Raw genomic sequence first — 56192 nt, 5'->3', positions numbered from 1 at the left:
AACCGAACATGCCGCGCAGCACCGGATCGCCGTTGGTGCCGCCATTGCGGATGGCCGAAAACCCCGGAATGGTCTTGAGATAGTCGGTGCCGTCGCTGGCCGGTAGCGGCTGGCGCGGCAGCTTGGGATCGGTCGTGAATGTCAGGGGCGCGCTGGGCGCAACGCCCGTGATGACGACGGGATCAAGCGTGGTCACGCCGTCGGGAGCGGATTGCGCCGCGGCGGAGAACGTGGCGGCCACGGCGGCGGCCAGGCAGGTCATGCGTAGAAATTGCTGTTGCTTGCACATATCGGAATCGGGTCCAACGTGGAATTGGGAGGTCGTGGCTTGCCGTCTTGTGCGCCAAAGCCGCGCGCAGGCACGCCCCGGCGCCTGACCCCACGGATCGGGGGCCAGGCCACGAGCGGACAGGCGGACAGGCGTCAGCGGTCGGCGCCGCGCCCGCTAGCGGCGAGCGGCGCGATGCAAGCCGAAAATGCAGGGAGGAAAGCCGTCAGGCGGCGGATGGCGGCGCACGCGGCTGCTGCGGCAGCCGCGCGAGCGCACTGGAGAAGTGAGTATCGTGGGTGGCGGGCGGCGCGTCAGGCTGGGCCAAGGTGGGCAACAGCCATGCAAGCAGCCACAATGCCGGCAGCGCGGCGCCGCCCAGCATGGCGCACCCCGCGACGCAGCAGTGCGGCATCGCGCCGCTATGTTGCGCGGCGTCCGGCGTGGCCTCTTGGTTGGCGCCAGGGATGTTGCGTGGGATGGCGCCTTCCTGGCCAATGGTGACCACGCGCGGCCCGCTAGCCGTGCAGATGATGGTGGTGGCGCCGAAGACTGGGGATCCCCCTGCCCCCCCCGGCGCCGCCGGATCCGGCGAGCGCCGCCGAGGCAATCATCGCCTGAAAGACGAACAGGGCCGCTGCGAACAGCGAAACCCATCGTCTTGCAGCAGTGGCGCATCGGTACATCGGATCCCCTTGACGGCGCAGATGGTAGCGCGGATCCGGCCCCGAATCCGGCCCGCCGCCTGCGATCTGCGCCGCCCGTTGACGCATATCAAGCGCGTCTGGCCGCCATCCACCGCAACACGTCGATCACGAGGAACGCGGCGAGGCTCACGCCCATTACCGGCAGGCACCAGCCTAGCGCGAGCGCGACAGCCGCCGTCGCGATGCGGCCCGGCCAGGACAGATCGCGCCACGCCTGCGTAAGCGTCTGCCCTGCCGGGGCCGCCGGCCGGCGCAGCCACCACATCCGGTAACCCAGGACGATCATCGCCGTCAGCGCGATGCCCATCGCGGCCATCAAGAGCTGATTGGGCCAGCCGAACAGGATGCCCATGTGCATGTCCACGCCCCACCGGATCAGCTTGGCGATGAGCGGAAAGGTGTCGAAGTCTGCGCGGCTCGTGATGGCGTAGGTCGACGGATCCAGCGCAATGGTGTCGACTTGCGTGGGCCAGGAGCGGTCCACCTCGCGCACCATCCAGGCCTGGCCTTCAGCGCGCGGCGGGCGGATTTCGAGCTGGCTGCTGTCGATGCCGCCCTGCCGGGCCGCCTGCAGCACGCGGTCAAAGCCGGAGGCCGCGTTGTCCGGCGCCATCATCATAGCGGCGTGGTCATGCTGGCCGCCATGATGATGAGCGTGCTCGCCGCCCTCGGGCACGGCCGGCGATCCGGCGGCCGGCGATCCGGTGGCCGGCATTCCGGTGGCCGGCATTCCGGCGGCCGGCAGTTTCAGCGACACCGCCGGTGTAATCCATCCCAATTGCGCCCGCAATTGGTCCACGCGCGCGCCCGCCCAGTTCGACCAGGTCAGCCCCGTGGCCGAGAAGAACACCAGACCGATCCCGATCCACAGCCCCAACAGACCGTGCCAGCGCCGCGCGCGCAGGCGCGGGCTGCGCGCTGCCGCCGCCTTGTCGCGGCTCCGGCGTGCAAACCACAGCACGAGCCCCCCAAGCGTGGCCACCCACAACCACGACGCCGCCAGCTCGCTGTAGTTGCGTCCCAGGTCGCCCAGCATCAGATTGCGGTGCAGGTAGTCCAGTTTGGTCCGGAAAGGCAGCGTGCCGCTGGTCCCGTAGACGACCATGTCGCCCTTGATGGCCAGGGTGACGGGATCGACAAACAGCGCACGGGATTCGGAGTCGCCCATGCCGGGCTGCGTGAACATGACGCGCGTGGTCTCGCCCGGTCCGGGTGCAGGCCGGACGGCAAACAGGCGCGGACCCGGGCCGATGCGCGCCCGTGCCGCCTCGACCTGCGCGGCCAAGGGCTGCGCGGTGCCGGCGGAGTCCGTACGCAACTGGTCGGCGTAGATGACGCTTTCAAGTTGCGGAGTCAGGACGAACAGGGTGCCGGTCACTGCCGCCACCAGGATGAAGGGGCCGACGAACAGGCCTATATAGAAATGCAGCCGGGTGAGCAGCGCGAGAAACGCGCTGCCGCTCGCGGTCCGCGGCCGCGCGGACGCGGCGGGGCTAACCAGAGTATCAGTGGTCATAAGGGTCTCGACAACAACGGACGCCGCCCGCAAGGGGCGGCCAGCGTGCGCGCAAGGCGCACGGCGACGAATGTCATCCGGTGATTCGAGGCGGCGCGCGCTGGCCCAGCGGCGGGCCGGCGGCAGGCATGGGGGGCCGCGGACTGTCGGCTTGCGGCGAAGGCTGCACCCGCCAGCCGAGCAGCGTGGGGATCAGCGCCAAGGCTGGCGGCGACAGCAGTGCCGGGTGCGCGCTCAGCCCAAACGGACATTCCTGACCGGCGCCGACGTGCCCAGAGGAATCCGGGTGCCCGTGATGGCCATGCGAGTCGCCGGCATGCGCGTGCGGGTCGGCCAGACCCGGCATGCCGGGAAAAACGCCACCCCCCGCCGCGCAGAAGCCCAGCGCGAAACGGCCCTGCTTGAGCGCCTGCACATCCGGCATGTAGCCGGTGGGCACCAGCGCCCGCGCGGCCAGCAACACCAGCAGCAGCAGCCGCGCAAGGGCGGCGGCAGCGGCTGGGCGCAAGGACGGCGAGGACGGAAAGGCGTGCATGCGGGGGGTCCGGGCGGCGGCCGATTTAGGCGCCAAGGGGGGCATTTTAAACACCGGTGGCGCCATCACGTTGCGAGTGCGGCTGCGGGTGCAGGACGGATCCAAAGCCAGTCGCGAAGACAATTGAGAACGATTCTTGCTAGAATTCCGCCTGACACCTCCCTTAAATGGGACCAGATCCACTTCTCACGTTCTTCGGACAGTTCTCGAATGGCCAAGCCATCGCGCTCCAAATTATGGTTTCTCGTCCACAGTTGGCTGGCCTTGCCGATCTGGATTTTCCTTTTCTTCATCTGTGCGACCGGAACCATCGCCGTCATCAGCCAGGAAATCGTCTGGCTCATCAATCCCGCCGTTCGCGCCCAGGCGCCCGATGCCGATACCCCGCGCATGGGCTACCAGGATTTGATGGACGCCATCGCCAAGCAAGAGCCCGACGCTTCCGTGCAGCGGCTGTCCTGGCCCGAGGAATCCCAATTCGCCCTGACGGCCTCGGTCGGATATCCGGGCGCGCGATTCACCTCGATCTACGTCAATCCCTATACCGGTGATGTCCAAGGCCCTGCCCTGAACTTTGACCTGCGCCAGTTCATGCGCGCGTTGCACGGCTGGCTGTTGATTCCGTTCACGAATGGCTATAGCTGGGGCTGGTATCTGGTGTCGCTGCTGTCCGTGCCGATGCTGCTCTCGCTCATCACGGGTCTCGTCGTCTACAAACGGTTCTGGCGCGCGTATTTCCAGAAGCCGCGCCTGCGCGTCGGCCAGGGCGCCCGGATTTTCTGGGGCGACTTCCACCGCTTGTCGGGGTTGTGGTCCGTCTGGTTCATCCTGCTGATCTCGGTCAGCGCGATCTGGTTCCTGGTGCAGGCCGTGCTGTTCGATACGGCCACCACGATCTCAACGCAGGGCGTCCCCGCCGTCGTGGCGCGCGACCAGGTGCCGACCGTCGCGCCCGGCGACACCGTCAAACGCCTGCCGCTCGACCAGATCGTCGGCATTGCCGAGCGCGAGCTGCCCGGCCTGGAGACGCAGCAGGTGTTTTTCCCCGGCAATGCCTATGACCCGATCACCATCTCGGGCCGCGGCGCCTATCCGCTGATGTATCAATACGCCAAGATCAATCCGTACAACGGCGCCGTCGAGGAAGTGCGCCGCCTGTCCGATCGCAGCGGCCTGGAATTCTTCACCGAATCCATGCGGCCGCTGCACACCGGCGACTTCGGCGGATTCTGGCTGAAGCTGGTGTGGTTTCTGTTTGGCCTGCTGCTGACGATGATGTCGCTGAGCGGCCTGCTGATCTGGACCAAGCGCACCGCGCAAGCCACCGCCAAGGCGCTGCGCCCTGCCCGCGCAGCCCGCACCGACGCCCGTGAGGTGACCGAATGAGCAAGACCGCAACCCTCGCCGCCGCGCCCAAGCCCAGCCTCTGGCGCCGCTGGCGCTTTCACCTGAGCGCGCTGCTGCTCATCCTGCCGATCCTCTACGTCCCGAAGTATTTCGATAACCTGGCGTTGTCGCGCGGGTCGATGGGCCTGGGCCAGCGCCCCGCCGGCGACCTGCAGGTCGGCCCATGGAAGCTGCAGCTGGCCGAATGGCAGGTTGAACCGCCCAAGTCCGACCCGGCCGGCATGGTCAAGACCTTCACCATGGCGCAATGCGAAGGCTGCAAGGACCAGATCCGTGCGGTCTACGTGCGCGTGGGCAAGCCGCGCAGCCTGCGCGCCGCGGGCTCGATCTTCTTTGGCAGCCCGCACCGGGCCTTTGCCACCGTGCCGATTCCCCCGCGCACCGCCCCGGACGCCGATCTCTGGATCACGGCGGAGGGCTGGGACGGTTCGGTGCATCAGGCGGCGTGGCCCATCGCCACCGCGTCCCCCGCCACCGTCGAGTGGCTGAAGAAACAAGGAGCATCCCGATGAACGCAGTTTTTGCGAACCGCTTTCGCGCCGCCCTGCTTGGCGCGCTGTTGACCGCCAGCGCTTCGGCCCTGGCGCACAATCCGATGGCCGAATGCAAGGCCGAGGGCAAGGAACAGATCCAGTGCACCGGCGGATTCTCCGACGGCAGCGGCGCGGCCGGCGTCACCATGGACGTCATCTCCTACGACGAACAGATCCTCGTGCCGGGCAAGCTGGATGCGGATTCCAAGATGTCGTTCAAGCGGCCGAACGGCGAGTTCTACGTCCTGTTTGACGCGGGTCCCGGCCACGTGGTCGAGATCGACCACGTCGACATCCAGTAAGCCCCGGCCAACCGCAGCATGCACACACAAGTCATCCGCCCCGCGGGCGCCGGTCACGAAACCCTTGCGGTGCTGGGCGCCTGCGTGGTCATCGTCGCGGCCGCCGCGGGGTATATCGGACTGCGCGAAGCGCCGCCCGAAAGCGCGCCGCTCGCCGCCACCCAGATCGACGCACGACGCGACCTGACGCCCGCCGAACAGGGCATCTACGCCGACCTGCGCGTCGCCTACGAGGAAATCGGATTTGCCCTGCAAGCCGGCGAGCCGCTGCCCTCGGTCGCCGATCTGGCCGCGCAGGGACTGCCGCCTTTCGTCACCGACAACAGCACCGCCGTGCGCGGCGGCCACGTGTGGCGCTTGGAGCGTCAGGCGGGCAAAGCCCTGTATGTGGGGCAGACGGCGGATGCCAAGCTGGCCGGATCGTTCCTGATGCGCGCCGAAGACGGCCACGCCAAGGACGGCCATGACCATGACGGCAGTGCGCCCGCCCAGGTCGATGTCTGGCTGGCCCGGAATGCGGCAACCCGCGTCCCGGAACGCACCGACGATGCCGCATTGGCGGCGGCGGGCTGGCTGCAGGTCGCCGCCCAGTTCGATGCCGGCGTCACCCGCCAGAACAAGCCCTGACCGGGCCCTCCCCCTTCGCCTTCCGACACGAGCCTACGGATTTATGTCTGCCTTTTCGTCTTTCTCCCAGATCCTGCGCCGCTGCGCCGCGCCGCTCGCCGCGCTGGCGCTGCTGGCCGGCGCGTTCACCGCGCCCGCGCCCGCCCACGCCGAAGACGCCAAGCGTCTGAAGATCGGCGTGACGCTGCATCCCTATTACAGCTACGTCGCCAACATCGTGGGAGACAAGGCCGAGGTCGTGCCGCTGATTCCGGTGGGCTTCAATCCGCATGCCTACGAGCCACGCGCCGAGGACATCAAGCGCATCGGCACGTTGGACGTCGTCGTGCTCAACGGAATCGGCCACGATGACTTCGCGGACCGCATGATCGCCGCCAGCGAAAAGCCCAAGATTCCCGTGATCGAGGCAAACGCGCAGGTGCCGCTGCTGGCCGCGGTAGGCATGGCCGCGCGCGGGGGCGGCGATTCGGGCAAGGTCGTCAATCCGCACACCTTCCTGTCGATCACCGCCTCGATCGCGCAGATCAACACCATCGCCCGCGAACTGGGCCGTATCGATCCCGCAAACGCCCAGGCCTACACCGCCAACGCGCGCGCCTATGGACAGCGCCTGCGCAAGCTGCGCGCCGACGCGCTGGGCAAGTTGGCTTCCGCGCCCAACGCCGACCTGCGCGTGGCGACCATCCACGGCGCGTACGACTACCTGCTGCGCGAATTCGGCCTGGAAGTCACGGCCGTCGTGGAGCCGGCGCACGGCATCGAGCCCAGCCCGGCCCAGCTCAAGGGCACCATCGAGCAATTGCGCGCGGCCGACGTCAAGGTGATCTTTTCGGAACTGAACTTCCCGTCCTCGTACGTCGAAACGATCCAGCGTGAAACTGGGGTGAAGCTGTACGCGCTGTCGCACATCTCGTACGGCGAATACAGCGCCGAGCAGTTCGAGAAGGAAATGTCGCAAAACCTGGCTACCGTCGTGCGCGCCATTGAAGAGGCCGGCGCGTGACCGGCCCGGTGACCCCGCATCCGGCTGGCGCGCCCGGCCCCACCCTGACCTTTGAGCGGATCTCGCTGACGCTGGGCCGCACCGAGATCCTCAGCGACGTCGCCTTTAGCGTGACGGCGGGCAGCGTGCACGCGCTGGTGGGCCCCAACGGCGGCGGCAAGAGTTCCCTGGTCAAGACGCTACTGGGCCAGATGCCGCATCGCGGCAAGCTCAGCGTGACGTGGCCCGGCGATCGGCCGGGCGTGATCGGCTACATCCCGCAGGCGCTGGAGTTCGATCGCGGCCTGCCCATGACCGTCAACGATTTCATGGCAGCCATGTGCCAGCGCAAGCCGGCATTCCTGGGCTTGTCGCGCGCAAAGTCGGCGGAGATTTCGGCCGCGCTGGAACGCGTGGGCATGCAGGACAAGCGCAACCGCCGCATGGGCGCGCTGTCGGGCGGCGAGCGGCAGCGCGTGCTGCTGGCCCAGGGCCTGGTGCCCAGCCCATCGATGGTGGTGCTGGACGAGCCCATGTCGGCGCTGGACGAAGCCGGCGTGCGCGTGTTCGAACAATTGCTGGACAGCTGGCGCGCGCAGCGCGTGACCGTGCTCTGGATCGAGCATGACCTGGAGGCCGTCGGCCGCCTGGCCGACCGCGTCACCGGGCTGAACCGCCAGGTGCTTTGCGACGGTCCTCCTAAGCAAGTGCTGACGCCCGACCGGCTGCTGACGCTCTTTTCCACCCGCCCGCGCGTGGGCGGCCAGCCGCAGGAGCGCGCCGCATGAACGCCTTTTTCGATAACCTGCGCCAACTCATCCAACGCGCGGCGGAATCCGGCGCGCTGCCCGATTCGCTGGCCTATGGCTTCGTCATCAACGCCCTGCTCGCCGGCCTGATCATCGGGCCGGTGTTGGGCGGCCTGGGCACGCTGGTCGTGGTCAAGCGCTTCGCGTTCTTCTCGGAAGCGGTGGGCCATGCCGCGCTGACCGGCGTGGCGATCGGCATTCTGCTGGGCGAGCCCTACACCGGCCCGTATGGCAGCCTGTTCAGCTATTGCCTCATCTTCGGCATCCTGCTCAATTTCCTGAGCAACCGCACCCGTCTCACGCCGGACACCTTGATCGGCGTGTTCCTGTCGGTGTCGCTGGCGCTGGGTGCAAGCCTGCTGCTGGTGCTGGCCGGGCGCATCAACATCCACATCCTGGAGAACGTGCTGTTCGGCTCGGTGCTCACCGTCAACAGCAACGACCTGTCGGTGCTGACGTGCGTGGCGGTGCTGGCTTTGGCGCTGGCGCTGCCCAATTACAACCGGCTGATGCTGGCCAGCTTCAATCCGCAGCTTGCCGCCGTGCGCGGTGTACCCGTCAAGGCGATGGACTACCTGTTCGTGATCCTGGTGACGCTGGTTACCGTGGCTTCTGTCAAGGTGATCGGCGCCATCCTTGTCGGCGCGCTGCTGGTGATTCCGGCCGCCGCGGCGCGGATGCTGGCCCAATCGCTCAAGGGGTTTTTCACGATGTCGGTGCTGTTTGCGATGTTCGCCACGCTCGCCGGCATCATGTTGCCCATCGAACTGGAACTGCCGGTGCCTTCCGGCGCGGCCATCATTCTGGTCGCGGGAATCTTGTTTGCGATCGCGGCCCTGGCGCGCAGCCTGGTCCCCGGTCTGAAAGGAAATGCAGCATGAGTCTGAAGTCAGGTTATGTCACCTTGCGCCGCGCCGCCCTGGCGGTGGCAATGGCATCCGCCCTGGGCGCCGCCACAGCGCATGCCCAGGAAGCCGCCAAGTCCGGCCGCGTGGCCCGCGCCGCGCAACCCGAAGCCGCCAGCACCGCGCCTGCAGCAGTCACCGTGTTGGCCGCCCACCCGGTCGTGTTCGCCCTGACCGACAGTCTGGCCAAGGACAGCAGCATCCGCGTCGAACGTGCGGCGCCCGCCAACCTGCCGGCCACGCGGCTGACGTCCTACTTCAGCGGCCGCGGCGGCGCGGCGCTGCAAAAAGCCGCCGCCTCCGCCGACGCGGCCGTGGGCCTGCGTTCCATCTGGCCAGATGATCCGCTCTTTGCCAATGCGCGCCGCACCAACATCCGCATCGTCGAGATCGACGCAGCGCGTCCGCTAGACGGCGCGCTGAACGGCATCGCGCTGCAAAGCGACACGCGCCCTGGCGGCCAGTTCGCCGCCTATCCGTGGCTCAGCATCGTCAACCTCGGCCGCATGGCCGACATCGTGGCCGCCGACCTGGGCCGCCTGTCCCCGTCCGACGAAAAGCGCATCGGCGAAAACCTGGCGCACATCAAGCGCACGCTGGTCGAACTGAACGCGAAAAGCCAGGCGGGGCTGGCGCAGGCCGAGAACGTCGCGGTCGTCAGCCTGTCCGAACGCCTGCCCTACCTGATTGCGGAATTCAATCTGGATCTGGTGGACACGATGGCGCGTGACGACAAGGACTGGACGCCCGAGGCGCTGGCTGCGCTGACCGCCACGCTGAAGGACAACGGCGTGGCAGCCGCGCTGTTGCACCGCGAGCCGACCCCAGCACTATCGCAGGCCATTGAAGCCGGCGGCGCCAAGGCCGTCGTGCTGGCCACTGATGGCGCCGACCCGGTCGCGGACCTGCAGGGCAACGCGCAGAGCCTGCTGCAAGCGCTGGCGCCCGCCGCTGCCACGTCGGCCAAGTAAATCGCCACCAGCAGTGCCATCACGGACGTGCGCCGGCTTATCCGGCGCCGTCTGCCGCTTCAGCCGACAGCGCCGTCGCAGCCGCTTTCAAACAATCGATCAGTTGCGCGCTGGTGGCCGGCAGGCCGGCTTCGCGCAAGGTAATGATGCCGACCGGCGGCAGCGGCAGCGCGAGCGGCACCGCCAGAATCCGGCATAGCCCCTGGGCTTGGAAGCTTCTCGCCGCCGAGCGGGCTAGAAACCCCACGCCGTGGCGTTCGCGGATGAACGTCAGCGTCGCCAGGTAGGACGACGTTTCCATCAGATCGGACGACGGTTCCAGCCCGTGCTGGTGGAACTGCTGCTCCAGTTTGACGCGCAATGACGCCCACGGCGGCGGCATGACGCACGGCAATGCGGCCAGATCTTCCCACCCGGGATCCACCAGTCCGGCGATCTTGCTGCCCGGCGCGGCCACCACCACCATCGGTTCCTCGAACAACGCTTCGGTCTGCAGATCCGGCGCGGCATAGCCCGGCTCCAACCTGCCCACGAAAAGGTCCAGTTCGCCCAGCCGAAGCTTGGGCAGCAGGTGCGTCAGGTCGCCCTCTTCGATCAGCACGGTCGCGCGCGCCGACCGCGCCTTCAAGGCGTGCACTGCCCGCGCCAGCAGCACCGGCAGCGCGACGGCCATCGCGCCGACTCGCGTCTTGCCCGCCGCGCCGCTTGCGGCGGCGTCGATCTCGTCGCGGGTGCGCGCGTATTGCGCCAGCACACCGCGCGCAAAGCGCACCACCGAGGCGCCGGCCTCCGTGGGTTCCGTGCCGCGCACGGACCGCGCAAACAGCGCCAGACCCAGCATCGATTCGACCTCCGACAGCATGCGCGACACCGCCGGCTGGCTGACGGCCATGAATTCGGCCGTGCGTCCCAAATGCCGGAATTCATCCAGCGCCACGACCAGTTGGAGGTGACGCAGCTTCAGGTTTGAGCGGAAAACGCGATCCAAATGCGCCATCGAGGACTCCGATACCAGGGCGCCGATACATATCACCGGCGTTATCTAGCGATGCGCCAATTCTATTGGATAGTTATGGTTAAGCTCACGAGAATAGGTCCGGGCCCCACGTAGCCTTGCCGGAGCCCGAATATAAAAGCGACACCCATAAGAACGACATCCGGAGACAAATCATGAGGCACATCCCTACCCCCGATCTGGACAGGCGCAGGTTCCTGGCCGGCGCCGCCTGCATGGGCGCGGCCGCCGGCGTCGGCGCGGTCGGCGTGCTGGCGCCCGCCACGGCCCGCGCCGCCGACTATCCCCAGCGTCCCATCACCTTCATCTGCCCCTGGCCCGTGGGCGGCACGGCGGACCAATCCATGCGCGCGCTTTGCCAGGTGGCCTCGGGGGTGCTGGGCCAGTCCATCGTGGTGGAGAACCGCGCCGGCGCGTCAGGAATGATCGGCACGAAATCGCTGTCGCAGGCGCAACCGGACGGCTACACCATTGGCCAGATTCCCATCTCGGTCGCGCGCTTTTCGCAACTTGGCCTGTTGCAGCTGGACCCGCGCAGCGAACTGACCTACCTGGCGCGCACGTCGGGCCAGACGTTCGGCATTGCCGTGCTGGCCTCGTCGCCATTCAAGACACTCAAGGAAGTCGTGGCGTATGCCAAGGCCAACCCGGGCAAATTGACATACGCGCACGCCGGTATCGGCGGTGCGACGCACGTGGGCATGGAAGAGTTCGCCATGGCGGCCGGCGTGCGGTTTAACGCCATCGCGTATAAAGGCGGCGCGGCCGCGCTGCAGGATGTGCTGGGCGGGCAGGTCGATCTCGTGGCCGATTCCAGCTCGTGGGCGCCGCATGTCGAGGCAGGCAAACTGCGCCTGCTGGCGACCTGGGGCGAATCGCGCGCCTCGCGCTTCCAGGACGCGCCAACCCTGAAGGAATTGGGTTACGACGTCGTGGTCGAGGCGCCCAACGGCATCGGCGCGCCCAAGGGCCTGGACCCCGCCGTCGAGCGCAAGCTGCGCGATGCGTTCCGCACCGCCGTCAAGAGCGACGCCTTCAAGCAGGTTGCCGACCGCATCGACGCGCCGGTGATGTACCTGGACGGTCCGGACTACCAGGCGTATGTCGCCTCGGTCTATCAACAAGAGACCGCATTGATCGCGCGCCTGAAATTGAAAGAAATGCTGCAGAAGGGCTGATTCATCGTGAACGCCAACCCCTTGATCCGGCTGCACCCCAACGACAATGTCCTCGTCGCGCGGGAAGCCCTGGCCCTGGGCATGGTCGTGCCCGATCTGGGCCTGCGCGTGCGCGCGCAGGTGCCGGGCGGGCATAAGATTGCCGCCTGCCGCATCGCCGCGGGCACACCGGTGCGCAAGTACGACGCCGTCATCGGCGTGGCTGCCCGCGACATCGAGGCGGGCGACCACGTGCACGCCCACAACCTTGCGTTGGCCGACTTCGAGCGGGACCCGGCGTTCTGCCGCGACGTCCGCCCGGTCGCGATGGTGCCCGAGGCGCAACGCGCCACGTTTCAGGGCTATGTGCGCCCCGACGGCCGGGTGGGCACGCGCAATTTCGTGGGCATCATCGCGTCGGTGAACTGCTCCGCCACGGTCATTCACCACATTGCGCAGCATTTCACGCCCGAGCGGCTTGCCGCCTATCCCTACGTGGATGGCGTGGCCGCGTTTGCACAGACCAGCGGTTGCGGGATGTCCTCGCCCAGCGAGCATTTCGACGTCCTGCGGCGCACGCTGGCCGGCTATGCGCGGCACCCGAACCTGGCCGGAGTGCTGATCGTCGGTCTCGGATGCGAGCGCAATCAGGTGTCCGCCTTGATCGACTCGCAGAACCTGGCGGGCGATCCGCGGGTACGCACCCTGGTGATGCAGAACACGGGCGGCACGCGCGCCACGATCGACGCGGGCATCCGCGCCGTGGAGGAAATGCTGCCGCACGCGAACGCCGCGCGCCGCAGCAGCGTGCCGGCCAGCCATCTGAAGATCGGCCTGGAATGCGGCGGGTCCGACGGCTATTCGGCGATCACGGCCAATCCGGCGCTGGGCTCGGCCATGGACATTCTGGTGCGTCACGGCGGCACGGCGATCCTGTCGGAAACCCCCGAAATCCACGGCGTGGAATACCTGCTGACGCGCCGCGCCGTCACGCCGGAAGTGGGACAGAAGCTGCTGGACCGGCTGGCCTGGTGGGAAACCTACACGGCCGGGCACAACGCGCAGTTCAATGGCGTCGTCGGCCACGGCAACCAGCAGGGCGGCCTGGCCAACATCTTCGAAAAATCGCTGGGTTCCGCCATGAAGGGCGGCACGACGCCGCTGCAGGCCGTGTACGAGTACGCCGAACCCATCGACCGCGCGGGCCTGGTGTTCATGGATTCGCCCGGCTACGACCCGGTCGCGGTCACCGGCCAGATCGCCAGCGGGGCCAACCTGATCTGCTTCACGACGGGGCGCGGGTCGATGTTCGGCTCCAAGCCGGCGCCCACCCTCAAGCTGGCCAGCAACAGCAGCATGTACGCCCGGCTTGAGCAGGACATGGACATCAACTGCGGCGCGGTGCTGGACGGCGAGGTGGACATCTCGCAGATGGGCCAGCGCATCTTCGAACACATCCTGCGCGCGGCCTCGGGCGCACCGACCAAGAGCGAAGCCCTGGGTCTGGGCAACCACGAATTCGTGCCCTGGCACCTGGGCATCGTCAGCTGACCCGCCCCCTTTCTGGAGTCTTTACGCATGCCCGCACACAACCCCTTCAAGGCCGCCCTCGCGGCGCGCCAGTCCCAGGTCGGGTTATGGCTCTCCATGGCCGATTCCTATCTTGCCGAGGTCTCCGCGACCGCGGGCTTTGACTGGCTGCTGATCGACGGCGAGCACGCCCCGAACGACTTGCGCGGAACACTTGCGGCGTTGCAGACCGTGGCGCCCTACCCTTCGCACCCCGTGGTGCGCGTGGTGGCGGCTGACACGGCCCTCATCAAGCAGATGCTGGACATCGGCGCGAAAACCCTGCTGGTGCCGATGGTGGACACGGCCGAGCAGGCGCGCGCCTTGGTCGCCGCCACGCGCTATCCGCCGCACGGCATCCGCGGGGTCGGCAGTGCCGTGGGACGCGCGTCGCGCTGGAGCGCCCGAGAGGACTACCTGGAAGTCGCCGACGATGAAGTCTGCCTGCTCGTGCAGGCAGAAACCGTTCAAGCGCTGTCGAACCTGGAGGCGATCTGCGAGGTGCCGGGCGTGGACGGGGTCTTCATCGGGCCGGCGGATCTGGCTGCGTCGATGGGTTATCGCGGCCGGCCCGGCCACCCGGATGTGCAGGCCGCGATCGAGCGCGCCATGCAGGTCATCATCACGCGCGGCAAAGCCGCCGGCACCTTGACCTCGGACCCCGCCCTGGCGCGCCGCTACCTGGAGCTGGGCTGCACGTTCGTGGCGGTTGGCGTGGACGTCCTGCTCTATGCCAACAGCGCCCGCAGGCTGGCGGCCAGCTTTGACCGCGGCGCGCCCAGCGCTGCCGCCGCAGCGCCATCGGCGGCTTATTGAAGACGCAAATCGGTCCGGTCCACCCGCCAATCTGATCTTGCGTGCCCACGCATTCAGGCATAAATTGATCGGTACGCTTTTCGATCGGCCATCACGGTTCGTCCGCCCGAATCGCGCGCGAAGGTTGTTTTCTATCTTTTGTTCCCCAAAGGAGCGATGCGATGCGAGTAAAACACCTGCTTGGCCCAGCGACCGTAGTCCTCTCGATGCTGTTCGGGTCGGCTGTCACGGCCGCACCCGCGGAGCCTGCCCCGATCGTCACGGGCAAGCACTGGACCGAATCCGACGCCAATCTCAAGAAGGCCTATCTGCTGGGCATGGCCAACGTCCTTGAGGTCGAAAGGGCCTATCAGCAACGCCGTGCCGTGCCGGATACCCAGACCCTGGTGCCCAAGTTCTCCATGGGTCTTCAGAACCAGACGCTGGACTCCGTGCGCGATACCGTCGACCGCTGGTATGCCGCCAATCCGAGCCGATTGGATCGCCCTGTCGTGGAGACGATCTGGTTTGAGATCGTCATGCCCGCCACGAAGACGAAACGCACCCCCTAGGAGCCCGCCATGAAGACGATCCGCACGATAGGTCTGGCCATTGCGATGGCATCGCTGGCCGCATGCACCAATATGACCAAGGAACAGCAAGGCACCGTCACGGGCGGCTTGATGGGCGCCGCGGCGGGCGCCGGCATTGCCGCCATCGCGGGCGGCAGCGCCTGGACGGGCGCCGCCATCGGCGGCGCGGCTGGCGGCATCGCGGGCAATATCCGCGGCGCGAACCAGTAATCCGAGCGTCACCGGCCTGATCCTCCAGGTCCCGAACGCCGGCTCGCGTGCAAGCGCCAGCCGGCGTTCATGCGTATGGGCTCCGCGTCCTCTCCCGTCCTCGCCCCCCTCTGCCGCGCGCATGGCTACCCGCGGCGGCCAGAGGCTGCTACGCTTTGCGCCGCAACTTCACCCGGGCGATGCGGATGTTCCCTCGATGATGTACCTGCTGTGGTCCCTGCCGGCGCTAACCGTGATCGCCGCGATCGCGAGCGGGCGCGTCAACACCACCGTTGCGGCGGCGCTGGGCCTGTTGGGGGCCCTGCCCATCGCGCTGCTTGCGGCGCCTGCCCCTTTTGCGCCTTGGCAACTGGCCGTTGCGCTGGAACGCGGGCTCTGGATCGGATGGATCATCACCCCCTACATCCTGGGCGGCCTGCTGTTCTGGCAGATGGCGGCGCAGGGGCACGCGTCCGTTGACATGCCGGGCGCGGCACCCGGCGCCACGGTGCGCGGCACGCCGGACGCGGGGAGCCCCGACGCGCTGGCGAAGCGCCGGCTGCTGTTCTTTGCCTGTTTCCTGATCGGCCCTTTCGCCGAATCCGCAACGGGTTTCGGCGTGGGCATGCTGGGCACCGTGATGCTGATCCGTCCGCTCGGCCTCAGGGCCCGCGAGGTCATGGTGTTTGCGCTGCTCAGCCAGACGCTGATTCCGTGGGGCGCGATGGGCAGCGGCACGCTGCTGGCTTCGGCCTATGCGCGCGTGCCGCCCACGCAACTTGCGCTTTACAGCATGGTGCCCGTCGCGCTGCTGATGGGCGTGTGGCTGGCGCTGTACTGGCGCACCGCCACGCGCGCGGGGTTGTCTGCGCCGGCCGCCGAGCGGGTCCGCGAGGCCGGCTGGATGGCCGCGAGCCTGGCCTTGCTGGCCGCTGCGACGGCGCTTTTGGGACCGGAAACGGCGCTGCTCGCGGCGTACGGACCACTGATCGTGCTGCGCTTTCTGGCGGACCGCCGGCCCGGCCGCAGCGAGGCGCTGCGGGCAGCGCGCCGCGCGTTGCCCTACATCGCCCTCATCGCCTGGCTGGTCGCCACGCGGCTCGTGCCCGGCCTGAATCGCGGCCTTGCAGACCTGGCGGCTTTGCGCCCGTATGCGGACCTGCCGCCCTGGATGCCGTTTCTGCACGCCGGAAGCTGGCTGATCGCCGGTGCCCTGGTCCTGGCCGCCTGGCAGCGACATCCGGGCGCCGTGCGGACGCAGGCGCGCGCCGCCTGGATGACCGGACGGCACGCCGTCATGTCCGTATTCCTGTTTGCCATGATGGCCGAGGTGCTGGCTGGCGCGGGCATATCGCGGGCGTACGCCGACGGCCTCTTTGCGAGCCTGCGCGACTGGACTATCCTGATCACGCCGCTGCTGGCCGGCGCGTTCGGCATCCTGGCCAACAGCGGCAACGCGCCAAACAGCCTGTTCATGCCATCCCAGCTATCATTAGCGCTTCAGGCTGGCCTGAGCGTGCCCGCAGCTGCCGCGCTGCTGCACGTTTCGGGCACGTCGATGGGGATTTTTTCGCCGGTTCGGATGTCGATTGCGGCCGGTTTGGCGCATGGCCGGGGGCAGGAACGCGGCGTGTATGTTCTACTACTGCCGTTTGCCCTGGCCGCGTTCGGCATTCTGCTGTCGCTGGCGCTGCTCGTGATCCTCTCCGGGTAGCGGTTTTCACGGCATAGCAGTTACGCTCGCCGCCTCAACCTTTTTTTTGTGTAGCACATGGGACTAGAACAATTAGCCGCGATCCGGGAATTGCTTATCAAGCAGTCGCCTGACAAGGCAGGCTCCAAGAACGAATCGCGTCCGCAAGGCACCGACAAGCCGCGCCGCCCGCAGGGCGCCGCCAAGGGTCCGCGTCCGCAGACCGGCGACAAGGCCAAGCGCGCGCAAGGCGGTGACAAGGGCCAGCGTGCGCCGCGTCCCGAAAAGCGTGAGTCGCCGGTCGATCCCGTGGTCGTCGCCATTTCGCGCCTGCAACGGCACTTTCCCAAGGCGTTTCCCAAGAACCCCGCGCCCAAGCTTCCGCTCAAGCTGGGCGTGCTGGCGGACCTGGTGCAGCACGCCGAGCAATTGCAGCTCGACGAGGCGCAGATCAAGGAAGCCGTCAAGACGTGGTGCGATGGCCGCCGCTACTGGGCCAGCATGGTCGAGGACGCGCCGCGCGTGGACCTGAACGGCGAACCCGCCGGCGCCGTGACCGCCAACGAAGCGCGTCACGCCAAGCGCATGGCCTCGCGCAATGCGTCGCGCAACGCCGCGCGCGCCCGCGCCGAGAAAAAGGCCCAGGCGTCCGCCGAACAACCGCCCGCGCCTGCTGGTGACGCCGCGCCTGACACGCAACCTGCCGACGCGACGTCCGCAGACGTGAAAACGGTGGACGTGAAAGCCGCGGATGTGAAAGCGGAAGGTGCAACGCCGGCAGACGTCACGCCTGCCGACGTCAAGCCCGAAGACGTCAAGCCCCAAGCGTCCGAATAAGCCCGCGCTAAGCAGTTCAGGCCTGCGCGCGGCCGGGACAACGTTTCCCGGCCGCGCGCAGGCCTTTCTGCATGGACGCAGCAGTATCTAGCCTGCCGGCTCCAGCGCCGCCAGCGCCTGCTTGATGTAGCCCATGCCCCGATCCGAATAGGTCAGCGTCATGGCCTGCTGATGCCCCGCGCCATCCATCTTCAGCAGCGACTTACGCAGGATCTCAACGATCTTGTCTTCGTGGGCGGGATAAAACGACTCGTACTGGTATTGCAAAAACACCAGGCACAGCGCGTTCTCCATCACCTGCACGTCCGGGTCCTGCTTGATTCCCTGCTTCATCAGGATCGCCGCCACGCGGTCGCAGTCCGCTTGCGGATAGCCGGCTTCCTGCATGATCTGTTGCGCGATTGCCGCGTGATGCCTGGCCAACGCCTTGCGCCACGTCAGGTAACCGATGCGGCCTTCGGGATAGCTGGCGCGCGCAATTTCCCAGCGGCCGATGTGCTGGCACCGGGACGCCAGGACCAGCGGCTCGGACGCGTCAGGCGCCAGCTTCATCACCCATTCGTGCAGCTTCTGCGCAAGAAACAGCTCCTGCGGACAGGACTGGCCTTCCCACGTGAACACATTAGGATCGGCGGCGTTGTACTCGTCGAAACGGCGCAGGGTCTGCTGCAGGCGGTCGTTCATGGGATGTCGTTGTCAGGAAGCCCGGCGTGCGTTGGCCAAGGCGAAGTGGATCAGGTGCAAGGAAGCCATGATACCTGCGGCGTGTGGCCTTTTCGGATCTATCGAGGCAATGCCGGCGCGGGCGTCAGCGGGCCCACGGGGGCTTGGCCAGGCCGCGGCGGCATGGGCGGCAGCCATGTCCGCGTGGGAGGTTTCAGCCCCGGTTGATTCTGAGGCCGCACCGGCGTTTCCGTCGCGGGAGGATAGCGAGAGCCCGGGCATGACGTGCCCAGGCAGTCCCGGTTGAGTTTGCCCGGGTCCACGATGCGCGGGCAGTCGGTGCCCAGACACGTGTCTGGTATGGTGCGCGCCGATGCGGGCGGCTTTGGCGCCGTGGGCAGCGGATCGCGCGCGATCGCAGGCGGGCTTGCCAAGGCGGACAGCGCCGTCAGCGACCCCAAGGCCGCCGCGGCGAACAGGGATTTCATCGTTAGGCTCCACGGGAATCGGTCCGGGCCGAAGCCCGGACACGATCCCAGTGTGCCCCCGATCGCCCGCCCCTAGCAAGACGCGGGCCGGGCCGATCAGTCCAGGCGGATGTCGGTGCTGGCAACGACCTTGGCCCAGCGGGCGCGTTCGCTGCCGAAGAACTGCGCAAGTTCCGCGGGGCTCTTGGTGATGATCTCGGCGCCCTGCTCGTTCAACTGCGCCGTGACGTCCGGCTGGGTGACGATCTGCGCCATCAGCGTCTGCAGTTGTGCTGCCACCGGATCGGTCATGTTGGACGGGGCCATCACGCCCTGCCACGTGCCCGACTCGAAGCCCTTCACGCCCTGCTCGGAGATGGTCGGAATGTCCGGCACCAGCTTCATGCGCTCGCTCTTGGAAATCGCGATCGCGCGCAGCTTGCCGGACTTGATGTGCGGCAGCGTGGCCAGCAGGCCGTTCATGATGATCTGCGTCTGGCCGCCGATGGTGTCGGTGACCGCCTGCGAACCGCCCTTGTACGGCACGTATTCCCACTGCGCGCCGGTCGCCTGCTGAACCGCGACAGCCGCCAGGTGCGGCGCGCTGCCGATCGCGGTGACGGCAAAGTTGATGCGTTCTTTCTTGGACAGCTCGACCAGATCCTGCACGGTGTTGGCCTTCACGTCGGGATGCACGGCCAGCACGTGCGGCGAATACGCCAGCATGCCCACCGCGCGCAGGTCCTTGGACGGATCAAAGGTCAGCTTGGTGTAGACGGACGGGCTGATTGCCAGCGCGCCGACGTCGCACAGCAGCACCGTATGGCCTTCCTGCGCCGACTGCACCACCAGGCCGGCGCCCAGGTTGCCGTTGGCGCCGGGCTTGTTCTCGACGACCACGGTCTGTTTGAGCACTTCGGCCAGCCGGGGCGCCAGGATGCGCGCGATGATGTCCGACGAGCCGCCGGGCGGGTAAGGCACCACGATGCGCACGGGGCGCGTCGGCCATTGCGCCGATTGCGCCCACGCCGGCACCAGCGGCGTCAGGCAAAGCGCTGCGGCGCTGCCCAGGAACTGTCTTTTGCTCGGGTTCATGCTGTCTCCACACTGATTGGTATGTGTGTTGAAGTGTCCCGCGGCCAGGTGAGGCCGCGGTGGGGATATGCCTATGCCGCGCCGCGGGTCTCCACGTACAGGGCATAGAGCGAATGGCTGCTCGCCATGAAAAGGCGGTTGCGCTTGGCGCCGCCAAAACACAGGTTGGCGCACCGCTCGGGCAGCCGGATGTGCCCGATGGGTTTGCCGGCGGGGTTAAAGACCATCACGCCGTCCAGTTCCTCGGGCTTGGCGTCGGCCGAGCCGTTGCTGCCCCAGCCGCACCACAGGTTGCCGGCCTCGTCGCACTTGATGCCGTCGATGGCGCCGGGACCCTGCGCATCGACGTGCAGGCGCTTGTTCGTCAGCGCGCCGTCCGCGCCCACATCGAAGGCCCAGATCACGCGGTTGGGCTGGTGGCGGGACTCGACGATGTAGAGCACCTTTTCGTCGGGCGAGAAGCACAGGCCGTTGGGCCCGGCCAGATCCGCCAGCGCCAGCGTCACGCGGCCATTGGCCGGATCGATGCGATAGACCGAATGCGGGAGCTCAGGCGTGGCCTTGTCGCCCTCCCAGTGCCCGCCGATCCCAAACGGCGGATCCGTGAACCAGATGGCGCCATTGCGCTGGCACACGATGTCGTTCGGCGAATTGAACTGCTTGCCATCAAAGCGGTCGGCCAGCACCGTGATGCTGCCGTCGTACTCCGTGCGCGTGACGCGGCGCGTCAGGTGCTCGCAGGTCAGCAGGCGGCCCTGGCGGTCGCGGGCAAGCCCGTTGCTGAAATTGGACGGCTGGCGGAATACGCTGATCTCGCCCGTGGTCTCGTCCCAGCGCAGGATGCGGTTATTGGGGATATCCGAAACCAGCAGATAACGTCCGTCCCCAAACCACACCGGCCCTTCCAGCCAGCGGAACCCGGTTGCAAGCTGCTCCACGCTGCTGCTGTAGATCCGGTACTTGGAGAATTCCGGGTCCAGGATCCGGACCGAGGGATCCGGATAGCGCTGCTGCGGGGTGAAGCTGAATGACTGCGCGTGCACGAGGCTGGCGGGCGCGAGTGCGAGCGCGGCGCCCAGCAGCCGGCGCCGGCCGGCCTGGACTTGCGGGTCAATTTCCATCGGCTGTCTCCTCTCGGTGGTTTTTTTTTGCGATGGCGCTACGGACGGGACGGATCCGCGATCAGGTCACGGGGCCCGGGTTGAACAGCGCCAGAGCGTTGTGCAGCTTGAGTTTTTCCGCACAGGTCTGTTTCTTGCCGCTGGCCACGTCCAGCATCATCTGAAAGAGCTGCCAGCCCACATCCTCGATCGAGGCCTGGCCCGTGGCGATGACGCCGGCATCGACGTCCATCAGGTCGTGCCAGCGGCGCGCCAGCGCGGAGCGCGTGGCGACTTTGATGACCGGCACCTGCGCCAGCCCGTAGGGCGTGCCGCGGCCGGTCGTGAAGATGTGCAGATTCATGCCGGCGGCAAGCTGCAGCGTGCCGCAGATGAAGTCGCTGGCAGGCGTGGCCGCAAAGATCAGGCCCTTGCGTGTCAGGCGGTCGCCGGGCGACAGCACGCCGTGGATGGGCGAGGAACCGGACTTGACGATCGACCCCATCGCCTTTTCGACGATGTTGGACAGACCGCCCTTCTTGTTGCCCGGACTGGTGTTGGCGCTGCGGTCGGCCATGCCGCGCTGCAGGTACGCGTCATACCAGGCCATCTCCCGGATCAGCGCGTCGGCGACTTCGGGCGTTTCGGCGCGGGCGGTGAGCTGGTCGATGCCATCGCGCACTTCAGTGTTCTCGGAGAACATCACGGTGCCGCCGGCGCGCACCAGCAGGTCGGTCGCAAAACCCACGGCCGGGTTGGCGGTCACGCCGGAGAACGCGTCGCTGCCGCCGCACTGCACACCGACGGTCAGGTCGGATACCGGGCAGGTTTCGCGCTGGCGGGCGTTCAGCTTTTGCAGGTGGCGCTCGGCCGTGCGCATGATGAGCTGGATCATCGAATCAAAGCCGATGTTCTCTTCGTCCTGCAGCACGATCGTCTCCACGCCGTTGCCGCCCATCCCTTCGCCGGCGCGGATCGGAATGGCGGTGGGCGCCAAGAGGCGTTCAGGCTGCAGCTTTTCACAGCCCAGGCTGACCACCATGGATGTGCCGCCAAAATTCGGGTTGCGGGCGATGTTGTGCAACGTGCGGATCGGAATCGCTGCGCCCGGCGCGTCGATGGCCACGCCGCAGCCGTAGGTGTGCTCGATGCCCACCACGTCGTCCACGTTCGGGTACAGCGGCAGCAGTTCTCGGCGGATGCGCGCGACCGCATGTTCGACCACGCCCTGCACGCACTGCACCGTGGTGCTGATGGCCAGGATGTTGCGCGTGCCCACGGTGCCGTCCGCGTTGCGGTAGCCCTGGAATGTATAGCCCTCCAGCGGCGGCAGGGGCGTCACGCGCGTGGACACCGGCAGGTCTTCCAGCGTGCGGGCGGTCGGCATCGTCGTGACGCGCTCGTTGATCCAGCTGCCACGCGGCAAGGACTTGGCGGCGTAGCCCACCACCACGTTGTAGCGTCTGACCTCATCGCCTTCGGCCAGATCGGTCAGCGCCACCTTGTGGCCTTGCGGCACGGCGTCCACCAACTGAAGCCCGTCGGGCAGAACGGTTCCGGCCGGCAAGCCGCCATCATTGGCCACGATGGCGACGTTGTCGTCGGGATGAATCTTGATGAGAACGGGCGTCTGCTCGACTGCAACCTGCATGCTGAATCCTTTAGCCTGATGGATGCCCCGCTGCGGGCACCGTACGTTATCGTACAACCAAGAGAATATCGCTGAAAGGCATCGGAAAGGAATTTCGGGTTTCCCCTTGTAAATGCCGCTTCGGCTGGGCGGACACCTTGAATCCGGCAAAATCATGTTGTACGATGACTCACCTTTTACCACCGCATCCCGTTCGCAAGCACCCTCTCCGCCTGCGACGGCCATTTTGGGATGAGCGCAACATGACGACTCCGCAGGAACTCAAGGCCATTGTTTCGGAAGGATTGCTTTCCTTCCCCGTGACCGACTTCGACCAGAACGGCGATTTCAACGCCAAGAGCTACGCGGCTCGTCTGGAATGGCTGGCCCCCTACGGCGCCACCGCCCTGTTCGCGGCAGGCGGCACCGGTGAGTTCTTCTCGCTGGCCCCCGAGGAATACTCGGACGTCATCCGCACCGCCGTCCAGACCTGCAAGGGCAAGGTGCCGATCCTGGCCGGCGCCGGCGGCCCCACCCGCACCGCCATCGCCTACGCCCAGGAAGCCGAGCGCCAAGGCGCCAAGGGCGTCCTGCTGCTGCCGCACTACCTGACCGAAGCCTCGCAGGACGGCATCGCCGCCCACGTCGAGCAGGTCTGCAAGTCCGTCAACATCGGCGTCATCGTCTACAACCGCGCCCAATCGCGCCTGTCGGCCGACAGCCTGGCCCGCCTGGCGGACCGCTGCCCCAACCTGGTCGGCTTCAAGGACGGCATCGGCGACATCGAATCCATGGTCCGCATCCGCCGCAAGATGGGCGACCGCTTCTCGTACCTGGGCGGCCTGCCTACCGCCGAAGTCTACGCCGCCGCCTACCGCGCGCTGGGCGTGCCGGTCTACTCGTCGGCCGTCTTCAACTTCGTGCCCAAGATGGCCATGGAGTTCTACAACGCCATCGCCGCCGGCGACAGTGACACCACCAACCGCCTGCTCGACGATTTCTTCCTGCCGTACCTGGAAATCCGTAACCGCAAGGCCGGCTACGCCGTCAGCATCGTCAAGGCCGGCGCCAAGCTGGTGGGCCACGACGCGGGCCCCGTGCGCGCGCCCCTGACCGACCTGACCGGCGAAGAAATGGAAATGCTCGCCGCCCTGATCAAGAAGTCCGGCGCCGAATAATCGGTCTGCACCGACGCCTTCTGTCTGCCCCCGGTCCGGGGGCATTTTTTTCCCCGGACCCGTCGGGGCGAAACCGCCCATCCCCTGGATCGGCGCCTATGAATTTTTGGAGATGACCATGAACCTGACCGGCCAGATGTTGATCGGCTCGACCGCCGTCCTGGGCGCGGGCGCTGCCCAGCACGCCATCAACCCCGCCACCGGCGAACGCCTGGACCCCGCCTACCCCGCCGGCTCCGCCGACGACGTGTCCCGCGCGGCCGAATTGGCCCGTGCCGCGTTCGATCCGTATCGCGCGCTGCCGCTGGAGACGCGCGCCCAATTCCTCGAAAGCATCGCCGAAGGCATCCTGGCGCTGGGCGACGCGCTGATCGAGCGCGCGCACCTGGAAACCGGCCTGCCCGTCGCCCGCCTGCAGGGCGAGCGCGGCCGCACCGTTGGCCAGCTTCGCCTGTTCGCCCGCGTGGTGCGCGACGGCTACTTCCTGGACGCGACCATTGATCCGGCCCAGCCCGAACGCCAGCCCCTGCCGCGCGCCGACCTGCGCCTGGCCAACGTTCCGCTCGGCCCGGTGGCCGTGTTCGGCGCCAGCAACTTCCCGCTGGCCTTCTCGGTGGCGGGCGGCGATACTGCCTCGGCACTGGCTGCCGGTTGCCCGGTAATCGTCAAGGCGCACAACGCGCACCCCGGCACGTCCGAACTGGTCGGCCGCGCCATCCAGCAGGCAGCGACCAAGCACGGGTTGCCCGAAGGCACCTTCTCGCTGCTGTTCGGCGCCGGCAATGAAATCGGCACCGCGCTGGCGACGCATCCGGCGATCACGGCCATCGGCTTCACCGGCTCGCGCCGTGGCGGCCTGGCGCTCGTGGCCGCCGCCAACGCCCGCCCCGTGCCGATTCCCGTCTACGCCGAAATGTCCAGCATCAACCCGGTGTTCCTGCTGCCGGCCGCGCTGGAAGCCCGTGCGGAGACCATCGCCAAGGGCTTCGTGGATTCGCTGTCGATGGGCGTGGGCCAGTTCTGCACCAACCCGGGTCTGGTGATCGGCATCGAAGGCCCGGCACTGGATCGTTTCCGCCAGGCCGCCGCCGAAGCCGTGAAAGCCAAGGGCGCCGCCACCATGCTGACGCCGGGCATCTTCTCGGCCTACGAGCAAGGCGCCGACGCGCTGGCGCGCCACGCCAGCGTGTCGACCGTCGGCCGCGGCGAACCGTCCAACCCGGCGTGCAACGCCGCGGGCGCCGTAGTGTTTGGCGCCAGCGCGGACCAGTTCCTGGCCTCGCACGAGCTGGAAGCCGAAGTGTTCGGCCCCGCCTCGCTGGTGGTGGCGTGCAAGGACGCAGCGCAGGTCCGCGCCGTGGCCGAGCATCTTGAAGGCCAACTTACCGCGACGCTGTTCGTGGACGACGCCGACGTGGACGCGGCCCGCGCGCTGCTGCCCGTGCTGGAACGCAAGGCCGGCCGCATCCTGGCCAACGGCTACCCGACCGGCGTGGAAGTCAGCCACGCCATGGTTCACGGCGGCCCGTTCCCGGCCACCTCGAACCCGGCCTCGACCTCGGTGGGCGCCACTGCCATCCGCCGCTTCCTGCGTCCGGTCTGCTATCAGGATCTGCCCGACGCCCTGCTGCCCGACGGCATCAAGCGCGCCAACCCGCTGGGCCTGACGCGCATGGTTGACGGCAAGCTGGCCAACGCCTGATCGCGTAACGCCGTAACGCTGGGCCGGACCGCAAGGTCCGGCTGACAACACCGGCCCGAGGGGGACGTCCGGCTTTCGGACGTCCCCCTCGGACCTTTCGCCATTCCCTGCCGCTTCGGCACTACGCCGCCTTGCGCAGCCAATCCAGCAGCGCCGCCTGCGGACTGCCCGGCGGCAGCGGCTGCGGGGCAAACAGGCAATAGCGCGATCCATCTTCGACGAATCCCATGGGCGCCGCCAGCACGCCGCTTTCCAGATCGTCGCGCACCAGCCGCCACGGGCCGATGGCAACGCCCAGGCCCGCGACCGCCGCCTGCAGACTGAAATAGAAATGATCGAATGTCTGGCCGGGCGCATCTGGCGCCGGCTTATCGGCCGCGGCCGCCCATTCGCGCCATGCGTCTGGCCGCGTGCGCGTGTGCAGCAGCGGCGCACCAGACTTCAACGAGCCGCCGGCTGTGCTGTCGTCGAACCAGTCCGCGAGCTTGCCGGGATGGCACACCGGGCCGACCTTTTCCGCAAACAGGGGCTCGACGTGATGGCTGTCCGGCCAGGTAAAGTCGTCGCGGCGGATGGCCAGGTCGATGCCGCTTGCAAATGAGAACGGCCCGCCACCCGCGACCAAATGCACTTCCATGTCCGGATGCCGGGCCTGGAAATCGGGCCAGCGCGGGATCAGCCAGCGCATCAGCAAGGTCGGCTCGCATGACAGCACCCAACGACGCCCGCTGCGGGCGCGGGCGCGCAGTTCGCCCACCGCCTGCCGCATCAAGTCCAGGCCGCTGCCCACGGCGCCGGACAGGGTGCGCCCCGCGTCCGTCAGGAACACGCGGCGGCTACGCCGCTCGAACAGCGCCATGCCCAGGTCGTCCTCCAGCAACCGCACCGCCCGGCTGACCGCGCCATGCGTCAGATGCAGCTCCGCGGCCGCGCGGCTGAAGTTTTCGTGGCGCGCCGCGGCCTCAAAGCAACGCAGCGCCAGCAGCGACGGCAGGCGCGCCTGCGAGGATGGTGATTTCAGCTCACCATTGCTGTCAGAAACCATCGTTATACGTCCTTGAGTCCCGTTGCTAGGATGCACGCCATTGATATTTCGCGAAAGGATACGCCATGACCGAACTGATAGCTGTCATCACAATCACGGTGCTTGCCGTCATAAGTCCGGGGCCGGACTTTGCGATGGTCACCCGCAACAGCCTGATGCTGTCGCGGCGCGCCGGCGTGCTGACGGCGCTGGGCATCGGCATGGGCGTGCTGGTGCACGTCGGCTACACGCTGGTCGGCGTGGGACTGCTGATCCAGCAATCGCTGTGGTTGTTCAACGCCATCAAACTGGCGGGTGCGGCCTATCTGGTGTATCTAGGCATGAAAATGCTGCGCACGCGGCCGGGCAGCGGCAACAGTAGCCGTGCCGCGGCGGCAATGTCGGACCTGGCGGCGCTGCGCACGGGCTTTCTTACCAACGCGCTGAATCCCAAGACCACGGTTTTCATCGTGAGTCTCTTCATGCAAGTCGTGCGGCCCGATACGCCGCTGGCGGTGCAGGTTGGCTATGGCGCCTTCATATCGCTGGCGCACGTGACGTGGTTCTGCCTGGTGGCGATGTGCTTTTCGTCGGACGGCGTGCGCCAACGGCTGCTGGCCGTGCGCCATTGGATAGACCGGATCTTCGGGGGGCTGCTGGTCGCGTTTGGTGTGCTGCTGGCGGTGGCCAGCGGGTCTCGGTAAGTGCGCAGCGCAAAAAAAAAGCCTGGCGAAGGATCTCTCCCGGCACCAAGCCTTCAGGACACGCCGCGCGATCACTGCGGCTTGAGTTTTCCGTCGGCGATGATCTTTGCCCACTTGGCCTGCTCGGCCGTCTGGAACGCGGTGAACTCGGCGGGCGTGTTCGGCGTGTAGGCCAGACCCAGGCCTTGCATCTTGGCGGCCACTTCCGGCTTGGCCACGATCTCGGCAATGGTCTTGTTCAGCTTGTCGACCACAGCGGGCGGCGTGTTGGCTGGCGCGTAAATGGCCTGCCAACTGCTCACGTCGAAGCCCGGCACCCCGGCTTCCTGCATGGTGGGCACATCGGGCAGCACGGCGGTGCGCTTGGCCGACGTCACAGCCAGCGCGCGCACCTTGCCGCTTTGGACGTAAGGCAGCGCGACCAGCGCGGTTTCGAACGAGCTGGGGATCTGGCCGCCGATCAGGTCCGAAATGGCCGGCGCGCTGCCGCGGTACGGCACGTGCGTCAGGTGCGCGCCCGTCAGCTGCTTGAACACTTCGCCCGACAGATGCTGGGACGTGCCCTGCCCGGCCGAGCCGAACGCGATCGTGTCGGGATTGGCCTTGGCGGCGGCGACGACATCCTGCACGGACTTATACGGCTGGTTGGCGCCCACTAGCAGCACATTGGAAATGCTGCCCAGCAGAATGACCGGCGAGAAATCCTTGGCCGCGTTGTAGTTGATGCTGGGCAGCAGCGACGGGTTGATTGCATGCGTGGCGATCGTGCCCAACAGCAGCGTGTAGCCGTCCGGCTTGGCTCGCGCCACGGCGTCGGCGCCGAGCACGCCGCCGGCGCCACCCTTGTTTTCAACGACGACGGTCTGCTTGAGCGTCGTGCCCAGTTCCTGCGCGATCAGGCGGCCCAGGATGTCGGACGTGCCCCCGGCCGCAAACGGAACGACCAGCGTGATGGCCTTGGCGGACGGCCAGTCATCGGCGGCGTGGACAGGTGCGGCAAACGCGGTGGCGACGGCCAGGACGGCCGACAGGCGGCTCAACAGGGGAAATGCCTTCAAACTTGTCTCCTAGAGGTATGGAATTGTCGTCGTTCTTGTACGTTGTCGTACGACAATGAATCGCGAGAATAGCGTGGCGGCTTTTCGCGATCAATCTAGGGAAATTCCTATATCGTTAGCGGTCGATGCACCTGTTGTACGACAACATCTTCCCAACGAAGCCGTTGCCGTACCAGCTTGTATGTTGTACGATGACATACATCGCGGGTTCGATAACGCCGCGGCACGGCATCACCGCCTTTTCATACCCCTTTCTCTTATTTGGAAGACAGCCATGACGACTCCCCAGGAACTCAAAGCCATCGTCTCGGAAGGATTGCTTTCCTTCCCCGTGACCGACTTCGACCAGAACGGCGATTTCAACGCCAAGAGCTATGCGGCTCGTCTGGAATGGCTGGCCCCCTACGGCGCCACCGCCCTGTTCGCGGCAGGCGGCACCGGTGAGTTCTTCTCGCTGGCCCCCGAGGAATACTCGGACGTCATCCGCACCGCCGTCCAGACCTGCAAGGGCAAGGTGCCGATCCTGGCCGGCGCCGGCGGCCCCACCCGCACCGCCATCGCCTACGCCCAGGAAGCCGAGCGCCAAGGCGCCAAGGGCGTCCTGCTGCTGCCGCACTACCTGACCGAAGCCTCGCAGGACGGCATCGCCGCCCACGTCGAGCAGGTCTGCAAGTCCGTCAACATCGGCGTCATCGTCTACAACCGCGCCCAATCGCGCCTGTCGGCCGACAGCCTGGCCCGCCTGGCGGACCGCTGCCCCAACCTGGTCGGCTTCAAGGACGGCATCGGCGACATCGAATCCATGGTCCGCATCCGCCGCAAGATGGGCGACCGCTTCTCGTACCTGGGCGGCCTGCCTACCGCCGAAGTCTACGCCGCCGCCTACCGCGCGCTGGGCGTGCCGGTCTACTCGTCGGCCGTCTTCAACTTCGTGCCCAAGATGGCCATGGAGTTCTACAACGCCATCGCCGCCGGCGACAGTGACACCACCAACCGCCTGCTCGACGATTTCTTCCTGCCGTACCTGGAAATCCGTAACCGCAAGGCCGGCTACGCCGTCAGCATCGTCAAGGCCGGCGCCAAGCTGGTGGGCCACGACGCGGGCCCCGTGCGCGCGCCGCTGACCGACCTGACTGGCGAAGAGATGGAAATGCTGGACGCCCTGATCAAGAAGTCCGGCGCCGAGTAAGGCCTATGCTTGCCTGATTGCCCGAACGCCCTCCTATGGAGGGCGTTTTGCTTATTGATGCAAAGAAAAGTTGGCGGAATCCGCCCCGTATGTTGTCATATGGCCCTCTCGCTTTCCTGCGGCCGCGACCTTGCGCGTGGCTAATCCCGATGGGCCGGACACCCGCGAGGCATTCCAGGAACGCGTAAACTTGCGGCTGCGCCAAGCCTGCCACGCCTTGCCCGCAGCGATTTCCCATAAGAGAGACAATGCAAACTCCCGCCCGGCCTCCCCGTTCGCGCCTGACCGATTTCGTCATCGAGGAACTGACCAAGCGCCTTGATGCGCGCCAGTACCGCGCCGGCGACAAGCTGCCTTCCGAACACGCGCTGTGCGATGAATTCGAAGTCAGCCGCACCGTCATTCGTGAAGCCGTGGCCTCCATGCGCCTGAGCGGACGCCTGGTCAGCAAACCCGGCATCGGCGTCTTCGTCACCGAAGACCGCGAAAAACCCATCGATTTCGTCGTCGAACCCGCGACGGATCCGCGCTGGGCGCTGCACATCATGGAATTGCGCGCGGGCCTCGAAGTGGAAGCCTGTGGCCTGGCGGCCGAGCGCCGCAGCGCTTCGGACCTGAGCAGCATCGTCGAAGCCTTCGACGCCTTCAACCGTGCCACGCGCGACATGGAAGCAGCCGTGAAGGCCGACTACGAATTCCACCTGTCGATCGCCCGCGCGTCGAACAACCCGCACTTTCCGGCGCTGCTGAAGGCTGCGGTGCGCGACGTGATGCTGGATCTGAACATCAAGCACGGCGGCAAGACGCCCGAAGAACTTGAAACGTACGAAACCCGCAACGTGCGCGAGCACGAAGCCATCCTGACCGCCATCATGCGCCGCGATCCCGGCGCCGCGCGGGCCGCCATGGCCCGCCATCTGGGCGACAGCATTGCGCGCTACCGCAAGCTGCTGTCGCATCCTCCGGCGGCGTAAGCCCGACGTTTACTCCCTGCCCGTAATGCCAATTACGGGAATCCCCTTACTTGTTTACTTGTATGACGGCTGCCATCATACGTCTTATTGCATAACGTAATACGACGTTGGCCTCGTTACCGCCAGCGTCTTCCGCGACTGTAAGACCTGCCGTACCAGTGCCGCCGATGAGCCCGATTCCTACCCTCCGCAGTACGTATCTCCCCTACGCCACGCGCATCCACCGGCGCACCGCCTGACCGGCCCCGTCGGCCACCCCTCCTCCTTATTGCCTTACCCCGTCCGAATGCGCGACGCGCCCTCCCCGGCCTGCCGGGGCGGTCCCCGCACGCTTGGCCGTTTCCGTCCCTCCCGCTTTTCCTAACTTTTTTCGATCTCCAGGAGAAATCTCCATGCGCAAGTTTTTGAGCTCCGCCATTGCGGCGACCCTGCTGTGCGTTGCTTCCGGCGCGCAAGCCGGCGTGACCTTTGACGCCGTCAAGAAAAAGGGCTTCCTGCAGTGCGGCTTTGCCGGCATCCCCGGCTTCTCGGTGCTCGACAGCAAGGGTGAATGGACCGGCCTGGACGTGGACATGTGCCGTGCCGTCGCCGCCGCCATGTTCGGCGACGCCTCCAAGGTGAAGGGCAATGTGCTGACCGCCCAGGCGAAGTTCACGGCGCTGCAGTCCGGCGAGATCGACATGTTGTCGCGCAACACCACGCAGACGCTGACCCGCGACACCACGCTGGGCCTGATCGGCGTGGGCGTGAACTTCTATGACGCCCAGGGCCTGATCGTGAAGAAGGCAATGAACGTCAAGAGCGTGAAGGAACTGGACGGCGCCACCATCTGCGTGCAGCCCGGCACCACCACCGAACTGAACCTGGCCGACTACTTCCGCAGCCGCGGCCTGACCTTCAAGCCGGTGCTGGTCGAGAACTACGACGAAAACTTCCGTCTGCTGGAATCGGGCCGCTGCGATGCCTACACCAACGACAAGTCCAACACCGCCGCCAACATGCGCACGCGCCTGGCCAACCCCGACGACTGGGAAATCCTGACCGAGAACCTGTCCAAGGAACCGCTGGGCCCGATGGTCCGCCAGGGCGACGAGCAGTGGTTCAACATCGTGCGCTGGTCGCTGAACGCGATGCTGGAAGCCGAGGAATACGGCATCACGTCCAAAAACGTCGATGAAATGTTGAAGAGCACCAACCCCAATGTCCAACGCATCCTGGGCGTGACGCCCGGCATGGGCAAGAACCTGGGCCTGGACGACAAGTGGGCCTACAACATCATCAAGCAGGTCGGCAACTACGGCGAAAGCTATGACCGTGCAATGGGCAAGGAAAGCCCCCTCAAGCTGGACCGCGGCCTGAACAAGCTGTGGACGCAAGGCGGCCTGATGTACGGCTGGCCGGTGCGCTAAGCGCGCTTTACGCGGCTCCGCCAGATGCGGAGCCGCATTTCATTTCCCGGCGTGCGGGTCCGCCCCGCGCCAGATCACTCTTTACGCAGCATCACCATGAACAGCATCGTCAACGCCCGACTCAAACAGATCAAACCCTCGCCCAGCATGGCCGCCAAGATCGTCGTGGACGAACTCCGCCGCCAAGGCCGCGAGATCGCCGACTTCACGCTGGGCGAGCCCGACATGCCCACGCCCGCGCACATCGCGCGCGCCGGCCAGGAAGCCATCGCGGGCGGCGACATCCGCTACACCAGCCCGAACGGCACCGTGGGCCTGCGCACCGCCATCGCCAACAGCCTCGAACAGACCCTGGGCGTGCGCTACGGCATGGACCAGATCACCGTGGGCGCGGGCGCCAAGCAGATCATCGCGGCCGCGCTGACAGCCAGCCTGGAGCCGGGCGACGAAGTCATCGTCTGCGCGCCGTACTGGGTGTCCTACCCGGACATGGTGTTGCTGGGCGAAGGCAAGCCGGTCGTGGTGACCGGCCCCGAATCGCAAGGCTTCAAGCTGGACGCGGCCACGCTGGAAGCGGCCATCACGCCGCGCACGCGCTGGCTGATCCTGAATTCGCCCAGCAACCCCAGCGGCGCGGTCTATAGCGCGGAAGAACTGCGCGCGCTGACCGACGTGCTGGTGCGCCATCCCCACGTGTGGATCCTGAGCGACGAGATCTACGCGCCCTTCACCTACAGCGGCCAGGCGCACGCCTCGCCCGTGCAGGTCGAACCGCAGCTCATCGGCCGCACGCTCATCGTGAACGGCATGTCCAAGTCCTACGCCATGACCGGCTGGCGCGTCGGCTACGGCGCCGGCCCGGCCGAGCTCATCAAGGCCATGAGCACCGTCATGTCGCAAAGCACGTCGTGCCCCAGCGCGATTTCGCAGGCGGCCGCGCAGGCCGCATTGGAAGGCGATCAGTCCAGCGTCACGGAAATGGTCGAGATCTTCAAGAAGCGCCGGAACCTCATCGTGAGCCGCCTGAATGCCATCCCCGGCATTTCGTGCGCCATGCCGGACGGCGCGTTCTACGTGTACGCCAACGTGCAGGGCTTGATCGGCAAGAATGGGCCCGACGGCGAGCTGAAGACCGACCTGGACGTCAGCCTGTTCTTCCTGCGCGAGGCCGGCGTGGCCGTGATCGACGGCGGTTCGTATGGGCTGTCGCCGTACGTGCGCTTCTCGTTCGCGACCTCCACCGAGGTCATCGAACAGGGCATGGACCGCCTTGCCGCCGCCGTCGGCGCATTGATGGCGGGCTGAACCGTGGCGCAGCACTCCGCTCAACACCCGGTGCGGCGCCCGCCCAGCCGGGTTTCCTGGAACGATCCGGCCACGCGGGCGGTCGTCTACCAGGCGCTGGCCCTCGCGCTGGTCGGGGCCGCCGTCTGGTTCCTGGTGCACAACACGCTGCACAACCTGTCGCTGCGCAACATCGCGACGGGTTTCGGCTTTCTGAACCGCGAGGCCGGTTTTGCCATCGGCGAAACCGTCATCGCCTACTCGCCCGCTGATACCTACGGACGCGCCATCTTCGCCGGCATCCTGAACACGCTGCGCGTCGGGCTGCTGGCGCTGGTGGCCGCGACCATTCTGGGCGTGTTCATCGGCATCGGTCGCCTGTCCAAAAACTGGCTGGTCAACAAGATCACCTCGGTCTACGTCGAGGTGATGCGCAACGTGCCGCTCTTGCTGCAGCTTTTCTTCTGGTACGCGCTCATCACCGAGAACATGCCCGGGCCGCGCCAGGCGCACAACCCGCTGCCGGGCGTCTTCATCTCCAACCGCGGCCTGAAGGTGCCGGGGCTGGAAGGCGCGTCGCTGGACTGGGTGCTGGGCGGACTGGCGCTGGCCATCTTGGCGATCATCGCCGTGAGCCACTGGGCCACGAAGCGCCAGGAAGCGACGGGGCAGCCTTTCCGGCTGGGCCGCGTGGCCATCGGTTTCTTGATCGCGTTTCCCGGCATCGGCTGGCTGGCCAGCGGCGCATCGCTGACGCTGGACATGCCGGCGCTCAAGGGCTTCAACTTTGTCGGCGGCCTGACGCTGACGCCGGAGTTCGTCGCCCTCTTCCTGGGCCTGACCGTCTATACATCCGCCTTCATCGCCGAAGTCGTGCGCTCAGGCATCCAGGCGGTCAACAACGGCCAGTGGGAAGCCGCCGGCTCGTTGGGCCTGCCGCGCCGGCTGGTGCTGCGCCTGGTGATCCTGCCGCAGGCGCTGCGCGTCATCATCCCCCCGATGACGAGCCAGTACCTGAACCTGTTGAAGAACAGTTCGCTGGCGGTGGCGATCGGCTATCCGGACATCGTGTCTGTCGTGAACACCACGCTGAACCAGACCGGCCAGGCCATCGAAGGCATCCTCATCATCATGGCCGCCTACCTCACGGTCAGCCTGTCGATCTCGATATTCATGAATTGGTACAACAAGCGCATCGCGCTGGTGGAGCGTTGAGATGAGCAGCACTACGCAAACCCTGGGCGCCGACCTCGCCCCGCCCGGCGCGCAAAGCGGCGCCTGGGCCTGGATGCGGTCGCGCCTGTTCTCCTCGCCGCTCAACATCCTGATCACCGTGCTGCTGGCATGGTGCCTCCTGATGGCGCTGCCGGCGCTGGTGGAATGGGCCTTCATCAAGGCCAGTTTTGACGCCACCAATGCGCAGGAATGCCGCGCGGCAGGCGGCGCGTGCTGGGCGTTCATCATCGAAAAGCATCGGCTCATCCTGTTCGGCACCTATCCGTTCGACGAGCAATGGCGGCCGCTGATCGCCACCGGCATCCTGATTGCGGTGATCGTGGCAAGCGGCATGCGCCGTTTCTGGAACGGCAAGCTGGCGCTCATCTGGACGCTGGGTCTGGCGGCCGTCGCCGTGCTGATGTGGGGCGGCGTGTTTGGCCTGACCTACGTCGAAAACGCCCGCTGGGGCGGCCTGCCGCTGACCCTGATCCTGGCCACCTTCGGCATCGCCTTCGCGTTTCCGGTCGGCGTGCTGCTGGCCCTGGGCCGCCGGTCGAAGATGCCGGCGATCAAGGCGCTGTGCGTCGTGTACATCGAGCTGATCCGCGGCGTGCCGCTCATCAGCCTGCTGTTCATGTCGTCGGTCATGCTGCCGCTTTTTCTGCCGGAAGGCTTCACCATCGACAAGCTCTTGCGCGCGCAGATCGCGATCATCATGTTCGCCGCGGCCTACATCGCGGAAACGGTGCGCGGCGGCCTGCAGGCCATTCCGAAGGGCCAGTACGAAGGCGCGGATTCGCTGGGTCTGAACTACTGGCAGCAGATGCGCAAGATCATCCTGCCGCAGGCGCTCAAGATCGTGATCCCGCCGCTGGTGGGCATCTTCATCAGCCTGTTCAAGGACACGTCGCTGGTCGTCATCATTGGCATTTTCGACCTGACGCTGGCGGCCAAGGCGGCCCTGTCCGACGCGGCATGGCGAGGTTTCGGGGTGGAGGCCTATCTCTTCATCTCGCTCATCTACTTCGTCTTCTGCTATTCCATGTCCAAATACAGCCGCGCGCTCGAGCAGCGCCTGGCCACCGGGCACGCCCGGTAAACCCGAAGGAGAACAGGCATGTCCGATGCCATCATTCGTCTGCAGGACGTGAACAAGTGGTACGGCCAGTTCCACGTGCTGCGCAACATCAACCTGAACGTCGCCCAGGGCGAGCGCATCGTGGTGTGCGGCCCGTCGGGCTCGGGCAAGTCCACGATGATCCGCTGCATCAACCGGCTGGAAGAGCACCAGAAGGGCCAGATCATCGTCGACGGCACCGAGCTGACCAGCGATCTGAAGCACATCGAAACCATCCGCCGCGAGGTCGGCATGGTGTTCCAGCACTTCAACCTGTTCCCGCACCTGACCGTGCTGGAAAACCTGACGCTGGGGCCCATGTGGGTGCTCAAGCAGTCGCGCGCCCAGGCCGAGGCCACCGCCATGAAGTATCTGGAGCGCGTGCGCATCCCGGATCAGGCCGCCAAGTTCCCCGGCCAGCTCTCGGGCGGCCAGCAGCAGCGCGTGGCGATCGCGCGGTCGCTGTGCATGAACCCGAAGGTCATGCTGTTTGACGAGCCCACGTCGGCGCTTGACCCGGAAATGGTCAAGGAAGTGCTGGACGTGATGGTGACGCTGGCGCAAGAGAGCGGCATGACGATGATCTGCGTGACGCACGAAATGGGCTTTGCACGCAAGGTTGCCAACCGCGTCATCTTCATGGACCGCGGCGAGATCATCGAAGAGAACAATCCCGACGACTTCTTCGATCACCCGCAGAGCGAGCGGACCAAGCTGTTCCTGAGTCAGATCCTGCACTGAGGCGGCGGGCGATCAGGGGCTGCAGCGTGGGGCAGCCCATCGCGGGACACGCGCAGGCGAACCTGCCGTGTCCTGCATGCCCATATACATATGTGATATCGGTATTTTTCACGCGGCGGCATGTCTCTTAGGATTTCAGCGTTCTTTATCCCCACGCTGGAGCCGCATTGTCACGCCTCTCTCCCCTGGATCCCGCCAAGCTCGATCCCGCCACCGCCCAATTGTTCAACCAGCTTCTGCAGGACTATGGCCCCTACGCGAATATGCTCAGCGCCTTCGCGCCGAGGCCGCCGGCCCTGCAGCACTTTTTCTCGTATCTGGTGCAGTCGCGCGAAGACGGGCTGATATCGCCGCGCCACCTTGAAATCGCGCTGCTGACCGCATCCAAGGCCCACGCCTGCCATTACTGCGTCACGCTGCACACGCCCAAGCTGGCCGCGCACGGCATTTCCCAGGACGCCATCGACCGGCTTCTGGAACCGCAAGTGCCCGGGCTGGACGACAAGGACCTGGTGGTGCGCGACTACGCCGTTCTGGTCACGCTGACGCCGTCCAAGGTCAGCGATGCGTTCTACGCAAAGCTGCAATCGTTCTTCAGCGAGGAGCAGATCGTCGAACTGACCATCCGCATCGCGCTGTGCAGCTTCTTCAAGCGCTTCAACGAAGCACTTGAAGTGCCGCACGAAGACGTGGTGGCGCTGGAACTGGGCCACCGCGCGGCTTGAGGCGGCGCGCAGTTGTTTGCCATGAGCCCTACCCCGCCCCTGAAGCTCGAGATCCGCAACCTATCCAAGCGCTTCCAGACCGACACCGGCCCGGTCCAGGTACTGGACGACATCAGCCTGAACGCCGCCAGCGGCGAATTCGTCAGCATCATCGGCCCTTCCGGCTGCGGCAAGTCCACGCTGTTCAACATCCTGACCGGCCTGCTGGAACACGACGCCGGTACGATCGCGCTGGACGGCCGTGCGCTTCCACACCTGCGCGGCCGCGTCGGCTATATGCTGCAGCGCGACCTGCTGATGCCGTGGCGCACCGTGCTGGACAACGTGCTGGTGGGCCTGGAGATCCGCGGCGCGCCCAAGGCCGAATCCGTCGAACGCGCGCGTGAATACCTGGACACCTTTGGCCTGCTGCCGTTCCAGGACAGCTATCCGAAGGCGTTGTCCGGTGGCATGCGCCAGCGCGTGGCCCTGGCGCGCACGCTGCTGCCCGACCCGGACGTGCTGCTTCTGGACGAGCCGTTCTCGGCGCTTGATTACCAGACCCGCCTGTTCCTGGAATCCATGCTGGCGGACACCGTCAGCAAACAGGGCAAGACCGTGGTGCTGGTCACGCACGACATCGACGAGGCCATCGCGCTATCCGAGCGCATATTCGTCCTGAGCGCCCGGCCCGGCCGCCTGAAAAGCGAGCATCGCATCGAGCTGGGCACGCGCTCGCCGCTGCATGCGCGCCACGACAGCCGCTTCCCTGGCTATTTTGACCTGCTGTGCCAGGAACTCGACATACAGACCGCCCGCAAGGACGGCACTCACGCATGACCCAGTCCACCGCATCCCTTGCCCCGGGCGTCGCCACGTCCGCGCCCGCGCGCCGGCGAAATGGCTTTCTTGTCCCTGTCCTGGCGACTCAGCTTGTCATTCTTGCCGTGCTCTTCGGCGCGTGGGAAGCCGCCGTGCGCACCGGCGCGGTCTCTGGCTTTCTGTTCGGATCCCCGGCGGGCGTCGTGCAGGCGGCGTGGAAGCTGATTCTGTCCGGCGAACTCTGGGAACACGCCAACTACACGCTGTGGGCGTCGGCCGCCGGCTTCGTCGTCGGCACCGTCGTGGGCACCATCCCGGGTCTGGCGCTGTGGTATTCCCCCTATGGCGCCAAGGTGGTCGAACCCTTCCTGGTCGCGATAAACAGCGTGCCCAAGATCGCGTTCGCGCCGCTGGTGATCCTGTGGTTCGGCACAGGCCTCATTTCGAAGGTGGCCCTGTCGATCTCCTTGACGTCCATCGTCGCGCTGCTGGCCGCCTTTCAGGCCGCCAAGGACGCAGACCCGGACATTCAGAAGATGCTGGTGTCGCTCGGCGCCACCAAGAGGCAGATCTTTGCCAAGGTCGTCGTGCCATCCGCGCTACCCGCCATCATCGCCACGTTCCGCATCAACATCGGCTTCGCGCTGGTGGGCACGGTCGTGGGCGAATTCATCTCGTCCAAGTACGGCCTGGGCCACATCATCTTTGTCGCCTCGTCGCTCTATGACCTGAACACGGTCTGGGTCGGCATCTTCTCGCTGATGGCGCTGGGCTTTGTCCTGTACGCCGGCGTTGACGTTGCCGAAAAGCGCCTGCTGCGCTGGAAAGACCAGACCTACGCCACCCAATTCAAACTGTGAAGCGCGCGTCACGCCGCTGCAAACCCATGAAAATCCGTACCCCCCTTCGCATCGCCGCCGCCGCTGCGGCCTCTTTGCTGACCGTGTCGGCAATGGCTGATGACAAGGCCAACGACAAGGCCGTCGTCTCGGCAGCCTTCAAGTCGGTGTTCTACCTGCCGGTCTACTTTGCCGAGGATCATGGCTACTTCAAGGACGAAGGCCTGGACGTGCGAATCGACGTCGCATCCTCGTCCACCAACGCGCTGGCCGCTGTCATCTCCCGAAGTGCCGACTTTTCCCTGCACGGCCCGGAATGGACCGCGATCTCCTTCGGGCGCGGCGCACCCGTCAAGGTGGTGGGCGGCACGCTGAACCGCCTGGGCGTGTGGCTGACGTGCAAGCCGGGCTTCGCCTTTGACGGCTTCAAGAGCCTGAAGGGCGCCACCATCTCGACGGGCGCGATGCCGACGACCAGTTCGTCCGCATTCATCAAGCTCGTCAAGCACGCCGGCCTGGATCCCAAGCGCGACGTGAACCTGCTGGAGGTGCCGCTGGGCAACGAGATCGGCCCGCTCAGTTCCGGTCAGGCCGACTGCGCGGTGCTCTACGAACCGGGCGCCTCGCAGGCGCAGGCGCAGGGGTTCAAAGTGGTTTCCGCTTTCTCGCGCGAGATGGGCCCGTACACGTTCTCGGCCATTTCCACACGGCAGGACATTGCCCCCCACGTATCGCAGAAGTTCGTGTCCGGCATCGACCGTGCGCTCAAGGCGATCCACAAGGATCCGGCCGCCGCCGTGGCGAGCGGCTTGAAGCTCTTTCCCAACCTGGACCCGGCCGTCGTGCGGGCGTCCGTGCAACGTCTGATCGAGGACGGCGTGTTCGCCGATTCCGTCGCCGTGCCGGAGCAGGCGTTGAAGGACGCCCTGCAGACCCAGATCGACCTGGGCAATCTGGACCGCATCCCCGCGGACGGCAAGTGGCTGGATCTCGGCTACGCGGATTCGATCGCCGGAAAGGCGTACTGACGCACGGTCAGAAGCGGTGGCGCATGCCCACCGCGTACTGGGACTGATGCCAGGACGGATCGTCCCAGGCTCCGCGCATGTAGCCGTAGATGGCGTACACGTTGGTGCGCTTGGACAGGTCGTAGACGTAGCCGGCCGAATAGATCTGCTGGGTATGCGTGGCGCCATCGCGCTCGAGCGCGCCGCCGCCCGGCAGGCTGCCCTGCCACGACGCCATCACGGTGCTCGCACCATTGCGCCAGGCAGCGCCCGCCATCACGCCGTGCACCGTGCTGCCCGGGAAGTACACCCGCTGACCGGGTGACTGGACCGCCGGGATGGTTGAGCCGTTGCGCATCACCGACCAGCCGGCATAAAGCGTGAACGCATCCACCGTGGCGCGGCCGGCCAGCGTGTAGGCGTAGGGCCGGCGGTCGGCGCCTGCCCGGGTCATGGCGGCCGATTGCGCCGTGCCGTCCGCCCAGCTTGCGCCTTCGTAGGTGGCGGCGATCGAATAGCCCGGCTGGTCGAACACCACGGCGGCGCTGTATAGCTTGTTGGTGGACGCGGTCTGGAACCCGCCCCCGCCGTCATAGTCCAGGCTGGCATCGACGCCCGCGCGCAGCCCGCCGACAGAGGGGCTCCAGTAGGCCACCATGTTGTCTGCGCGATTGGCGTTGTACGGCAGCAGCGCGGTCTGCGCGCCGGTGATCAGGTACGACGCCAGGAACGCATCGTAGTCGGCCAGCGTGGCTGACGACACCGACGTCTGCCGGCCAAGCCTAAGATCGCCAAAACCGCCCGACACGCCCATCCACGCCGCGCGCCCGAACAGGCGCCTGCCCTGCGCCGAGTTGCCGTTGTTGGCTAGAAAGCCGCTTTCAAGCTGGAAGTTGGCCCGCAGCCCATTGCCCAGGTCTTCGCTGCCGCGCAGGCCCCAGCGCGATCCGGACTGCACGCCGGACTGCATGTTGATGGCCGTGCCGCGCTCCTGCGTGGAAAAGCCAGCGATGCTCAGGTCCACGACGCCATACAGCGTCACGGCGTTCTGCTGGGCGAGCGCAGCCCACGGCGCCATCAATGCCGCGATGCCCGCAGCCCACTTGCGTACCGCCATCGCCGGCCTCACAGGTACTTGAGCCAGGCGATATCGCGGCGCGCCGCCTTCAGGCGTCCGAACCAGCGCACGGGCCAGAACAGCGCCACCGCCAGCAGGATCGAGATCAGCCACACCGCGCCCATGCCGTCCACGCCGAAATACTTGCCCTGGTTCAGGCCCCAGATGGCTTCGCCGCCCAGATACAGCGCTTTCAGGACATACAGGTGCAGCAGATAGAAAAACATGGGCGCCGCGCCAAAGACGCACAGCGCGCGAACCCACGCCGCCGACTGCGCGCGCTCGATCAGCACCAGCAGGCACAGTCCCAGCCCCAGCGTCAGCAGCAGGAACATCAGCGACGGCGGGTACTTGGTGATGTTCAGAAAGCTCATGGCCGTATGCAACGCGTCGTCATGCACCGACCATTTCTGCGATTGCCCATACCCGTTGATCGCCCGCAGCACCACGAAACCCGCCACGGCCGCCAGCCCGGCCGCCCACAAACGGCGTTGACGCAGGGCCGCATCGGCGCCCGGCTGGAACCACGGGCCGGCGGCATAGCCCAGCGCAATCACGCCGATCCAGGGCAGCAACGGGTACGAGGTGCGCAGGCGCAGCGTGTCGCTTACTTCGATCCAGCCGCGGTCATGCAGCACCGCCCACGGCACGTGCAGGGCGTGACCTGCCGCGAAGTGAACGGCATCCAGCGCGTTATGGCCGGCAACCAGCGCCACGCCGGTCAACACCAGCGCCCAGCGCGGCAGCCATAGCAAGGCCGCCAGCGACAACATGGACAGGCCGATCACCCAGATCACCTGCAGGTACACAACGGAGGGCGGAAACTGAAAGGTCCACGCGAAGTTCACGACGATGACTTCGAGCGCAATGAGGAACGCGCCCCGCTTGGCCAGAAACGCCGCAGTGGCGCTTCGGTTGCCGGCCTTGGCGCCATACAGCCAGGCCGAAAGGCCCGTCAGAAAGACGAACACCGGCGCGCACAGATGCGCCAGCAGCCGCGAGAAGAACAGGTCGGGCGGCGTGGCGGATACGTCCATCGGGTCGCCGACCTGGTGGTGCAGGAAGAAGGTCTCGCGCACGTGGTCGAGCAGCATGATGACGATGACCAGGCCGCGTAGCGCGTCGATGGAGCGCAGCCGGGCGGCCGCGGGTTGGGAAACGAAAGAAGTCATGGGGAATGCGGAACTCGCGGCGACGCGCGCCGGGCGAAAAAAGCGAGAATAGTAATGTAATAACATTACTATTCCAAGACATTTTGTCCCTGTTTGACGCGCTGGCGTGTTGCCCGCCCCCTCGCGCAGGCGGGTGCCGCCGTTTACCCAGCCGGGGTGGGTGCGGGTCCTGCCAGGTCCACGCGGAACTGGCTACCCTGCCCGGGCCGCGATTGCAGCGACACGCGCCAGCCCTGGTGCTCGCAGATGCGTTGGACGAGCGACAACCCCAGCCCCAGGTTGCCATCGTCAGGCTGTCCGCCGCGCACGAATGGCTGGAAGAGCGATGCCTGCCGTTCCACGGGAATCCCCGGGCCGTCGTCCTCGACTTGCACGAAGTCCGGCCCCGCCGTGATGGCGACCCATGCCTGCGGCCCGGCATATTGCAGCGAATTGCGGATCAGATTGGACAGCACGGCGCGCAAGAGCGGCGCCGGAAACAGCAAGGCGGGCTCGTCCCCGCCGGCGGTCTCCAGGGTCAACTGCATGCCGCGCCGCTGCGCCACGGGCGACCAGGCCGCCAATTGGCCGCGCGCGGTGGCCGCGGCGCTTTCGCGCGGAAAAAGGCCGGCGGCATCGCCGCCGCGCGCCAGCATCAGATACGTGTCCAGCCGTTCACCCATGTCGGCCGCGGCCGCTTCGATGCGCGCCAGCCGCGCCCGGCCCGCCGCGTCCAGTCCGTGTTCTTCGCGCAGCAGCTCGCACGAGCTGGAAATCACCATCAGCGGCGTGCGCAACTCATGCCCGACATCGGCGGTAAAGAGCTGCTCGCGCCGCAGCGCCTGCTCAAGCTGGTTGTAGGTCGAGTCGAACGCGGCCGCGAGCTGGCCGATCTCGTCCGGCGGATAGTCTTCGGCCAGCCGGGTCTGCGGCGGCTGCGCGCCGCGTGTATTGACCTGCGCGGCCAGCCGCGCCAGCGGGCGCAGCAGGCGGCGGGTGGCCACGATGCCCAGCACGAACGCCAGCGCCAGACTGCCCGCCAGCCCCGTCACCGCGGTCAGGTGCGAGGCCGACTGGTTCTGCTCGTACTCGGTGTAGTCGCGCAGCAGCATGTAGCGCTGGCCGTCCAGGTCGTCGACCATTACGTGCCACACGCGGCCGTTGCGCTCGATCTTGTGAAAGCCCGGCGCCAGCGGCCGCAGCCACTCGGGAAACGCCGCGCTGTCCGGATCGCCATGAAAGAACCGGTTGGGCCGGCCCGGATCGATGCCGGCCAGGAAATCGCCCCGCACCCGCTCCACCGCCATGCCCATGTCGATGCGTTGCAGGTGGGCCTCCAGCTTGCCCACGCTCCAGACCGACAGCCAGGTCAAGAGACCCGCCACCAGCAGCGCCAGCGCAAGGTATGTCAGCACGAGGTGGCGGGCCAGTCCGCGCCGCACCGGGCGTGCGCCGCGGCTAGCCATCGCTGGGGGGCCGCAACTGGTAGCCGATGCCATGCACGGTGTGCAGCAGCGGCGTGTCGTAGGGCTTGTCGACCACGTGGCGGATCTGGTGGATGTGGGTGCGCAGGCTGTCGCTGTCGGGTGGCGAATCTCGCCATAGCGCCTCTTCGAGCCGGGTACGGTGGACCACCGCCGGGCTGGCGCGCATCAGCAAGGTCAGCAGTTGCAGCGGCGATGGCGGCAGGCGCAGGGCCTGACCCGCGCGCGCCAGCGCCAGGGTGCCGGTATCCAGCGTCAGGTCGCCCACGCGCAGGACTCGGGACGCGCCCGCCCCGCTGGCGCGATGCAGCAGCGCCTTGACCCGCGCCGCCAGTTCGGCCAGCGCAAATGGCTTGACCAGGTAATCGTCGGCGCCCGCGTCGAATCCCGTCAGGCGGTTGTCCAACGTGTCGCGCGCGGTGACCATGATGACAGGCGTGTTGCACGCCGCCTCGGTGCGCAGCCGGCGGCAAAGCGCGTAACCATCCAGCCGCGGCAGCATCAGGTCCAGCACGATCAGGTCGAATTCGCCCGTGGCCGCCATCGCATAGCCGCGCTGGCCATCCTCGGCGCAATCCACGATGTAGCCGCGGCGCGTCAGGTGATGCGTGATATTGGCAAGAATGTCGGGGTCGTCTTCGATGACGAGAACGCGCATGGCGAGACAGCTCGGAGAACAACAATCAATCTCACATTGTAGTGGCCGAGGCGTGGGACGCCCGGTGTCGGATGCCGTGTGTGCGGCGCCTGCGCCACAGGTTCGGCGCGTCTTAACGAATTCTTGAGACCGGTTGTCGGACACTGCCCGGCGATAAGAATGGTTCGCGTTACCCGAAACGCGCGGCCAACGCCCCAGAAGGATTCGCCATGCCCCCGATTGCCCTGTTCCGTGCGGCCGTGACCGCCGCCGCCCTGTTCTGCGCCCTGCCCGCCTCCCATGCACGCGAGGTCACCGACCTGGCTGGCCGTGTCGTGACGGTGCCCGACCACCCGCGGCGCATTCTGCTGGGTGAAGGCCGCTTTGCCTTCGCGATGGCGCTGCTGGACCGGCACGACCCCGTCGCGCGCGTGGTCGGCTGGCAAGGAGAGCTCAAGCAACAGGACCCCTATTCCTGGAACCAGCTCGTCAAGCGCTTCCCGCAAGCGGCACAGGTTCCCTTGATCGGCAAGACGTCGGAAGCCAGCGTCAGCCCGGAAAGAATCGTTTCGCTGCGGCCCGACGTGGCGATCTTCAGCATCAGCGGCCACGGTCCGGGCCGCAACAACCCCATGATTCCCGCCTTGCAGGAAGCCGGCATCCCGATCGTTTTCATCGACTTCCGCCAGCACCCGGTACGCAACACGGTGCCCAGCCTGCGCATCCTGGGCCAGGCCCTCGACCGGCAAGCGCAGGCCGAGGCCTACATTGCGTTCTACGAGGAGCGCCTGGCCCGGGTGCGCAAGGTGGTGGACGCGGTGCCACAAGCGCAGCGGCCGCGCGTCTTCGTGGAAATGCTGGCGGGCGTGTGGCCCGCGTGCTGCCACACCACCGGCAACGGCAGCTTTGGCGACCTGCTGGAAGCAGCCGGCGGCGTCAATGTGGCCGCGCCCGTGCTGCCCGGCGCCATCGGCGACGTCAGCCTGGAATTCGTCATCGACGCCAAGCCCGACGTTTACATCGCCACGGGCAGCCGGTCGGAGCCAGGCCGGCCAGGCCTCTTGGCCGGGCCCGGCGCAGATCCCAAGGTCTCTGCCGGCAGCCTGTCCACGCTGCTGGCCCGCGACGGCATCCGCGACCTGGATGCTGTCACGCAACATCGCGCCTTCGGCATCTGGCACGCCTTCTACAACTCGCCCTACAACATCGCCGCCATCGAGGCGATGGCCAAGTGGCTCTACCCCGAGCGCGCGGCGGCGCTTGATCCGCAAGGCACGCTGGACGCGCTGTACAGCCAGTTCCTGGACCTGGACAGCACGGGTGCCTTCTGGACGACCCCGGCCGCGCCTGCGAAGTAGACCGACATGACCGATATCGTCACCGCGACGCCGCTACGCGCGGCGTCCGTCCCCGGCGACCCCATCGCCGCATACCGGCGCGCGGTGCGCAAGCGTCTCTTGCTGACCGCCGCGCTGGTGCTGGCCATCGTGGCGAGCCTGCTGGCCGACATCGCGAGCGGACCCGCATCACTGTCCCTGCCTGAGTTGCTGCGCACGCTGCTGCACCCCGACGTGTCGGACACCGGCACGCGCGTCATCGTCTGGCAGTTCCGGTTGCCCTATGCGCTGATGGCGCTGCTGGTCGGCGTTGCGCTGGGCCTGGGCGGCGCCGAGATGCAGACCATGCTGGACAATCCGCTCGCCAGCCCCTACACCCTGGGCGTCTCGGCCGCGGCAGCCTTCGGCGCGTCCCTCGCCATCACGCTGGACTGGCATCTGCCGGCGCTGCCGGCCGGCATGACCGTGTCCGTGTCGGCTTTCGCCTGCACGCTGCTGTCGGTGCTGGTGCTGGAGCGCGTGGCGCGGTGGCGCGGCGGATCCACGCTGGGCGTGGTCCTCTTTGGCATCGCGCTGGTGTATTCGTTTCAGGCGCTGGTGATGCTGCTGCAGTTCGTCGCCAGCGAGGAAGCGCTGCAGGGCATCGTGTTCTGGACCATGGGCAGCCTTGCGCGCGCCAACTGGACAACGGTCGGCGTCATGGCGGCGGCCCTGGCGCTGGCCATTCCGTTTTCGATGCGCGACGCCTGGAAGCTCACCGCGGTGCGGCTGGGCGAGGAGCGCGCGGCCAGCTTCGGCATCGACGTCAAGCGCCTGCGCCTGGTCAGCCTGCTGCGCGTCAGCGCGCTGGCGGCGCTGGCCGTGTCGTTCGTGGGCACGATCGGCTTCGTCGGTCTGGTTGCGCCGCACATCGCGCGGCTGCTGCTGGGCGAAGACCATCGCTATTACCTGCCGGGCAGCGCCCTGGCCGGCGCGCTGATCCTGTCGCTGGCGTCCGTCGCCTCCAAGACCGTGCTGCCCGGCGCGCTCATTCCGGTGGGCATCGTCACGTCGCTGGTCGGCATTCCCTTCTTTCTCACCATCGTCGTGCGCGCGCTCAAGCGCGCCTGACGGCATCCCATCGCACAAGGAGACACCCCGATGAAATTCCGCCTGACGCTGACCCTCGCGGCCCTGATGATCGCCGGCACGGCCCATGCCGCGCCTGCCGAGTGCAGCATCGACGTCGAAGGCCGTCCCGGCAAGCAGTTCGGCCCTGACCACATCGTCGTGCCGGCAAGCTGCCAGGAATTTACCGTGCGGCTCATACACACGGGCAAGAACAGCAAGGAAAAGGCCGGCCACAACTGGGTGCTGACCAAGACCGAGGACATCGACGCCGTCATGACGGACGGCATCCAGGCCGGTGCGAACAACGACTTCCTGAAGCCGGGAGACGCCCGCATCCTGGCCAAGACGCCGATGCTGCGCGGCGGCGAGACGGCCACCGTCACCTTCCCCGTCAGCCGCCTGCGCGCCGGCCAGTCATACACCTACTACTGCTCGTTCCCGGCGCACGCGCAGCACATGCGCGGCACGCTGGTCCTGCAACCCTGACGATGACGCAGCTACGCATCCAGGCGCTGTCCGCGGGCTACAGCGGACGCCCGGTGCTGCGCCACGCCAGCGCCGGCCCCATGACCGAAGGCGCCGTCACCGCGCTGCTGGGCCCCAACGGCAGCGGCAAATCCACGCTGCTCAAGACGCTGGCGGGCCTGCACCCCGTGATGGACGGTGCCCTCTGGCTGGACGGCGAGGACCTGGCGCAGGCCAGCGCCGCCCGCCGCGCCGAATGCGCGATGTACATGCCGCAGGCCCTGCCCAAGGGGGTGCACATGACCGTCTTTGAATCGGTGCTGGTGGCGGCGCGTTCCGGAAGGCACGGGCAACCCGGCCACGCGCTGATGGAGGACGCCATGGCGATCATCACCGAGCTGGGCATTGCGCCCCTGGCCAGCCGCCATTTGGACGAACTGTCAGGCGGACAGAAGCAGCTTGCCTCGCTGGCCCAGGCGCTGGTGCGGCGCCCGCGCCTCTTGCTGCTCGACGAACCGCTGTCCGCGCTGGATCTGAATTATCAGTTCCACGTGATGGACGTGTTGCGCCGCCAGACGCGCCGGCACCGCCTCATCACGCTGGTGGTGCTGCACGACCTGAACATCGCGCTGCGCCACGCGGACCATGCGTTGCTGCTGCACGCGGGCGCGATCGAAGCCGAAGGGCTACCAGGCGATGTCGTGACGCCCGACACGCTGCACCGCGTGTACCGGGTGCGGGCACGCGTGGAGCATTGTCCGCAGGGACAGGCGCAGATCCACGTCGACGGGCTGGCGGAACGCTGAACCGGACCCGCGCGGCTTCAGCGGTATATTCACCCCTCCCGCCATCCTCTGAGTCCGCCCATGACGAGCCGCCGCGCCCTCGTGCTTCTGCTCAGCCTGCTGGCCGCGCCCTCGGGCGCCGCAGTGGTCTATGACAATCACGGCCTTGTCGTCGACGTGGCAGCCGGCAGCCGCAGCGACTGGAATACCGGTCAGCGCCAGACGACGCGCGCCACTACCATCACGTTCCAGGGCAAAAGCCTGTGCGGCGCGGACGTCGGCGCCCTGCTCTTTCCTGGTAGCAATGCGCCGCAAGCCCGCGCGTTCTTCTGCCCCGGTCCCGTCGCCATTCTGGAAACCGATGCCGTGCTGGCATTCTTCACCAGCTCCAGCGCCAGCACCGTCCTCGCGCATCTGCAAGTGATCAACGGCGCGCTGCGCGTGCAGCGCCTGGCCGTCTCCGACAAGCCAGACCGCGACCGGATCCACGGCACGCGGTTCGAGGACGCCCGCCTGCCCGGATGGACGCGCGTGAATTCCGCCTGGAACGAAACCGTGATGATCCGGCATGCGCCGCTCAAGGCGCTGAACCTTGGTCCGGGCAAGCTGCTGGACGTGGCCGGCGATGTGGCCTACCTGGCTATCCCTCCGGGCCGCGACGTCGTCGTGCTGCAACCGGCCACTCACGTCAAGGACGCCCACGGTTACCTGCAATACGTGCCGGAAGTCAGCAAATTCGTGGATACGCCCCTGGCGTTTCGCGCGGTGCGCCTGAGCGACGGGCGTGAACTGGCGCGCCTGGATTTCAAGGACACGTGCGTGGGTCTGCCTGCGCTGCAATTCGAACGGCCCAGTGCAAAGGCCGCTTCCGGCTCGTCGCCGGCCGTCGCATTCGACGACGTGCCCGCATGGCGCGCAAACGCGCTGGAACTGACCCAGGCGCAGGGCCGCGCGACGCTGCGTTTGAAGCCTGGCGTGGCATTGCCGCGCAAGGCCGGTTGCAACGCCAGCTAAACGCCCGGCCACACGCTCAGATCAGGAACTGGCGGTAGGCCTCGTTCCCCGTTTCCTCGGCGTGCGCATAACCCAGTTGCCGCAGGAAGGCATCCAGCGCCGCATCGTCGGCCACCGGCGCCTGGATGCCCACCAGCGCCGAGCTGAAGTCCGTGCCCTGATTGCGGTAATGGAACAGGCTGATGTTCCAGTTGGGCGCCATCGCCGACAGGAACTTCATCAGCGCGCCCGGCCGCTCGGGAAATTCAAAGCGGAACAGACGTTCGCCGCCTGCCAGCGGCGAGCGTCCGCCGACCATGTAGCGGATGTGTTGCTTGGAGACTTCGTTGTTCGTCAGGTCGGTCGCCGAGAAGCCCTCGGCCTGCAACGCCGCCAGAATGTCGGCGGATTCACCGCGGCGCGCGATCTGCACGCTGACGAAGATGTGCGCGGTGTGCGCGTCGGCGATGCGGTAGTTGAATTCGGTCACGCTGCGTTGCCCGATCACCTTGCAAAAGCGCCGGAAGCTGCCGCGTTCTTCGGGAATGGTCACCGCGAACACCGCCTCGCGCGCCTCGCCCACCTCGGCGCGGTCCGCCACGAACCGCATGCGGTCAAAGTTCATGTTGGCGCCCGAAGTGATCGCCACCAGCGATTGCCCGCGAGCGCCTTCGCGCTCGACGTATTTCTTGAGCCCCGCCACCGCCAGCGCACCTGCGGGCTCCAGCACGCTGCGCGTGTCCAGGAAAACGTCCTTGATGGCCGCGCATACCGAATCGGTGTCGACCAGAATCACTTCGTCCAGATGCTCGCGGCACAGGCGGAACGTCTCTTCGCCCACCAGCTTGACGGCCGTGCCGTCCGAAAACAGGCCCACGTCGGCCAGGATGACGCGTTCGCCCACGCGCAGCGACTGCGCCATCGCGCAAGAGTCCTCGGTCTGGACGCCGATGACCTTCACGCCGGGATGCACCGCCTTCACGTAGGTCGATACGCCCGCCGCCAGGCTGCCTCCGCCGATGGGCACGAAGATGGCGTGCAGCGGTTCGGGGTGCTGGCGCAGGATCTCCATGCCCACCGTGCCCTGGCCGGCGATCACATACGGATCGTCGAACGCGGGGACAAACGTCAGCCCCTGTTCCTGCGCCAGCATCTGGGCATGGGCGTAGGCGTCGCTATACGAATCGCCGGCCTGCACCACGGTGACGGTCGGGCCGCCGTGGGCGCGCACTGCGTCCACCTTCACTTGCGGTGCGGTCTGCGGCACCACGATGATGGCCCGCACGCCCAGCTTGGCCGCCGAAATGGCGACACCCTGCGCATGGTTGCCGGCCGACGCGGTGATCACGCCGCGCTCCAGCGCCGCCCGCGGCGTGTTGCGCATCTTGTTATAGGCGCCGCGCACCTTGAACGAAAAGACCGGCTGGTTGTCTTCGCGCTTGTAGTGGACAGTGTTGCCGAGCCGGGCGGACAGTCCGCGCGCCAGGTCCAGTTCGGTTTCCCGGGCAATGTCATAGACCCGGGCGGTCAGGATCTGCCGCAGGTACTCCATGGGCGTGGCGGCGCCAGCCTGAAATTCCGAGGGTGCGTTGGGGGGGGTAGCGGACATGGTTTCTCTGCTTGGGTAGGCTTGCCCGGCAGAGGCGGCCACAAAAAACCCGCCTCGTGGGGCGGGTGGCTGTGACTGTTGCGGTCGCGCGCTAACCCACCATTCCAGGAATGATGGTAATAATCAGCGAAATGCGGACGGCGCGGAAATTCATGGGCGCTACTTTCCTCTCATCGCGCCGCTTTGTCAAACGCGAAAGTTGGGCGCGATCCGCATCACATTGGCCGGCCGCACGCGATCCGTCCCTGAAACTTTGGGCATATGCATATTGCGTCGCCATCATGAAATGGAATCATTTCCCGGCGCAATGCGTAGCACGGTATTACAATGGAAAGTTCGTGGCGGTCGCACCTTCCAAGGCGGACCCGGATACGGCCCTTTCAATTGGGCCGGCCGGTCCAGTCAAACAATAGGACGGGCGGCGGTCATGTTGGGCGGACGGCTTGCCTGCGCGTCCCTCCATACGAACCCACTCTCGACAACATCTACCGGCGTACGCCGCATAGCATGTTCGGGTTTGCGCGTTAATCGCCTGAGCCGAACAGATTCAAGGATCATGTCTCTTACTCCGAAGATTATCTATACCCTCACCGACGAAGCTCCGGCACTTGCAACCCGTTCGTTGCTGCCCATCGTCCAGGCATTCGCCAAACCCGCAGGCATCACGGTCGAGACCCGCGACATTTCGCTGGCAGGCCGCATCATCGCCCTGTTCCCGGATTACCTCGAAGACGGCCAGAAGCTGTCCGACGCCCTGGCTGAGCTGGGCGCCCTCGCGGTCAAGCCCGAAGCCAACATCATCAAGCTGCCCAACATCAGCGCCTCGATGCCCCAACTGAAGGCGGCCATCAAGGAACTGCAGGACCAGGGCTACAAGCTGCCGGATTACCCGGATGCCCCCGCCAACGACACTGAACGTGACGTCAAGGCCCGCTACGACAAGGTCAAGGGCAGCGCCGTCAACCCGGTCCTGCGCGAAGGCAACTCCGACCGCCGCGCCCCGCTGTCGGTCAAGAACTACGCCCGCAAGCACCCGCACAAGATGGGCGCCTGGTCGGCCGACTCCAAGTCGCACGTCGCGCACATGAGCGAAGGCGACTTCTACGGTACTGAAAAGTCGGCCCTGATCGCCGAAGCCGGCGACGTCAAGATTGAACTGACGGCTGCCGACGGCACCAAGACCGTCCTGAAGGAAAAGACCCCGGTCAAGGCCGGCGAGATCATCGACGCCGCCGTGCTGTCGACCGCCAAGCTGAAGTCCTTCCTGCAGGCGCAGATCGACGACGCGCGCGCCAACGGCGTGCTGTTCTCGGTCCACCTGAAGGCCACCATGATGAAGGTCTCGGACCCCGTCATCTTCGGCCACGTGGTCTCCGTGTTCTACAAGGACGTCCTGGCCAAGCATGCCGACGTCCTCAAGCAGGCCGGCTTTGACCCCAACAACGGCATTGGCGACCTGTACGCCAAGATCCAGTCGCTGCCCGCCGACCAGCAGGCCGCCATCACCGCCGACATCGACGCCGCCTACAAGACCCTGCCGCAGCTGGCCATGGTGAACTCCGACAAGGGCATCACCAACCTGCACGTGCCCAGCGACGTCATCGTCGACGCGTCCATGCCCGCCATGATCCGCGACTCGGGCAAGATGTGGAACGCCGAAGGCAAGCTGCAGGACACCAAGGCCGTCATCCCCGACCGCAGCTACGCCGGCGTCTACCAGGCCGTCATCGACGATTGCAAGCGTAATGGCGCGTTCAATCCGGTCACGATGGGCAGCGTGCCCAACGTCGGCCTGATGGCCCAGGCTGCCGAAGAATACGGTTCGCACAACAAGACCTTCGTCATCCCGGCCGCCGGCACCGTGCGTGTCACCGACGCCTCCGGCGCCGTGCTGCTGGAGCAGGCCGTCGAGGCCGGCGACCTCTGGCGCATGTGCCAGACCAAGGACGCCGCGATCCAGGACTGGGTCAAGCTGGCCGTCACGCGCGCCCGCGCCACCAAGACGCCCGCCGTCTTCTGGCTGGACGAAAAGCGCGCCCACGACGCCCAGGTTATCGCCAAGGTCAAGCAGTACCTGAAGGACCACGACACCAGCGGCCTGGACCTGCGCATCCTCGACCCCGTCGAAGCCACCAAGTTCTCGGTCAAGCGCATCCGCGAAGGCCTGGACACCATCTCGGTCACCGGCAACGTGCTGCGCGACTACCTGACCGACCTGTTCCCCATCATGGAACTGGGCACCAGCGCCAAGATGCTGTCGATCGTGCCGCTGGTCGCCGGCGGCGGCCTGTTTGAAACCGGCGCGGGCGGTTCGGCGCCCAAGCACGTGCAGCAGTTCCTGGAAGAAGGCTTCCTGCGCTGGGATTCGCTGGGCGAATTCATGGCGCTGGCCGAGTCCCTCGACCACCTGGGACGCACGTACAAGAACCCGACCGCCCAGATCCTGGCCAAGACGCTGGATCAGGCCACGGCCAAGTTCCTGGACGAAAACAAGTCGCCCGAGCGCAAGGTCGGCGGCCTGGACAACCGCGGCAGCCACTTCTACCTGGCGATGTACTGGGCCCAAGCCCTGGCCGCCCAGACCGAAGACCGCGCCCTGGCCGCCCAGTTCGCGCCCGCCGCGACCGCGTTCTCGGAAGGCGAGAACAAGATCCTGGACGAGCTTAAGGCCGCCCAAGGCAAGCCCGTGGACATCGGCGGCTACTACCAGCCGAACGAAGCCAAGGCCAGCCAGGCCATGCGCCCCAGCGCCACGCTGAACAAGGTGCTGGCCTCCATCGGCTAAGCGTCCCCTGCTTTGCCAGCCGGCGCAAGCTGGCTGACAGACAAGAAACCGGCAGTCCCGTTGGGGCTGCCGGTTTTTCTTTGGGCGCGCCGGATGCCTGCATTCGTGGGCAAGGCGACACGCGCCCTTACCGCCCCGGCATCAACCTGTCCAGCCGCAGCCTTCCACGCTCATCGGTCAATCGGCGCATGGCGCCATAGGCTGCGCCCATCGCTGCCATGCCGCTTGCGCCGCACAGCAGAAACATCAGCAGGATCTGGTATTTGGCCGCGTCCACAGGGTCCATGCCCGCGATGATCTGGCCGGTCATGATGCCGGGCAAGGTGATGATGCCCGCGGCCGACATCTGGTTGATGCTCGGCACGATGCCGCGCCGCACGGATTCTCGCAACAGCGATGAGAACGCCTGGTGGACCGTGGCGCCCAGCGCCAGGCGCGCCTCGATGCCCAGCCGTTCGCGGCGCACGCCTGACAACATGCTGTCCAGCGCCAGACTGGCGGCATTGAGCACGCTGCCCAGCACGATGCCCACCAGCGCAATGGTGTAGCGCGGGTCGTACCAGGGGTCCGGGCGCAACGCCGTGCTCAGGATGAACAGCGCCGTAATGAGCGTGGTGCTGGCCACCGCCAGCGTGCCGACCCAGCCGTTGCCGTGTCCGGTCAGGCGCGCCTTGGGCCGGGCGGCCACCTCGCGCGCGGCCAGCGCCATCATCACGGCCACCACCAGCGCCGTCAGCCATGGCGCGGCGTGGGCGAACACGATGCGAAGGATCTGGCCGACCAGGAGCAGTTGCACCACCGTGCGCACCGCCGCCCACAGCACCTGCCTTTGCAGGTTCAGGCGCAGCGCAAAGGAAATGCCGGCGCTTAGCAGCACCAGCAGCGACGCGATCACCAGATCCAGCGCCTGCAGTTGGATCACGTCCATAGGGGCTCCATGCGGCCCTGCGTCATCCGCCAGCTTCGGCGCGCCAGACGGCCGGCCTGCTCGGCGCTGTGTGTGACGATCAGGATGCCGCCACCGCGAGTCAGAAACCGCGCCAGTTCGGCCTCGACCAGCGCCGTCGCGACCTCGTCCAATGCCGCGGTCGGCTCGTCCAGCAGCAGCAAGCGCGGCTCTTGCAGCAGCGCGCGCGCGAGCCCCATGCGTTGGCGCTCGCCCGTGGACAGTTCGTGGACCAGCGCATCGAACTTGTCCTCGGTCAGCCCCAGCCGGCGCATGACGCCGACCGCCTCCGCGCGGTTCGCGTAATGCGCGGACACATGGTCCTCCCACCAGCCGGCCTCGGCCTGGCAATACACCACCTGGCGCCGCCATTCGAAACCGCGCATGGCCGACCGGCGGCGGCCATCCAGCTCGGCCTCGCCGTGGCCGGGATCCAGGTCGGCGATCTGGCGCAGCAGCAGCGATTTACCCGACCCCGACGCGCCGACCACGGCCGCGCACTCGCCCGCGGCCAGATCCAGGCTCACGGGCGCCAGGCGCTCGCTGTACAGGCCGCGCAGTCTGAGCAGCGGCGGAGCGTCAGAATCGGAGTGCGTGGAAACCGGCATGGGGGGCATGGGTATGCATCATATCGAATAGTCGGCGATCATCGAACGTCCAAGCCCTATAACGGCATACGCAAGTCGACTGATCATCTCAACGTGCAGGTATCATCAGTTCCGTTCACGCTTCTTACCCACGCGCGACGAACTCTCGGGGGCCCGCCCCGGCCGCAATTTCCAGCGGTGCGCATTGGCCAGCAACTGTGACTGAACGTCCGGCGGATAGTCAGCGACGGTAGTGAAAGCGGGCGCCGGCTTTCCCGGCTGGCCTGCCTCACGAATGACGCGCGGCCAACGTGGCCGCCAGCACAGCAACAACGAAGCCCAATGCGAGAGCCCGACGATAACGAATGCAGGCGAGATCAGCACGCAACCCAACCACGTCAACGGGCCGCTGTTGCGCAGAAACGGACCTAGCGCCTCGAACTGCGCCGTAAAGGCTGGCCAGGGCAAAGGCAGCTGCGAGCTGATGCGCGGTCTCTCGACAGCTTGCAGACCGCCCTCGTCCATGTACCGGCGGATGAATTCCCATTCGCACTGCAGGTCGGATAGACGGCTGCTTTGCCTTCCAATAAACACCGCGGTCGGAAAGGGCAGGTCCGTGTTGTCACCGGGGTACCAGCCCATCACCAACCTCAATCCGGGAATTTCCTCAGTATGTACACCCTCCCAAGGCAGAACCAGAATCCCCCCGCAGCTCGCCGGCCGATGAAGAAAGACTTGACGGGTGATACGGTTGAAGCGAATCAGGAGGTGGCGTGATGTGAGCATTTCAAGGCGAGTGAAGCGAAATGCATACTTGAAATACAGCCAGAGCGCTCCAGCCGTCACCGTGGTCCCCAAAAGAAAAGTGAACAGATCACCGATATACAGGTCTCGGCCAAAGGCGACTCCAGAGCCGGATAGGACTGCCCAAAGCAATCTTCCGTCTATGTCTATCCATGAACCCACCATGAAGTACATGAAGACGATCGTGAGCAGAGAGATGAATCCTCTCTTGTCTTCTAAACCACCGCAGCGCATTTCAAGGTATGCGTCGGTGCATGCATAGACCGGCCCCTTCGTTCTAGCCTGGCCGAACCGCTTCGCAGATTGGCGCGCACGGTCCTCCACAAGGCAATCTTCATAGGCCGGCTGAACGATTGGGATCGCCTGATTCTGGTATTCCTCGAGATTTTTCCTTAACCACGCGTCCGGTTTCAGACATACGAACCAAGAGATCCACTCAGCGATGTACATCAGATGATTTCCAAAAGCGCGCTATACAAGGCGGCCAACTCTTCTTCGGCATCCTTGTAAGTCTTCTCATACTTGAACTTCGGACCACGGTAGAGGGAACGCTTGCACCACTTTTCGAGGGCATCGTCATCAAATATCGTAATGACCACCGTAAAGGCGACTGTAATTAAGGTCCCACGAAGCAACACGCGCCGCAAGAAAAGGATGACCGCTTGTCGAGCCAAAACTGCGGAGACGCGAGAAAACAAATTCCACCAGGCAGCGTATTTCGTCGTTGTCGCGCGCTCGGCCAGCATCTTGATCATTGGGCGCGCCGCCGCAACCGCCAGACCTGCTTGGCTGACGGTCATGGCAGCGGCCGCCCAGAATCGAATTCGATATGCAGTCCCAAGCACTGTTCGACGTTCCCCAATGGCGGCCGTGCCATCCTGCCATTCGTAGATCATGAGCACGACGCTCCCCGCCGTCGCCAACGCCCCACCCCAAAGCCGCAACCTCCCCAAGAACACCGTGGCCCCGACCCCGGTCGTGCTTCCGGCGTTAAAGTGCCTCAACACCAGCTCCGTCCCGCAGGCCAGCATTTCGATCCCCGCCGCG

General features: G+C 66.5%; 55 protein-coding genes (1 of these 55 running past the window's edge). 35 read left to right on the top strand and 20 right to left on the bottom strand.

The window, feature by feature from the left end:
* From HV786_RS07370 to HV786_RS07355, 4 genes are all read right to left on the bottom strand, one after another.
* A protein-coding gene (locus HV786_RS07370; protein ID WP_158216689.1) for a TonB-dependent copper receptor crosses the window boundary here: on the bottom strand, positions 1-289 show its 5' portion. Its footprint begins 1772 nt before the window's first position; the window shows 289 of its 2061 coding nt (coding positions 1-289); the start codon lies at positions 287-289; its stop codon lies off the left edge, out of view.
* Positions 290-494: 205 nt separating this feature from the next.
* Positions 495-776, bottom strand: coding sequence for a hypothetical protein (locus HV786_RS27280; protein WP_254599460.1), 282 nt, complete (start codon positions 774-776; stop codon positions 495-497).
* A 266-nt stretch (positions 777-1042) separates the two neighbouring features.
* Positions 1043-2491: a PepSY-associated TM helix domain-containing protein gene (locus HV786_RS07360; protein WP_175210442.1), complete on the bottom strand. Its 1449-nt coding sequence runs from the start codon at positions 2489-2491 to the stop codon at positions 1043-1045.
* A gap of 73 nt (positions 2492-2564) precedes the next feature.
* On the bottom strand, positions 2565-3026 hold the full coding sequence (locus tag HV786_RS07355; protein WP_175210440.1) for a DUF2946 family protein: 462 nt from the start codon (positions 3024-3026) through the stop codon (positions 2565-2567).
* A 210-nt stretch (positions 3027-3236) separates the two neighbouring features.
* Between HV786_RS07355 and HV786_RS07350 the strand changes: the two genes are divergently transcribed.
* Genes HV786_RS07350 through HV786_RS07315 form a run of 8 tightly spaced genes read left to right on the top strand, consistent with a single transcriptional unit; the run spans position 3237 to position 9562 of the window.
* Positions 3237-4412, top strand: a complete 1176-nt coding sequence (locus HV786_RS07350; RefSeq protein WP_056317985.1) for a PepSY-associated TM helix domain-containing protein — start codon at positions 3237-3239, stop codon at positions 4410-4412.
* Positions 4409-4945: a thiamine pyrophosphate-binding protein gene (locus HV786_RS07345; protein ID WP_128829298.1), complete on the top strand. Its 537-nt coding sequence runs from the start codon at positions 4409-4411 to the stop codon at positions 4943-4945. The genes HV786_RS07350 and HV786_RS07345 overlap by 4 nt, the downstream gene beginning before the upstream one ends.
* A complete protein-coding gene (locus HV786_RS07340) occupies positions 4942-5268 on the top strand; it encodes a hypothetical protein (RefSeq protein ID WP_056317990.1) in 327 nt (108 codons plus the stop codon). Before HV786_RS07345 ends, HV786_RS07340 begins: the two co-directional genes overlap by 4 nt.
* A gap of 18 nt (positions 5269-5286) precedes the next feature.
* On the top strand, positions 5287-5895 hold the full coding sequence (locus tag HV786_RS07335) for a DUF6162 family protein (protein WP_128829299.1): 609 nt from the start codon (positions 5287-5289) through the stop codon (positions 5893-5895).
* Between the two features lie 43 nt (positions 5896-5938).
* Positions 5939-6898, top strand: a complete 960-nt coding sequence (locus HV786_RS07330) for a metal ABC transporter solute-binding protein, Zn/Mn family (protein WP_128829300.1) — start codon at positions 5939-5941, stop codon at positions 6896-6898.
* A complete protein-coding gene (locus HV786_RS07325; RefSeq protein ID WP_217284709.1) occupies positions 6895-7665 on the top strand; it encodes a metal ABC transporter ATP-binding protein in 771 nt (256 codons plus the stop codon). The genes HV786_RS07330 and HV786_RS07325 overlap by 4 nt, the downstream gene beginning before the upstream one ends.
* A complete protein-coding gene (locus tag HV786_RS07320) occupies positions 7662-8567 on the top strand; it encodes a metal ABC transporter permease (protein ID WP_128829301.1) in 906 nt (301 codons plus the stop codon). Before HV786_RS07325 ends, HV786_RS07320 begins: the two co-directional genes overlap by 4 nt.
* Positions 8564-9562 (top strand): metal ABC transporter solute-binding protein, Zn/Mn family, encoded by a 999-nt coding sequence (locus HV786_RS07315; protein WP_175210438.1) that lies wholly within the window; start codon positions 8564-8566, stop codon positions 9560-9562. The genes HV786_RS07320 and HV786_RS07315 overlap by 4 nt, the downstream gene beginning before the upstream one ends.
* A gap of 37 nt (positions 9563-9599) precedes the next feature.
* Here the strand turns inward: HV786_RS07315 and HV786_RS07310 are convergent, their stop codons facing one another.
* Positions 9600-10559: a LysR substrate-binding domain-containing protein gene (locus HV786_RS07310; protein ID WP_175210436.1), complete on the bottom strand. Its 960-nt coding sequence runs from the start codon at positions 10557-10559 to the stop codon at positions 9600-9602.
* A 173-nt stretch (positions 10560-10732) separates the two neighbouring features.
* Between HV786_RS07310 and HV786_RS07305 the strand changes: the two genes are divergently transcribed.
* The 7 genes from HV786_RS07305 to HV786_RS07275 all read left to right on the top strand — a co-directional run bounded on the left by HV786_RS07305 (position 10733) and on the right by HV786_RS07275 (position 17410).
* Positions 10733-11755, top strand: a complete 1023-nt coding sequence (locus HV786_RS07305; RefSeq protein ID WP_175210434.1) for a tripartite tricarboxylate transporter substrate binding protein — start codon at positions 10733-10735, stop codon at positions 11753-11755.
* Positions 11756-11761: 6 nt separating this feature from the next.
* Positions 11762-13285, top strand: a complete 1524-nt coding sequence (locus tag HV786_RS07300) for a UxaA family hydrolase (protein ID WP_175210432.1) — start codon at positions 11762-11764, stop codon at positions 13283-13285.
* Between the two features lie 27 nt (positions 13286-13312).
* Positions 13313-14119 (top strand): 4-hydroxy-2-oxoheptanedioate aldolase, encoded by an 807-nt coding sequence (hpaI, locus tag HV786_RS07295; RefSeq protein WP_128829305.1) that lies wholly within the window; start codon positions 13313-13315, stop codon positions 14117-14119.
* Between the two features lie 161 nt (positions 14120-14280).
* Positions 14281-14670: a hypothetical protein gene (locus HV786_RS07290; RefSeq protein WP_175210430.1), complete on the top strand. Its 390-nt coding sequence runs from the start codon at positions 14281-14283 to the stop codon at positions 14668-14670.
* A gap of 9 nt (positions 14671-14679) precedes the next feature.
* Positions 14680-14901: a hypothetical protein gene (locus HV786_RS07285; RefSeq protein WP_056318016.1), complete on the top strand. Its 222-nt coding sequence runs from the start codon at positions 14680-14682 to the stop codon at positions 14899-14901.
* A gap of 121 nt (positions 14902-15022) precedes the next feature.
* On the top strand, positions 15023-16594 hold the full coding sequence (locus HV786_RS07280; RefSeq protein ID WP_254599459.1) for a hypothetical protein: 1572 nt from the start codon (positions 15023-15025) through the stop codon (positions 16592-16594).
* 57 nt (positions 16595-16651) lie between these two features.
* Entirely contained in the window at positions 16652-17410 is a 759-nt protein-coding gene (locus HV786_RS07275; RefSeq protein WP_254599458.1) for a ProQ/FinO family protein, read from the top strand.
* A gap of 87 nt (positions 17411-17497) precedes the next feature.
* On the opposite strand, the gene HV786_RS07270 is transcribed toward HV786_RS07275, so the two are convergent.
* The 4 genes from HV786_RS07270 to garD form a co-directional block, all read right to left on the bottom strand.
* On the bottom strand, positions 17498-18094 hold the full coding sequence (locus tag HV786_RS07270; protein ID WP_128829306.1) for a DUF4202 domain-containing protein: 597 nt from the start codon (positions 18092-18094) through the stop codon (positions 17498-17500).
* Positions 18095-18657: 563 nt separating this feature from the next.
* Positions 18658-19635: a Bug family tripartite tricarboxylate transporter substrate binding protein gene (locus HV786_RS07265; protein WP_128829050.1), complete on the bottom strand. Its 978-nt coding sequence runs from the start codon at positions 19633-19635 to the stop codon at positions 18658-18660.
* Between the two features lie 71 nt (positions 19636-19706).
* Positions 19707-20756 (bottom strand): SMP-30/gluconolactonase/LRE family protein, encoded by a 1050-nt coding sequence (locus HV786_RS07260; RefSeq protein WP_128829051.1) that lies wholly within the window; start codon positions 20754-20756, stop codon positions 19707-19709.
* A 61-nt stretch (positions 20757-20817) separates the two neighbouring features.
* The gene (gene garD, locus HV786_RS07255; RefSeq protein ID WP_128829052.1) at positions 20818-22386 is read right to left on the bottom strand and encodes a galactarate dehydratase; all 1569 of its coding nucleotides are present in this window, start codon (positions 22384-22386) and stop codon (positions 20818-20820) included.
* A gap of 242 nt (positions 22387-22628) precedes the next feature.
* On the opposite strand from garD, the gene kdgD (HV786_RS07250) reads away from it, so the two are divergent.
* Together kdgD (HV786_RS07250) and HV786_RS07245 are read left to right on the top strand one after the other, a co-directional pair.
* Entirely contained in the window at positions 22629-23543 is a 915-nt protein-coding gene (gene kdgD, locus HV786_RS07250; RefSeq protein WP_062839421.1) for a 5-dehydro-4-deoxyglucarate dehydratase, read from the top strand.
* A gap of 118 nt (positions 23544-23661) precedes the next feature.
* A complete protein-coding gene (locus HV786_RS07245) occupies positions 23662-25245 on the top strand; it encodes an aldehyde dehydrogenase (NADP(+)) (protein ID WP_175210428.1) in 1584 nt (527 codons plus the stop codon).
* A gap of 121 nt (positions 25246-25366) precedes the next feature.
* Here the strand turns inward: HV786_RS07245 and HV786_RS07240 are convergent, their stop codons facing one another.
* Positions 25367-26290 carry a LysR family transcriptional regulator gene (locus HV786_RS07240; protein WP_175210426.1) on the bottom strand — a complete coding sequence of 308 codons (924 nt, stop codon included), beginning with the start codon at positions 26288-26290 and terminating at the stop codon, positions 25367-25369.
* Between the two features lie 65 nt (positions 26291-26355).
* On the opposite strand from HV786_RS07240, the gene HV786_RS07235 reads away from it, so the two are divergent.
* Complete coding sequence (locus tag HV786_RS07235; RefSeq protein ID WP_128829048.1) at positions 26356-26973, top strand: LysE family translocator; 618 nt, start codon at positions 26356-26358, stop codon at positions 26971-26973.
* Between the two features lie 71 nt (positions 26974-27044).
* Here the strand turns inward: HV786_RS07235 and HV786_RS07230 are convergent, their stop codons facing one another.
* The gene (locus HV786_RS07230) at positions 27045-28031 is read right to left on the bottom strand and encodes a Bug family tripartite tricarboxylate transporter substrate binding protein (RefSeq protein ID WP_128829049.1); all 987 of its coding nucleotides are present in this window, start codon (positions 28029-28031) and stop codon (positions 27045-27047) included.
* Between the two features lie 274 nt (positions 28032-28305).
* Here HV786_RS07230 and kdgD (HV786_RS07225) point away from each other — a divergent pair, with 274 nt between their 5' ends.
* The 11 genes from kdgD (HV786_RS07225) (at position 28306) to HV786_RS07175 (ending at position 39356) form a co-directional block, all read left to right on the top strand.
* Complete coding sequence (kdgD, locus tag HV786_RS07225) at positions 28306-29220, top strand: 5-dehydro-4-deoxyglucarate dehydratase (protein ID WP_062839416.1); 915 nt, start codon at positions 28306-28308, stop codon at positions 29218-29220.
* A gap of 248 nt (positions 29221-29468) precedes the next feature.
* Positions 29469-30194 (top strand): FadR/GntR family transcriptional regulator, encoded by a 726-nt coding sequence (locus HV786_RS07220; protein WP_056318037.1) that lies wholly within the window; start codon positions 29469-29471, stop codon positions 30192-30194.
* A 392-nt stretch (positions 30195-30586) separates the two neighbouring features.
* Positions 30587-31603, top strand: coding sequence for an amino acid ABC transporter substrate-binding protein (locus HV786_RS07215; protein WP_128829053.1), 1017 nt, complete (start codon positions 30587-30589; stop codon positions 31601-31603).
* 96 nt (positions 31604-31699) lie between these two features.
* On the top strand, positions 31700-32908 hold the full coding sequence (locus tag HV786_RS07210; protein WP_128829054.1) for an aminotransferase class I/II-fold pyridoxal phosphate-dependent enzyme: 1209 nt from the start codon (positions 31700-31702) through the stop codon (positions 32906-32908).
* 30 nt (positions 32909-32938) lie between these two features.
* A complete protein-coding gene (locus HV786_RS07205; protein WP_175210544.1) occupies positions 32939-34102 on the top strand; it encodes an amino acid ABC transporter permease in 1164 nt (387 codons plus the stop codon).
* Between the two features lies 1 nt (position 34103).
* Positions 34104-35204, top strand: a complete 1101-nt coding sequence (locus tag HV786_RS07200) for an amino acid ABC transporter permease (RefSeq protein WP_056318045.1) — start codon at positions 34104-34106, stop codon at positions 35202-35204.
* Positions 35205-35222: 18 nt separating this feature from the next.
* Positions 35223-35963 (top strand): amino acid ABC transporter ATP-binding protein, encoded by a 741-nt coding sequence (locus HV786_RS07195; RefSeq protein WP_056318048.1) that lies wholly within the window; start codon positions 35223-35225, stop codon positions 35961-35963.
* A gap of 167 nt (positions 35964-36130) precedes the next feature.
* On the top strand, positions 36131-36688 hold the full coding sequence (locus tag HV786_RS07190; protein WP_128829056.1) for a carboxymuconolactone decarboxylase family protein: 558 nt from the start codon (positions 36131-36133) through the stop codon (positions 36686-36688).
* 21 nt (positions 36689-36709) lie between these two features.
* Complete coding sequence (locus tag HV786_RS07185; RefSeq protein ID WP_128829057.1) at positions 36710-37507, top strand: ABC transporter ATP-binding protein; 798 nt, start codon at positions 36710-36712, stop codon at positions 37505-37507.
* Complete coding sequence (locus HV786_RS07180; protein WP_128829058.1) at positions 37504-38349, top strand: ABC transporter permease; 846 nt, start codon at positions 37504-37506, stop codon at positions 38347-38349. The genes HV786_RS07185 and HV786_RS07180 overlap by 4 nt, the downstream gene beginning before the upstream one ends.
* Before the next feature lie 26 nt (positions 38350-38375).
* The gene (locus HV786_RS07175; protein WP_128829059.1) at positions 38376-39356 is read left to right on the top strand and encodes an ABC transporter substrate-binding protein; all 981 of its coding nucleotides are present in this window, start codon (positions 38376-38378) and stop codon (positions 39354-39356) included.
* Positions 39357-39363: 7 nt separating this feature from the next.
* Here the strand turns inward: HV786_RS07175 and HV786_RS07170 are convergent, their stop codons facing one another.
* The 4 genes from HV786_RS07170 to HV786_RS07155 all read right to left on the bottom strand — a co-directional run bounded on the left by HV786_RS07170 (position 39364) and on the right by HV786_RS07155 (position 43745).
* Positions 39364-40452, bottom strand: a complete 1089-nt coding sequence (locus tag HV786_RS07170) for a porin (RefSeq protein WP_128829060.1) — start codon at positions 40450-40452, stop codon at positions 39364-39366.
* 8 nt (positions 40453-40460) lie between these two features.
* Positions 40461-41624: an acetyltransferase domain-containing protein gene (locus HV786_RS07165; RefSeq protein ID WP_128829061.1), complete on the bottom strand. Its 1164-nt coding sequence runs from the start codon at positions 41622-41624 to the stop codon at positions 40461-40463.
* 143 nt (positions 41625-41767) lie between these two features.
* Complete coding sequence (locus HV786_RS07160) at positions 41768-43018, bottom strand: sensor histidine kinase (RefSeq protein ID WP_254599457.1); 1251 nt, start codon at positions 43016-43018, stop codon at positions 41768-41770.
* A gap of 43 nt (positions 43019-43061) precedes the next feature.
* Positions 43062-43745, bottom strand: a complete 684-nt coding sequence (locus HV786_RS07155; RefSeq protein WP_142055145.1) for a response regulator transcription factor — start codon at positions 43743-43745, stop codon at positions 43062-43064.
* A 209-nt stretch (positions 43746-43954) separates the two neighbouring features.
* Between HV786_RS07155 and HV786_RS07150 the strand changes: the two genes are divergently transcribed.
* Genes HV786_RS07150 through HV786_RS07130 form a run of 5 tightly spaced genes read left to right on the top strand, consistent with a single transcriptional unit; the run spans position 43955 to position 48435 of the window.
* Complete coding sequence (locus HV786_RS07150) at positions 43955-45082, top strand: ABC transporter substrate-binding protein (protein WP_128828333.1); 1128 nt, start codon at positions 43955-43957, stop codon at positions 45080-45082.
* A 6-nt stretch (positions 45083-45088) separates the two neighbouring features.
* On the top strand, positions 45089-46171 hold the full coding sequence (locus HV786_RS07145; protein ID WP_175210422.1) for a FecCD family ABC transporter permease: 1083 nt from the start codon (positions 45089-45091) through the stop codon (positions 46169-46171).
* A 30-nt stretch (positions 46172-46201) separates the two neighbouring features.
* Positions 46202-46657, top strand: coding sequence for an azurin (azu, locus tag HV786_RS07140; protein WP_128828332.1), 456 nt, complete (start codon positions 46202-46204; stop codon positions 46655-46657).
* Between the two features lie 2 nt (positions 46658-46659).
* A complete protein-coding gene (locus tag HV786_RS07135; RefSeq protein WP_128828331.1) occupies positions 46660-47442 on the top strand; it encodes an ABC transporter ATP-binding protein in 783 nt (260 codons plus the stop codon).
* Positions 47443-47502: 60 nt separating this feature from the next.
* Positions 47503-48435 (top strand): hypothetical protein, encoded by a 933-nt coding sequence (locus HV786_RS07130; protein ID WP_128828330.1) that lies wholly within the window; start codon positions 47503-47505, stop codon positions 48433-48435.
* 16 nt (positions 48436-48451) lie between these two features.
* Here the strand turns inward: HV786_RS07130 and ilvA are convergent, their stop codons facing one another.
* The gene (gene ilvA, locus HV786_RS07125) at positions 48452-50023 is read right to left on the bottom strand and encodes a threonine ammonia-lyase, biosynthetic (protein ID WP_128828329.1); all 1572 of its coding nucleotides are present in this window, start codon (positions 50021-50023) and stop codon (positions 48452-48454) included.
* 556 nt (positions 50024-50579) lie between these two features.
* Here ilvA and HV786_RS07120 point away from each other — a divergent pair.
* Positions 50580-52808, top strand: a complete 2229-nt coding sequence (locus HV786_RS07120; RefSeq protein WP_128828328.1) for an NADP-dependent isocitrate dehydrogenase — start codon at positions 50580-50582, stop codon at positions 52806-52808.
* Positions 52809-52935: 127 nt separating this feature from the next.
* Here HV786_RS07120 and HV786_RS07115 read toward each other — a convergent pair whose 3' ends face one another.
* The 4 genes from HV786_RS07115 to HV786_RS07100 form a co-directional block, all read right to left on the bottom strand.
* On the bottom strand, positions 52936-53736 hold the full coding sequence (locus HV786_RS07115) for an ABC transporter permease (RefSeq protein WP_175210420.1): 801 nt from the start codon (positions 53734-53736) through the stop codon (positions 52936-52938).
* Positions 53727-54371: an ABC transporter ATP-binding protein gene (locus HV786_RS07110; RefSeq protein WP_420809629.1), complete on the bottom strand. Its 645-nt coding sequence runs from the start codon at positions 54369-54371 to the stop codon at positions 53727-53729. Before HV786_RS07110 ends, HV786_RS07115 begins: the two co-directional genes overlap by 10 nt.
* A 96-nt stretch (positions 54372-54467) precedes the next feature.
* Positions 54468-55595: a hypothetical protein gene (locus tag HV786_RS07105; RefSeq protein ID WP_128830243.1), complete on the bottom strand. Its 1128-nt coding sequence runs from the start codon at positions 55593-55595 to the stop codon at positions 54468-54470.
* A partial coding sequence (locus HV786_RS07100) for a hypothetical protein (RefSeq protein ID WP_217472104.1) occupies positions 55595-56192 on the bottom strand: 598 nt, incomplete at its 5' end. The genes HV786_RS07100 and HV786_RS07105, both read right to left, overlap by 1 nt.

Origin of the sequence: Achromobacter mucicolens (genome assembly GCF_902859725.1) — a bacterium.
Classification (GTDB): Bacteria; Pseudomonadota; Gammaproteobacteria; order Burkholderiales; family Burkholderiaceae_B; genus Achromobacter; species Achromobacter mucicolens.
This window is presented reverse-complemented; position numbering and strand designations above follow the sequence as displayed.

What these genes read in the sequence shown, in the direction of transcription:
- HV786_RS07360 (WP_175210442.1), bottom strand. Translation starts at nt 2,491, where the DNA reads ATGACCACTGATACTCTGGTTAGCCCCGCCGCGTCCGCGCGGCCGCGG.
- HV786_RS07355 (WP_175210440.1), bottom strand. Translation starts at nt 3,026, where the DNA reads ATGCACGCCTTTCCGTCCTCGCCGTCCTTGCGCCCAGCCGCTGCCGCC.
- HV786_RS07350 (WP_056317985.1), top strand. Translation starts at nt 3,237, where the DNA reads ATGGCCAAGCCATCGCGCTCCAAATTATGGTTTCTCGTCCACAGTTGG.
- HV786_RS07345 (WP_128829298.1), top strand. Translation starts at nt 4,409, where the DNA reads ATGAGCAAGACCGCAACCCTCGCCGCCGCGCCCAAGCCCAGCCTCTGG.
- HV786_RS07340 (WP_056317990.1), top strand. Translation starts at nt 4,942, where the DNA reads ATGAACGCAGTTTTTGCGAACCGCTTTCGCGCCGCCCTGCTTGGCGCG.
- HV786_RS07335 (WP_128829299.1), top strand. Translation starts at nt 5,287, where the DNA reads ATGCACACACAAGTCATCCGCCCCGCGGGCGCCGGTCACGAAACCCTT.
- HV786_RS07330 (WP_128829300.1), top strand. Translation starts at nt 5,939, where the DNA reads ATGTCTGCCTTTTCGTCTTTCTCCCAGATCCTGCGCCGCTGCGCCGCG.
- HV786_RS07320 (WP_128829301.1), top strand. Translation starts at nt 7,662, where the DNA reads ATGAACGCCTTTTTCGATAACCTGCGCCAACTCATCCAACGCGCGGCG.
- HV786_RS07315 (WP_175210438.1), top strand. Translation starts at nt 8,564, where the DNA reads ATGAGTCTGAAGTCAGGTTATGTCACCTTGCGCCGCGCCGCCCTGGCG.
- HV786_RS07310 (WP_175210436.1), bottom strand. Translation starts at nt 10,559, where the DNA reads ATGGCGCATTTGGATCGCGTTTTCCGCTCAAACCTGAAGCTGCGTCAC.
- HV786_RS07305 (WP_175210434.1), top strand. Translation starts at nt 10,733, where the DNA reads ATGAGGCACATCCCTACCCCCGATCTGGACAGGCGCAGGTTCCTGGCC.
- hpaI (WP_128829305.1), top strand. Translation starts at nt 13,313, where the DNA reads ATGCCCGCACACAACCCCTTCAAGGCCGCCCTCGCGGCGCGCCAGTCC.
- HV786_RS07290 (WP_175210430.1), top strand. Translation starts at nt 14,281, where the DNA reads ATGCGAGTAAAACACCTGCTTGGCCCAGCGACCGTAGTCCTCTCGATG.
- HV786_RS07285 (WP_056318016.1), top strand. Translation starts at nt 14,680, where the DNA reads ATGAAGACGATCCGCACGATAGGTCTGGCCATTGCGATGGCATCGCTG.
- HV786_RS07280 (WP_254599459.1), top strand. Translation starts at nt 15,023, where the DNA reads ATGGCTACCCGCGGCGGCCAGAGGCTGCTACGCTTTGCGCCGCAACTT.
- HV786_RS07275 (WP_254599458.1), top strand. Translation starts at nt 16,652, where the DNA reads ATGGGACTAGAACAATTAGCCGCGATCCGGGAATTGCTTATCAAGCAG.
- HV786_RS07270 (WP_128829306.1), bottom strand. Translation starts at nt 18,094, where the DNA reads ATGAACGACCGCCTGCAGCAGACCCTGCGCCGTTTCGACGAGTACAAC.
- HV786_RS07265 (WP_128829050.1), bottom strand. Translation starts at nt 19,635, where the DNA reads ATGAACCCGAGCAAAAGACAGTTCCTGGGCAGCGCCGCAGCGCTTTGC.
- HV786_RS07260 (WP_128829051.1), bottom strand. Translation starts at nt 20,756, where the DNA reads ATGGAAATTGACCCGCAAGTCCAGGCCGGCCGGCGCCGGCTGCTGGGC.
- garD (WP_128829052.1), bottom strand. Translation starts at nt 22,386, where the DNA reads ATGCAGGTTGCAGTCGAGCAGACGCCCGTTCTCATCAAGATTCATCCC.
- kdgD (WP_062839421.1), top strand. Translation starts at nt 22,629, where the DNA reads ATGACGACTCCGCAGGAACTCAAGGCCATTGTTTCGGAAGGATTGCTT.
- HV786_RS07245 (WP_175210428.1), top strand. Translation starts at nt 23,662, where the DNA reads ATGAACCTGACCGGCCAGATGTTGATCGGCTCGACCGCCGTCCTGGGC.
- HV786_RS07240 (WP_175210426.1), bottom strand. Translation starts at nt 26,290, where the DNA reads ATGGTTTCTGACAGCAATGGTGAGCTGAAATCACCATCCTCGCAGGCG.
- HV786_RS07235 (WP_128829048.1), top strand. Translation starts at nt 26,356, where the DNA reads ATGACCGAACTGATAGCTGTCATCACAATCACGGTGCTTGCCGTCATA.
- kdgD (WP_062839416.1), top strand. Translation starts at nt 28,306, where the DNA reads ATGACGACTCCCCAGGAACTCAAAGCCATCGTCTCGGAAGGATTGCTT.
- HV786_RS07220 (WP_056318037.1), top strand. Translation starts at nt 29,469, where the DNA reads ATGCAAACTCCCGCCCGGCCTCCCCGTTCGCGCCTGACCGATTTCGTC.
- HV786_RS07215 (WP_128829053.1), top strand. Translation starts at nt 30,587, where the DNA reads ATGCGCAAGTTTTTGAGCTCCGCCATTGCGGCGACCCTGCTGTGCGTT.
- HV786_RS07210 (WP_128829054.1), top strand. Translation starts at nt 31,700, where the DNA reads ATGAACAGCATCGTCAACGCCCGACTCAAACAGATCAAACCCTCGCCC.
- HV786_RS07200 (WP_056318045.1), top strand. Translation starts at nt 34,104, where the DNA reads ATGAGCAGCACTACGCAAACCCTGGGCGCCGACCTCGCCCCGCCCGGC.
- HV786_RS07195 (WP_056318048.1), top strand. Translation starts at nt 35,223, where the DNA reads ATGTCCGATGCCATCATTCGTCTGCAGGACGTGAACAAGTGGTACGGC.
- HV786_RS07185 (WP_128829057.1), top strand. Translation starts at nt 36,710, where the DNA reads ATGAGCCCTACCCCGCCCCTGAAGCTCGAGATCCGCAACCTATCCAAG.
- HV786_RS07180 (WP_128829058.1), top strand. Translation starts at nt 37,504, where the DNA reads ATGACCCAGTCCACCGCATCCCTTGCCCCGGGCGTCGCCACGTCCGCG.
- HV786_RS07175 (WP_128829059.1), top strand. Translation starts at nt 38,376, where the DNA reads ATGAAAATCCGTACCCCCCTTCGCATCGCCGCCGCCGCTGCGGCCTCT.
- HV786_RS07170 (WP_128829060.1), bottom strand. Translation starts at nt 40,452, where the DNA reads ATGGCGGTACGCAAGTGGGCTGCGGGCATCGCGGCATTGATGGCGCCG.
- HV786_RS07165 (WP_128829061.1), bottom strand. Translation starts at nt 41,624, where the DNA reads ATGACTTCTTTCGTTTCCCAACCCGCGGCCGCCCGGCTGCGCTCCATC.
- HV786_RS07155 (WP_142055145.1), bottom strand. Translation starts at nt 43,745, where the DNA reads ATGCGCGTTCTCGTCATCGAAGACGACCCCGACATTCTTGCCAATATC.
- HV786_RS07150 (WP_128828333.1), top strand. Translation starts at nt 43,955, where the DNA reads ATGCCCCCGATTGCCCTGTTCCGTGCGGCCGTGACCGCCGCCGCCCTG.
- HV786_RS07145 (WP_175210422.1), top strand. Translation starts at nt 45,089, where the DNA reads ATGACCGATATCGTCACCGCGACGCCGCTACGCGCGGCGTCCGTCCCC.
- azu (WP_128828332.1), top strand. Translation starts at nt 46,202, where the DNA reads ATGAAATTCCGCCTGACGCTGACCCTCGCGGCCCTGATGATCGCCGGC.
- HV786_RS07135 (WP_128828331.1), top strand. Translation starts at nt 46,660, where the DNA reads ATGACGCAGCTACGCATCCAGGCGCTGTCCGCGGGCTACAGCGGACGC.
- HV786_RS07130 (WP_128828330.1), top strand. Translation starts at nt 47,503, where the DNA reads ATGACGAGCCGCCGCGCCCTCGTGCTTCTGCTCAGCCTGCTGGCCGCG.
- ilvA (WP_128828329.1), bottom strand. Translation starts at nt 50,023, where the DNA reads ATGTCCGCTACCCCCCCCAACGCACCCTCGGAATTTCAGGCTGGCGCC.
- HV786_RS07120 (WP_128828328.1), top strand. Translation starts at nt 50,580, where the DNA reads ATGTCTCTTACTCCGAAGATTATCTATACCCTCACCGACGAAGCTCCG.
- HV786_RS07115 (WP_175210420.1), bottom strand. Translation starts at nt 53,736, where the DNA reads ATGGACGTGATCCAACTGCAGGCGCTGGATCTGGTGATCGCGTCGCTG.
- HV786_RS07110 (WP_420809629.1), bottom strand. Translation starts at nt 54,371, where the DNA reads ATGCCCCCCATGCCGGTTTCCACGCACTCCGATTCTGACGCTCCGCCG.
- HV786_RS07105 (WP_128830243.1), bottom strand. Translation starts at nt 55,595, where the DNA reads ATGTACATCGCTGAGTGGATCTCTTGGTTCGTATGTCTGAAACCGGAC.